The organism is Mesorhizobium sp. WSM4806 (assembly GCF_055811635.1).
Genome location: NZ_JBVVQZ010000006.1, coordinates 1 through 57,671, shown reverse-complemented (window position 1 = coordinate 57,671; position 57,671 = coordinate 1). Strand labels below are relative to the sequence as shown.

Here is a 57,671-nt window from a genome sequence, read left to right as displayed (position 1 = left end):
GGGGCGTTGCCGGCGGTGCCGAACTGCTCGAAGCGCTCTTTGCACAGCTTCCTCATCGCGGCCATTGCCGGCATCAGATATTTGCGCGGGTCGAACTCGCTCGGGTTCTCGGTCAGCACCTTGCGGATCGCTCCGGTCAGCGCCATGCGGTTGTCGGTGTCGATGTTGATCTTGCGCACGCCGTGCTTGATGCCGCGCTGGATCTCCTCGACCGGCACACCCCATGTCGGCTTCATCTGGCCGCCATATTTGTTGATGATCTCCTGCAGTTCTTCCGGCACCGAGGATGAGCCGTGCATAACCAGGTGCATGTTCGGCAGGCGGCGGTGGATCTCCTCGATCACGTTCATGGCGAGCACCGCGCCGTCCGGCTTGCGCGAGAACTTGTAGGCGCCGTGGCTGGTGCCCATGGCGACGGCCAGCGCATCGACATGCGTGTCCTTGACGAACTGCACCGCCTGCTCCGGATCGGTCAGCAGTTGGTCGTGGCTGACGGTGCCCTCGACGCCGTGGCCGTCTTCCTGTTCGCCGCCGCCCATCTCCAGGGATCCGAGAACGCCGATCTCGCCTTCCACCGACACGCCGCCCCAATGCGCCATGTCGACGACGCGCCGCGTGATGCCGGAATTATAGTCGTAATCGGCCGGCGACTTGCCGTCCTCCTTCAGCGATCCGTCCATCATCACCGAGGTGAAGCCGTGCTGGATCGCGGTCACGCAGGTGGCTTCGTTGTTGCCATGGTCGAGATGCATGCAGACCGGGATATCGGGATGGATCTCGACCAGCGCGTCGATCAGCTTGGCCAGCACGACGTCGTTGGCATAGGCGCGGGCGCCGCGGCTCGCCTGCAGGATGACAGGCGATTTGGTCTCCTTGGCCGCCTCCATGATGGCAAGGCCCTGTTCCATATTGTTCATGTTGAAGGCAGGCACGCCATAGCCGTGTTCGGCGGCATGGTCGAGCAATTGTCTCAATGTGATGCGAGCCACCCAATGGTCTCCCGTATTTGGTTTCAAGCCTATGGTTTGCGAGCTGTCCGGTCGTCATTCAGCCCATTGATGCTTCTGGCCGGATTTCCGGAGAACCGCAACCTCTGGCCATGCCGGCGAGAGCAATTCTTGTTACAAGGCAGCGATCAGAAGCAAGGAATATCCCAAGGAAATGTAACACCATCACAAATAACTTGGCATGTATGCGATTTTATCTGCTATAATAGCTTCTATCAGCCGTTTCTGCCAGGGCGGACGCGGCGACGCGAATTAAAGGAAACAGGCTGGACGATGAAGAGCGACGGCCGGCGGCAAGGCATCATGGATTTTCTGATGGACACCGGCACGGCCAGTGTCGATGACCTTGCCTCGCGCTTCGGCGTGTCGAAGATGACCGTCCATCGCGACCTCGACGAGCTCGAGGAAAGCGGCTTCCTGCGCAAGATACGCGGCGGCGCCTCGATTCAGCCGAGCGGCCTGTTCGAAAGTGATTTCCGCTACCGTCAGAAGCAGGCCGCCGAGGAGAAGCAGCGCCTGGCGGTTGCCGCCGTGGCTGTCATCGAACCGGGCCAGACGGTGATCATCGACGACGGCTCGACGGCGGGCGGCATTGCGCGCCACCTTGCGGATCTGCGCCCGATGACCGTGATCTCCAACAATCTGGCCGTGATACAGGATCTGGCCGGCGTTGCCGGTATCACCCTGATCGCGCTCGGCGGCCAGTACAGCAAGAAATTCCACGGTTTCTTCGGCCTGCTTGCCGAGGACACGCTGAGATCGTTGCGCGCCGATGTCGCCTTCCTGTCGTCGTCCGCCATCCACGGCGTTTCCGCCTTCCACCAGGACCAGGAAGTGGTCCATACCAAGCGGTTGATGATGGCCGCGGCCGCCCGCAAATATCTGCTGGTCGATCACGGCAAGTTCGGCCGCACCGCCCTGCATTTCCTGACCGATCTCAAGGCGTTCGACGCCGTCTTCACCGGTCGAGAACTGGGACCGCAGATGCGCGAGGCGCTGGATGGCGCCGGCGTTTCGCTGACACTGGTCGAGAAGGACTAGACCATGATCCCGAAAAGTGGGAACCGGTTTTCGGGATCATGGTCAAAGAAGAAGATAGAGCCCCATCCCGCCTCGCGGGATGGAACAGGCTCTAGAAGGAGGACGCGTGGCTTACTGGGTCGGCACAAGCTGGAAAATGAACAAGACGCTTGCAGAAGCGACTGACTTTGCCAGGGCGCTGGCGGGGTTCGTCCCCGGTTTCAACGACCGTATCCAGCCCTTCGTCATCCCGCCCTTCACGGCGGTCCGCGAGGTCAAGAAAGCGCTGGCATCGACGCGGATCAAGGTCGGTGCCCAGAACATGCACTGGGCCGACGCCGGCGCCTGGACCGGCGAGATCTCGCCGGTGATGCTGACGGACTGCGGGCTCGATCTCGTCGAGCTCGGCCATAGCGAACGGCGCGAGCATTTCGGCGAGACCGACAATACGGTTGGTCTCAAGACCGCAGCGGCGGTGAAGCACGGGTTGGTGCCGCTCATTTGCGTCGGCGAGACATTGGCGCAACGCAACAGCGGCCAGGCCGATGCGGTGCTGGCCTTGCAGGTGCACGGCGCGCTGCAATACCTCGAAGGCCAGGCCAAGGCGGCGACGATCCTGTTTGCTTACGAACCGGTCTGGGCGATCGGCGACAAGGGCATTCCGGCAAGTGCCGACTACGCCGACAGGCAGCAGGCGCTGATCAAGAAGATCGCCGGCGATCTTCTGCCGGCCATGCCGCCGGTGCTTTATGGCGGCAGCGTCAATCCGCAAAATGCCGCCGAGCTGATCGGCCAGCCTCATATCGACGGACTGTTCATCGGCCGCTCCGCCTGGCAGGCGGAAGGCTATATCGACATCCTCGAACGCGCCTCGGCGGCGATCTAGAGCATGATCCCGAAAAGTGGAATCCGGTTTTTCGGAAAAGATCATGCTCAAACAAAAGATAGCATGATCCCGAAAAGTGGAATCCGGTTTTCGGAAAAGATCATGCCCAACAAAAGTTAGAGCCCCATCCCGATGCCATCGGGATGGAACAGGCTCCAGAGCAATCGAACAGGAAAGGACAGAAAAATGAAAATAGCCATTGGGGCCGACAGCGCCGGCAAGCCGCTGCTCGACGTCATTGCCGCTCACCTGGCCACCAAGCCCGGCCTCTCCGTCAGCGACGTCAGCCAGGCCGGCTACTATGCCGACCTGTCGCAGAAGCTCGCCCAGACCATCCTCGACGGCGAAAACGATCGCGGCATCTTGTTTTGCGGCACCGGCATCGGCGTTTCCATCTCGGCCAACAAGGTGCCCGGCATTCGCGCCGCACTCACCCATGACACCTATTCGGCGGAGCGCGCGGCGAAATCCAACAATGCCCAGATCATCACCATGGGCGCCCGCGTTATCGGCCCGGAACTGGCCAAGTCGATCGTCGATGCCTGGCTCGCATCGGAGTTCGACGAAAACGGGCCATCGGCCGGCAATGTCCAGGCGATCGACAGGCTCGACGCGGCGAAGCTGGGCTAATGCATGTCGCCCAAAAGCATGCCCTCGGGCGTGAAACGAGGGTGCGCAGCGGTTTTGGGATAACGACATGTATAAAACAGGAGCTTAAGCGCGTCGCATTGATGCGATGCGCTTAAGCCAGGCTTTTTCGCATCGCGCCGATAACGGTGACCGCCGACGCCGCGCCGGGGTCGATGTGTCCGAGCGACCGCTCGCCGAGCCGCGACGAGCGGCCCTTCGCGGCGATCATATCCTTGGTCGCCTCGGCGCCCCGTTCGGCTGCTTCGAGGGCGGCTGCCAGGCTTTCGGACAGGGTCTTGCCGGCGGCATGGGCAGCGGCCGCGGCTTGCGCCGCCGGCAGCCAGGCGTCGACCATCGTCTTCTCGCCAACCTCGGCCTTGCCGCGATCCTGGATGCCTTGCGCCATCGCCTGGAACAGGGCGACGACATCGGCGCCCGCCAGGGCCGCCATGCCTTTGACGGCAGCCGCACCACGCATGAAGGCCGTCGCGTAGAGCGGGCCCGACGAGGCGCCGACGGCGTTGAGGAACGACTTCGCCGCGATGTTGAGCAGAGCCGTCGGCTCGATCGCCGAGAGCTCCAGCGGCGCCAGCGCATCGCGCACCGCGCCGAAGCCGAGCGCCATGGCGATGCCATGATCGGCGTCGCCGATGACCCCGTCGAGCTGACAGAGCCTGTCCTTGTCGGCTTCGATCGCCACCGCGATCGCATCGAACATTCTTTTCAGATCGGCTGCATCGATGGATGTCATGGATGCACCCTTTCAGCCGGCGCGGAACATGGCGCAGTCGCAAGGATGGTCGAGCATCGTCTGCAATTCGGCGTCGAGATGCATCAGCGTCACCGAGGCGCCGGCCATTTCGAGCGAGGTGCAATAATTGCCGACCCAGGTCGCGTGAACTGATACGCCGATGTCATCGAGCCGCTGTTTGACGCGCCGGTTCATGATGTAGAGCTCCATCAGCGGCGTCGAGCCGAGCGAATTGACGAGCACGGCGACCTTGTCGCCGCGTGCCGGCGCCATCTCGTCGAGGATCTTGTCCAGCATCTCGTCGGTGATCTCGTCGGCGGTTTTCAATTTTCCGCGGGCGATGCCCGGCTCGCCATGAATGCCCATGCCGATCTCCATCTCATCCGGTCCGATCTCGAAATTCGGCCGGCGGGTCTGCGGCAGCGAACAGGGCGACAGCGCCACGCCCATGGTGAAGGTGTGATCATTGGCCTTCCTGGCGATACGCTCGCATTCGTCGAATGACAGCATCCGCTCGCAGGCGGCACCAGCGGCCTTGAAGATGAAGAAATTGCCGGCGACACCACGGCGCTTTTGCCTCTGGTCGCGCGGCGCCGATGCCACGTCGTCGGTGGTCAGCACGGTGCGCACTTCGATGTCATCCATCGCCGCCATCTCTGCGGCCATGTCGAAGTTCATCACGTCGCCGGCATAGTTGCCATACATGAACAGCACGCCGGCGCCGCCGCTGGCCGCCTTGGCGCATTCAAGGATCGGGTCCGGCGGCGGCGAGGCAAAGACATTGCCGATCGCCGCCGCGTCGGCCAGCCCCTTGCCGACGAAACCGAGGAAGGTCGGCTCGTGGCCGGAGCCGCCGCCGATGACGAGGCCGACCTTGCCCTGGCGAGGTCCATCGCGGGCGATGATCGAGCGTGGGCTGCCATCCATGCTTTTGAGATGGCGGGGATGCGCGGCCAGAATGCCTTCCAGCATCTCGTCGACAGTGCGGTTGCCGTCGTTGATGATCTTCTTGGTCTGCACCGGCAGCCTCCCGATTTCGGCAATTTCGCAGATAGTACAGCGTGTTACCGGAATTTCCACCCGGGGAGGGAGATTTCACGCGGCAATACGTTCCGGCGCGGCCAGTACCTGCACGCAGGGATTGGCAGCCGCTTTGTCCTTGAGCTTGAAATGCCCGAACAAGACTTGCCGCGTCAAATGGCGATCACCGGCAAGGCAGGCAGCAGCTTGTCCAGGGTGATGGGAAAGTCACGCACCCGCACGCCGGTCGCGTTATAGATGGCGTTGGCAACAGCTGCCCCCGCACCGCAGACGCCGAGTTCGCCGATCCCCTTCGCGCCGAATGGATTGGCCTTGTCGTCATGTTCTTCGAGGAAGACGACCTCCATCTCCGGGACGTCGCCGTTGATCGGGACGTGATACTCGGCAAGATCGTGATTGACGAAGTGGCCGTAGCGCCGGTCGAGTACCGTCTGCTCCATCAGCGCCGCACCGATTCCCCAGGTCATGCCGCCGATGATTTGCGAGCGCGCGGTCTTGGGGTTGAGGATACGGCCAGCGCCCATCACCGCCAGCATCCGGCGCATGCGGATCTCACCGGTATCGCAATCGACAGCGACCTCGGCGAAATGCGCGCCATAGGAATGCTGCGAGTAAGCCTTGTATGAAGGGTTGGCTGCGCCGGCGGCTACGGAACCCTCGGCCTCGAACCCGTCGGGAGCGATCCGCCGGACGAGGTCGGCCAGGCTCGCCGAACGCTGGCCGAGCCTGACCTCGCCGTCGGCAAAGCTCGCTTCGGTGGCGCCAGCGCCGCGCAACGGCGAGGCTTCGCTTGACCGCGCCGCCTGCAATATCCGTTCCCTAAGGGCGTTGCAGGCGTTGTGCAGCGCCGACCCTGCACTTGCCGCGCCCCAGGACCCGCCGGAGCCGGCGGTACGCGGGAAGCGGCTGTCGCCAAGCTCCACTTTGACGGACGAGATCGGCACGCCGAGGCTGTCAGCGGCGATCTGGGTCAGGATCGTATAGGTGCCGGTCCCGATATCGGTCATGTCGAGCCGCGCCGTCACCCGACCGTCGCCGTCGATCGCAACCCGCGCCGTCGCCGCGCCGATGTAGTTCGGACGGATCGCCGCCGCCATGCCGTAGCCGATGAGCTTGCGGCCCTCTCGGGTGCGGGCCGGCGTCGGGTTTCTCCGCTGCCAACCGAAACGGCGGGCGCCTTCCTCCATGCAGGCGACAAGGTTGCGGGTGGAGAACGGCACGCCGCGCTCGGGATCCTGTGCCGGTTCATTGCGGATCCTGAGCTCGATCGGGTCCAGTCCGAGCCGCTCGGCGAGTTCATCCATGGCGCATTCGAAGGCCAGCATGCCGGGGGCTTCGCCGGGAGAGCGCATCCATTCGCCGCGGTTGATATCCAGCGGGACCAGGCGATGGCGGGTGACACGATTCGGCGCCGCATAGAGCGAGCGGGCAAAAACTGCCGTTTGCTCGCAGTACTCCTCGAAGCTGGACGTTGCCGACCAGACGTCGTGCGCGATCCCGGTGAGCCGCCCGTCGGTGCCCGTGCTGAGACGTACCTGTTGGATCATCTCTGCGCGATGACCGGCATTGGCGAACATCTGTTGTCGCGTCAGCGCGATCTTGACGGGACGCTGCAGGACCTTTGCAGCAAGCGCGGCCAGGATCGTATCGGCATGGGCAATCAGCTTGGAGCCGAAGCCGCCGCCGATGAACGGGCTGACGATGCGCACACGCTCGGGCGGGATGCGAAGCGTGCTGGCGACCCCTGCCCGGAAATTCGCCAGGGTCTGCGCCGATGTATGGATCGTCAGCTCGTTGCCTGACCAGGCGGCGAGCGTCGCATGGGGCTCCATCGGATTGTGATGTTCGAAGGGCGTCCGGTAAGTGGCATCGACCTTGACCGGAGCTGCGGCAAAGGCGCTCTCGAAGTCGCCGATCACGCTGTCGGTCTCGAAGCCGGCATTGGTCCGCTTTGGTGCGTAGGCGTCGGCCACATGTCCCGACAGATCGTAGAGGCCCTGCTCCTCGTCGTAGCGCACTTTGATGAGGCCGGCAGCAGCGCGTGCCGCCTCGAACGTCTCTGCAACGACCAGCGCGACGGGCTCGTCGTAATAGCGCACCCGCTCGCTGTTGAGCGCGGGCCGGGCGCGCGTGAAGACCTCCGGCACCGTCGGCGTGACCGCCGGGCCGAAATCCGGCTGGGACGGCGCATTCCGGTGCGTCATGACGAGCAGCACTGCCGGCGCCCGTTCGGCTTCGGCCGTGTCGATCTCGGCAATGCGCCCCTTGGCGACGGCAGCGCCGAGAATATAGCCAAAGGCTGTACCCTCCAGCGTATTCTCGTAGGCGTAGGTGGCATCGCCTCTCACCTTGAGCGGACCATCGATGCGATCGAATGGACGCCCGATGATGCCGCTGCGTGTTTCGCGAGGACGGTTTGAGGTCTTCGTCTCTGTCATCATGTCACCTCATGCACTCTCGGCGGCAGCAGCGAGCGTGTGGCGCATCGTCCGTTTCGCCAGCGGGATCTTGAAATCATTGCCGCCATATCCGACGGCTCCGGCGAGCGCGGCTTCGGCCGCGTCGGTAAAGGCGCCGTCGGACGCCGCCGCTCCAGCGAGGGTGCGCTCTGCCTCCGTCGCGCGCCAGGGCTTGGCGGCCACGCCGCCCATGGCGATCCGAGCGCTTTGGATACGATCGCCGCTTTTCTCGACGACTGCCGCCACCGATACCAGCGCGAAGGCGTAGGAGGCACGGTCGCGCACCTTGCGGTAAACCTGCCGGCCGGGCGGTGGCGGCGGCAGGGTGACGGCGGCGATCATCTCGCCGTGGTCGAGCACGGTTTCCACATGCGGCGTCGCCTCAGGCAATCGATGGAGATCGCCAATCGGCATCGTGCGGGTCCCGCCGCCGGGCGATATGGTCTCGATCGTGGCGTCGAGCCCGGCCATGGCGACCGCCATGTCGGAGGGATGGACCGCGATGCAGGCCTGGCTGGCGCCGAGCACGGCGTGCATGCGATTGAAGCCCTGCAGCGCCGCGCAGCCCGAACCCGGCTCGCGCTTGTTGCAAGGCATGCTGCGGTCGTAGAAATAGGGGCAGCGCGTGCGCTGAAGGAGATTGCCGCTGGTCGAGGCCTTGTTGCGTATCTGGCCGGACGCTCCCGCCAGCAGCGCTTGCGTGAGCATCGGATAGCGCGATCTCACCCGCGGATCGGCGGCAAGATCGCTGTTGCGGACCTGGGCGCCGACCCGAAGCCCGCCTGCCGCCGTCTCCTCGATCCGATCGAGCGGCAGCCGGCTGATGTCGACGAGATGCGCAGGGCGCTCGATCTCGAGCTTCATCAGGTCGAGCAGGTTGGTGCCACCGCTGATGAACTTGGCGCCCGGCCGCGCCGCGACCGCGGCGGCTGCCTGCTCGGCACTTACCGCACGTTCATAAGTGAAGGACTGCATTGCTCACGCCCCCTCTGCCGCGTCGCGGATTGCAGCGACGATGTTCGGATAAGCGGCACAACGGCAGATGTTACCGCTCATCCGCTCGCGGATCTCGGCATCGGTGAGAGCGACGGATGCCGCAGCCACGTCGGCGCTCGCATGGCTCGGCCAGCCGGCCCTGGCCTCGCCTAGCATACCGACCGCCGAGCAGATCTGGCCCGGCGTGCAGTAGCCGCACTGGAAGCCGTCGCGGGCAACGAATGCGGCCTGCACCGGATGCAGCCGGTCGCCCTCGGCAAGACCCTCGACCGTGGTGATCTCGTCGCCTTCATGCATTGCCGCAAGCGTCAGGCAGGAATTGATCCGGCGCCCATCGACCAGCACCGTGCAAGCGCCGCACTGGCCGTGGTCGCAGCCTTTCTTCGAGCCGGTGAGGCCAAGATGGTTGCGCAGCGCGTCGAGCAGCGTCGTCCGTGGGTCGAGCTCGACGGCAAAATCCTTCGCGTTGATCCGCAGGGATATCGGCATCGTCGGCGCCGGCGTCGGCGATGCGGCCGCCGCAACGGCGCCGGCCGGCTCCGCGTATACCGGTATACCGGTAGCCAGGAGCACGCCGGTCGCCACGCCGCCCTCCAGAACCGTTCGACGAGTCGGCCCGCTCCTTGGGTCTGTTTTAGCCATGCATGATCTCCCAGTCGCAGTTCTGTCACTCATCGACCTTGGAGGTGGGGAGGCGCGCGGCGGTTTTCTTTCAAGAAACCGGCGGCAATGTCAGGATTCCGGAGAAGAATTCACCCGATAGGCCCGAGGCGTCATGCCCCTGAGACGCCGGAATGTCGTGGTGAAGTGGCTCTGGCTTGAAAAGCCGAGCCGAAAGGCAATGCTGCCGATCGACAAGCCCGTTTCGCGCAGCAGTATCTCGGCTCGCCGGACGCGTTCCTCGATCACATAGGCATAGGGTGCAAGCCCGGTCGTCGCCTTGAATCGGCGTGCAAAACTGTCGACGGCCATGCCCGCGACGGCTGCCAACTCGCTTAGCGAAATGTCTGCATTCATATGGGCATCGATGTAACCCCGAACTCGACCAAGCGCGCGACGGCTGAGACAGCCGTGGCGCACCGACGGGTGTTGCTCCCGGTTCAGGGCGGCCACGCGGAGGCTGACCAGGGCGACCAGATGCTCGATATAGGCAGTGTCCGGCTGGTGGCCGAGTGCCATCTCGTCGCGAAGCGAACTCAGCAGCGTGGCGATCACCACGTCTTTCCTGTTCACCAGGATCGGCAGCTCTCTCAGGCGTTCGCAGCCAGGAAGCCTGATATCGGGATCGATCCACAGGGCTGAGTAGGAGAGGTCTACATCGCGATAGAAGCCGTGCCGCTCGGCGCCTGCGGGGACGAAGGTGAGGGCTCCGGGACGGTCCATTCCGTTGTACAGCGATTTTGCCTCGTGCCGGATAGAGGTATGGGAAGTTCCGCCTTCTTCGGTCAGCACGATCAGATGATGAGGGGCTGTCCAGCGCAGTTCCGCCTCGCGGCACGCCCACCGCCGGTTGTCGAAAACGATCGAAGAGCTGGCCCATGACGCGGTTTGCAGGGGCTCCGACTTCTCCTCCTGGCTCCGAACCCGTCCGTCACCAAGCAATGGTCTGAATGACATCGCGGCATCCCGCTGGTTCATTCGCGGAGCCGTGATCCAGCCCCGCTTGAGCGTTTACGCCGCCCCGCCGCTGCGCGTACGGCGCCTTATGTGGGGCAGCTATCGTGTGTTGGTAACCGCGCCGTGTTCAAGAAGTCGTGAGATCAGGCAATCCTGTCAGCCGCCGAGCCCATCGCGGATGGCGCAGAAATAGTCGTCGCTTCCGACTTGCCCGCCCTTGAGCGCAATCTCCAGTCCGTGGATCGCCTTGACGCGCGAGTGGGCGACGCAAAGCGGCGAGCCCGGCGAGGCGGGCAGCGGCATCCTGACCGTCAGCGCATCGACGCCCATCTGGCCGAGCGCATGGCTCGACGTATCGCCGCCGGCAATGACCACGCGCTGCAATTTCTGTTCGATCGTCAGCTCGCGAAGAAGTTCGCCGAGGCCGCGGCCAAGCTTGTGGCGGGCGCCTTCCTGCCGATCGATTTCGGCGCCCCGGTCGGCTGCGGGACCGAGGGCGGTGTAGAGGACGACGCTGCGACCGGCTTCGAGGCTGGCACGCCCGCTTGCTGCCGCGCGCGCAATCGCATCGCTGGAGGCCTCGGAAACCAGTTCGACAGGGTCCACCGCGACGCCGTCGAAACCGTCCGTCAAAGCATGCCGGATCTGTCGTTCCGTCGTCGGCGAGCAGCTGCCCGAGACCACTGCGATCCGGTAAGCCGCACCCGGCGGCGAAAAGCTGGGCTCGGCACGGACGGTCCGGTTGGCGGCCCATTCGGCCAGCAGCGCATATTCGATGCCCGAAGAGCCGACGACGAATGCGCCCGGCCGGCGAACGCGCCATATCTCCTTGCCGGCAAGCGCCTGACTTTCCAGGCTGGCGACATCCAAAAGCACGATGTTGGTGCCATCGGCGAGCAAGCGATCGAACGCTTCCGAGCGCGATGCCGACTGCAGCGTCGCCAAGTCGACCAGCCCCGAGGTGAGGTCCGTCTGGCGCGACAGATGGATCAGCAGGTCGGATTCATCCATTGGCGTGGTCGGGTGTCGGCTCATCACCGGGTGGCGGTCGATACGGAAATATTGTTCGCGGTAAGCAGCAAACAGATGGCCGAAGGCGGTGTAGCGCTTGAGCTGCGGCGCGCCGACCACCAGCGGCACGCTGTCCTGGCTAAAAACCGAGCGGCCGATCTCGATAGCCCGGCCGATGCTGCCGATCGCCGGGCTGGAATCGAAGGTCGAGCAGACCTTGTAGTGGCAGATCTCGGCATTCAGGGTCTTCAGCCAGGCGAAGGCGCGGTTGAGGTGCATGTCCATCCACTGCGGCGTCTCGCTTCGGCTGGTGCCGGCCAGGCCGATGGCACGGCAATGCCCGAACTGCGAAAGCATGGCCTCGTCCGGCTGACGCATGAACAGCACGGTCGGCACGCCGCCGAGCTCGAGCGCCTCCATGACGTCGGTCGAGCCGGTGAGATCATCGCCATAATAGCTCAGAAGCAGGCTTTGCATGGCGTCAGGCCGCTTTGCCGTCGCCGAATTTCTCGATCGACCGCGCCAGTTCCGGGTGGCTCAGGGCGAAGTCCGCCAACGGTATGCCATCGACGGCCGCCTGCCAGGCTTGCTGCACGGCGCGTACGCCGGCACCCGGTCCGTCAGGATGGCTGACGATGCCGCCGCCGCAGAGATAGAGAAGATCGACCGTTCGGCCGGTTCGCCGGTAGGTTTCGGGGGCTTGTCCACCCCATTGGCCGGAGCCGGCGACCGGCAGCGCGCAATCCTCCGGCGAAAAGATCGGCGTGGTCACCGCCTCGAAGGAACTGATGAAGGACCAGTCCGGCTCCCAGTATTTCGAGGCGATGCCGTTGATCTGGAACTGGTCGACGCCGAGCAGCCGCCAGAACTGCTGCCAGACCTTGAAGTCCATGCCCAGACCGGGGTGGCGGGTGAGGATATCCCAGCCGTTGCGGTGGGCATGGAGCACCAGGCTGGAGCGCTTTCTCAGGTAAGCCATGCCGCCGAAGCCGACGGAATTGATGTTGACCACCGCGCAATTGCCGCCGGCCTTCGCCACCAGATCATGGTTGCGCATCATCTCGTCCGGGTCGGCGTGCGAGATGCCAAAGGCATACATCACCTTTTTGCCGGTCTTCTGCTCATGGTCGAGGACGAGCGGCATGATCGCCTTCACCCGTTCCGACAGCGGCGAATAGGCCGGGCTCATCAACTTCTCGTCGTCCTTGATGAAATCGACGCCGGCGTCGATCAGCTCACCGACCATTTCGGCCGTCTCGTGCGGGCGCAGCCCAAGCGCCGGCTTGACGATCGTTCCGATGATCGGGCGATCCCTGACGCCGGTCAGCCTGCGACTGCCGGCGACACCGAATTGCGGACCCGGATGCGCGCCCCGGTATTCCTCAGGCAGCTTCATGTCGACGACGCGAATGCCGGACAGGCCCTTGATCGAAAAGACGCCGCCAATGGCGATGGTCATCAATGCCGAAAGATCGGTGCCGATGGCATCAAGCGGAAATGCGATGTCGACATCCGCCCGATTGAAGGGCCCGTCGCCGGCTTCGGGAAGGGACGGGCGATCGGCGTCCGGCAGAGGCCGTATCGCCAATACGCGCGCCGCTACCCGGGCCTTGAGCTCCTCGGTCTCGCCGGCCAGCGCGACGAAGGTTCCGGTCGACTGGTCGCTGGCGATCTTGGCCGCCAGCGCGTCGATGCTGCCTGGGGTTTCGATGCGATAGGTGAGGGTGATCATAGTCCGAAAAAAGTTCCCTGATCTTCGAAATCTGGTATAATGAGTACATAAGTATTGCAAGCGATATCCTGCTCGGCCGAGCATTCCGAGATTCGTGATGACGATGCTAAACAGAACCGGTCAAGGAGTGATTGGCGACGATGAACCGTTCGGAGCCGATCGTCCGGCGCAAACTTTCCGACGAAGTGTTTTTGCGACTGAAGCGCTTGATCACCAGCGGCGAATTGCAGCCGGGCGACGACATGCCGTCGGAGCGGGAGTTGATGGAGCGCTTCGCGGTCGGCAGGCCGGCGATCCGCGAGGCGATGCAGGCGTTGAGCAATATGGGCCTTGTCGCGATCTCGCATGGCGAGCGGGCGAAGGTGCTTCAGCTGACCGCCAAGTCGATCATCAAGCAGGTCGACGGCGCCGCCAAGATCATCCTGTCGTCATCGAAGGACACGCTGGAGCACCTCAAGAGCGCCCGCATCTTCTTCGAGCGCGGCATGGTCAGGGAAGCCGCCGAAAAGGCCGCCGCCGAGGACGTGCAGCGGTTGCGGGCAACCGTTGCCGAACAGCGGAGCTTTCGCGGCGATTCCGAAGCCTTCATATCCGCCGATATGAAGTTTCATACCCAGATCGCGGCCATATCCGGCAACCCGATCTATGTCGCGGTCAGCGAAGCGATGCTTGGCTGGCTGAAGGAATATCACACCGAGATGCTGATCTGGAGCGGCAAGGAAAATTTCACGCTGACCGAGCACGAAGAGATCATCGGCCGCATCGAGCAGAAGGACGCGGACGGCGCCGAGAAGGCGATGATCAAGCACCTTGAGCGTTCACGCGCGCTCTATGTGATGAATTCCGGCAGCTGATTCACCCGATCCGGGTGATCGCGTAAGGCGTCATCACAAGGCGGCGTCGTTCGAACCCGAAAATATCAACCGTCACTTCGCTCGCCGTCAGGTTCGCCAGCCACATGATGGTCTGGCACGCGGCAGAACGGCCGGCCAGCGTGACCACCCGCGTCTCATCGCTCGTCCTCGCCGCCACTTGTCTGAAGCCGGCCAGTTCGCAAAGCCCATGCACGGCCTGGAAGATCGGCCGGGGTTCACCTTCGTCGACAGGTTCCCCGGATGCCGCCAGCACGCCGAACGGTCCGCTGAAGCTGGACAGCGTGAGCATCTCCAGCCCGGCCGGCGCGACCCGCGCGCCATAGCCGATCGTCCATGCTGCCGCGAACAGCCCGGCATGGCGCGGATCCCGGTCGGCCATGGCGATGCGCTGATTGTGCGGATTGGCCTTGGTCGCGCCGCCATAGGGGTTCTGCCGCATGGCGATGGTCGATGGGCCGATCCGGTAGGGTTTTGCTCCGAAGATCGCCCGCGCCGATCGGGTGATGAAAGGCAGTGCCTCCAGCGATTGCATGACGCTGAGATCGTCGGCGGCGTGCACGATCGGGCAGGTGCAGTGGCTGACGAAATCGAGCAGATCGGCGGGAACGCGCTTGCGGTTGAGTTCGGTGAAATAGCTGAACATGCCGCCGCCGAGGCGGATGTCGGGAAAGGCGCGGCACGTCGCGGCATAGACATCTTCAAGCGGCGGACATTCAGGCCATGCGCTGCCCGGCGGCGTCGACTGCCGGTCGACCGAAGGCGAGACGGCAATAGCCGAGAGCTTCAGCCCGGCCTGACGCACCATGCCGGCGACGCCTGAGAGCTCGGCATCGAGATCGCCAACGCAGGAAACGACGCATTCGAGCGTGGTCTCGACCGGGTAGGCTGCGGCGAGCCGGGCAAAGGACTGCAAGGCGTCGAGGCCATGGCCCCGCGTTGGATCGTAATGGAACATCAGCTGCTGCGGGCCGAGCGCGGACAGTGTCGGCAGGTTTGCCAGCGCCGTCTCGACCTCGTCCGGATAGATGATCACGCCGATATCCGGCAGCAGCGGTCCGGTTTCGCCGAGTTCGACTCGGACCGGCTCGGCTGCTGCTGCGGCAGCCGGCGCCCTGCCGTCGCCGGTCACACGCAGACTGACCGTCTGGCGCACAGTCTGGCCGGCGGGCAGCATGTAGGGCCAAGGCAGCGCCAGCGGCCGGACGTAGGTCTTGTAGGACGCGTCCGACCAATTGCGCTGGTCCTCCATCTCGAACGCATCGCCTTCCATCCGGCATTCCGCGGTGACGCCGGGCCGGACCTCATGCGTGATCGCCCGCAGATCCTTGAAAGGCTGCCAGGGGTCGATCAGCTCAGGAAGTTTCGTTGCGACGACGCTGCCGTCGGTGTGCTCGACAGTGACCGGGCTGCCGGCCAGGCCGGCGATTGGATGCAGGATGCAGAAGCCGCAGCGATTGGTCTCGAAAGCGTTTTCGGGAAGCGCGCTCACGTCGAAAACCAGCTGGCCGTCGGCGGAACCTTTGATCGTCGCGCGAAAGTTGAGCCGGCTTCCTCCCGGCCCGACACAGCTTGCCGAATAGCTGACGAAGAAAGTGTCGGCATCTTGGTCGATAGTCAGGTCCGCAAGCGTCGGCTCGTAAGTGCCCCAGTCGCGATCCCTGACGATATAGGCTATGGCGCGCAGCACTTCGATGCCGCCATGGCGGATGGTGCGCAGATTGCCGTTGACGAAGTCGGCGCTGAGTGCGCCGGCGCGCAGCCTGACCGGCTCGGCCTGGACAGCGCGCGTGCCATAGAGGAGGAAGGCGTCGGCGGTCATCTCAGCAGCGTGTCGATCTGCACCGGCTCACGGCTCGCAGCACTCGCATAGGCGGCCTCGACCAGCGCCAAGGTCTTGAGATTGTCGGCGCCCGAGGTTGCCGGCTCGGTTTTGCTCGCCAAGCAGGCGACCCAGTGCTTTTGGATGGCGACGACGCTTTCCTGGATGTTGTGCCACGGCCGCGATGCCCAGGGCAGCAGCGGCGGCGAGACGTCGCTGACCGCCGTTCCGTTCCTGCCGGTGACGGTGAGCCGGTAATCCTGCTCGAGCCGGATCGTGCCGTCGCTGCCGTCGATCTCGACCAGCGTCTGCGGAAACGGCTCGGTCGCGAGCTTGGTCGCATAGCTGCAGTCGACCACGGACGTTGCGCCGCTCTTGTGGTCCATCAGCATGGTAGCGACGTCCTCGCCGGCAATGTTGGGGTTGATGCGAGCGGTTCGGGTCGTGATCGTCGAAACGTCGCCCAGCAGGAAGCGGGCTATGTCGAGACTGTGGATGCCGAGGTCTTCGATGATGAAGCGCTTTCCCGTCGCCAGATAGGGCTGCCCGGAAAACACGTCATAGGCCGAGCGGAACGAGATCCGGCCGAAGAAGGGCGTGCCGATGTCGCCGCTGTCGAGAACGGCGCGCACCGCCTGGATCGGCGACTGCCAGCGAAAATTTTCATGCACCATCAACGCCACGCCGGCATCGCTGCATGCCTTCACCATGGCCTTGGCGTCGGCAAGCGTCGGCGCAAACGGTTTTTGGCAGATCGCCGGAACGCGGTTTTGTGCCGCCATCTCGACAAGCGAACGATGGCTCGGCGCGGTGGTGGCGATATCGACGAAATCCAGGCTTTCGCCGGCAAACAGTGCCGCCGCGTCTGTGTAGCGTCGCTCAATGCCGAACTGGTCGCCGACCACCTTGAGCCGTTCCGGGTCGCGGTCGCAGATGGCGACGATCGACGCGCTGTCGATGTCGCGCCAGGCATGCATCTGGTTGACGGCAAAGAAGCCGCAGCCGATCAGCGCTCCTCGCAGTTCCGCCACGGGTCAGCCCGCCTTTGCCATCTGCATCAGCGTCACCCGGCTCTGCAGCCGGCGCTGCGCCTGGTCGACGACGACGGCGACGATGATGACGAGGCCCTTGATCACCATCTGCCAGAACGAGCTCACCCCCATCATCACCAGCCCGTCGGAAAGGATGCCGATGACGAAGGCGCCGACGATGGTGCCGCCGATCGTGCCGCGGCCACCCGACATCGAGGTGCCGCCGAGCACCGCCGCGGCGATGGCGTTGAGCTCGAAGCTTTCGCCGGTCGCCGGATGCGAGGCCATCAGTTCGGAGGAGATGATCAGCCCGACGACCGCCGCGCAGAAGCCGGAGAACATGTAGACGAACATCTTCACCATATTGACCCTGACGCCCGAAATCCGCGCCGCCCGTTCGTTGCCGCCGACGGCGAAGATGTGGCGGCCGAGCGGGGTGTATTTGGCCAGATAGGCCGCCCCAACTGCTACGACGACAAGAATCCATATCGAGACCGGCAGGCCGAGCAGCCGGCCGGCGCCGAGGAAGCCGAACCCCGTCGTGCCCAGATCGGGCTTGCCGACGAGGTTCGGAAAGGTGCGACCATCCGACGACAGCAGCGCCAGGCCGCGTGCGACGTAGAGCACGCCGAGCGTGGCGATGAACGGCGCGACATTCAGCCTGGTGATCAGCAATCCGTTGACGGCGCCGATCAATATACCGACCGCCAGCGTGATCAGTGCGATCTCGAAGACGTTGAAATAGATCGTGTAGCCGGCCTGCAGGTCGATGCCGTTGAGCACGAGATAGCCGGCGACCATGCCGCACAGGCCGACAATCGAGCCGACCGAGAGGTCGATGCCGCCGGTGATGATGACGAAGGTCATGCCCATGGCGAGGAAGGCGTTCAGCGCGACGTGCTTCGACATCAGGATCAGGTTGGCGGCCGACAGGAAATTCGGCGCCGCGATCGAGAAGAAGATCAGGACGGCGATCAACGCAATAAACGTCCTCGCCTTCATCAGCGTCAGCAGCACGGAGCCGCTCGAGGCGGAGGCAACCGAAGCCTTGGCCGGGATGTCAGTCATGGGCGTGGCTCTCCATGTGCGGGACCGGCCCGTGGCCAAGCGCCGATGCGGCGACAAGTGCCGCCTCCGTCGCCTCGGCGCGATCGAACATGCCGGTCAGTTTTCCATTGCTCATCACCGCGATGCGGTCTGACAGCGCCATCACCTCGTCGAGATCGGAGGTGGCGAACAGAATGCCCAGCCCGTCGCGGGACAGTTTGCGCATGGTGCGAAAGACGTCGGCCTTGGCGCCGACATCGATGCCGCGGCTTGGTTCGTCCATCAACAGCACCTTCGGTCCGGTGAGCAGCGCCTTACCGATCACCACCTTCTGCTGGTTGCCGCCCGACAGCGACGAGACCTCCTGCGCCGGATCGGCGACCTTGATCGCCAGTTCCCGCACCATCTGCGTCACCGCCTGGTTCTCCTTGGCGCCGCTGATATGGAACAGGCGCACAAACCGCGACAGGCTGGCCAACGTCAGATTGCTGGCGACCGAGAGGATCGACACCAGACCTTCGCGCTGGCGGTCCTCGGGGATCAGCGCCAGCCCGCGTCGGATGCGCCGCGTGGTGTCGCGTTCTCTGACCTTCTTGCCGGCTATGAAAATCGTTCCGGTGGCATGGCCGTGGCGCCCCATGATGCAGTCGAACAGCTCGCTGCGACCGGCGCCCATCAGGCCGTATATGCCGAGGATCTCGCCGGCACGCAGCGACAGCGAGACATGATCGACCGCAAGCCCGCCGGTCACGCGCGGCAGGCAGATGTCCTCGGCGCGGAAGATCTCATCGCCCGGAACATGGCCGTCGGCCTTGGCGAAGTCCTTGGCGTCGGAGCCGATCATCTGCCGCACGATCCATTGCGTGTCGACGTTTTTCATCTTCTCCTGGCCGGTGATGCGGCCGTCGCGCAGCACGGTGATGTAGTCGCCGATGCGGATCAGTTCCTCGAGCCGGTGCGAGATGTAGACGATCGCCACGCCGCGCGCCTTGAGGTCGGCGATCACCTTGAACAGAATCTCGACTTCCGCCGCACTCAGCGCCGAGGTCGGTTCGTCCATGATCAGGATGCGCGCATCGAGCGAAACCGCCTTGGCGATCTCGACCAGTTGCTGCTGGCCGATGCGCAAATCCTCGACCAGCATGTCCGGCCGAATGCCGGCCTGCAGGCGCTCGAGAAATTCCGCCGCGCGGCGCTCCTGTTCCCGGCTGTCGATCTTGCGGAACCGGTTGGTGATCTCGCGGGTGGCAAATATGTTTTCGGCGACGCTCAGATTGCCGAACAGGTTCAGCTCCTGGAACACCATGCCGATGCCGCGGTTCACCGCGTCGCCGGATGAGGAGAAGGAGACCTCTTCGCCCTCCAGGAGGATGCGGCCGAGCGTCGGCTGTTCGACACCGGCGATGATCTTCATCAGCGTCGATTTGCCGGCGCCGTTTTCGCCGACCAGCACGTTGACCGCGCCCTTGCGCACTTCGAAATTCGCGCGCTTGACCGCGACTGTCCCCGAATAGACCTTGGAGACGTCTTCCAGCTTCAGGATGACATCATGATCGCCGGCGGCAGTCATGGCTTCGGCTCCACCTCTGCCTCCGCCGGGGTCACCAGCGGCAGGTCCTGGCCGCTGCCCATGACATAAGCGCCGACAACCCTGGCGCTGCGGCCCTCCAGCGCTTCGCGCGGCAGCTTGGAGAGCACCGTCTTGTCGGCATGGATGTTGAACGCCTTGCCGAACTGGGCGAAGTCGATCTGATTGGTAAAATCGTTGAACTGGATGAAGTCGAGGCTGTCGCGCAGCGCGGTGCCACGCATCGCGGGTCCGATCTGCACCCGTGCATCCGCCTTGCCGTCACCGTCGGCATCGACATCCATGGTTGCCGCGCGTGATTGTGTGTTCGCCGCAACAATCTTGCCTTCGAGGCGAACCGCGAAGGTCCACGGCGAATTCGCCTGCTTCTTCGGATTGCCATACTTGGCGCCGGCAGCCGCAGGATCGGCTTTCGCCAGGGCATGAACCTCGGGAAACGATCCGGCCTTCTGCTGGAGATAGGGCAGCATTTTGGCAGCCCAGATATCGCCGACCATCTTGTCCGCATTGAAGGCCGGTGCATTGCCGGCATCTTCCGCGGACGGTGTCGGCAGGATCTTGCAGGCAGTCAGGCTGATGCCAAATATCACGGCAACGGTCGCCCAAGTCAGCTTGTTCAACATGTCGGCTTGTTCGGCATGGCGGTCAGGGCACCCGGGAAATGGAAGCAAGGGACGAGCCGGAAGCTCGTCCCTTGCGATTGATGTCACACCGGCTCAGTTGGTCAGCGCGAAGGTTTCCAGCTTGGCGGCATTGTCGCCATTGATCAGGACGCAGTCCATCAGCTGCTTTTCCTCGGCCGGAGACTTCTTGTTCTTGATGAAGTCGTTGGCCTGCTCGACTGCCATCTGAGCCTGCGCATAGGCCGGCTGCAGGACTGTGGCCTTGATGCCGCCAGAGGCGATCGAGTCGCGGACGTCATTCGATCCGTCGAAGCCGACGACGATGACGTCCTTGCGGCCGGCGGCGGCAAGGGCGGCATGGGCGCCCATCGCCATCGTATCGTTGCCGGAGATCACGCCCTTGATGTCCGGGTTGGCCTGGAGGATCGATTCCATCTTGGCATAGGCCTCGGTCTGGCTCCAGTTGGCCGATTGCTGCGCCACCATCTTCAGGTCCGGATAGTCGTCGATGACGTCGTGATAGCCCTTGGAGCGGATGCCGGCATTGGTGTCGGATTCCTTGCCGACCAGCTCGACGTAATTGCCTTTCTCGCCCATCAGCTTGACGAACTCCTGCGCGCCAAGCTGGGCGCCCTGGTAGTTGTTGGAGACGATCTGCGCAACGGCGACGCCGGTGGCGTTGATCTCGCGATCGATCAGGAACGACGGAACGCCCGCGTCCTTGGCCTTCTGCACGGCGGCGACCGAGGCGTCGGCGCCGGCATTGTCGAGGATGATCGCCTTGGCGCCGCGGCCGATCGCCGTGTCGATCAGCTCGGACTGCTTGTTGGCGTCGTCGTCATGGACCAGCACCAGCGTTTCATAGCCGAGTTCCTTGGCCTTGGCTTCCGCGCCGACGGCTTCGGCCTTGAAGAATGGGTTGTCGTGCGAGGGCGTGATGATGGCAATGAGATCCGCCGCATAGGCGGGTGCCGCGGTGCCCAGCGCCAGCATGCCGGCAAAAGCCGCAAATGTCATTCTGCGAGTGAGTTTCATGATTTCCTCCCATTTGAAAAAGCCTGTGCTTGCGCGGCCCAGGCTGAAATGCATTCCAGTTTGTCAGGCGGATCGCGTCCGGTGTCGCGGATCGGGTCATTTGCCGGCTCACCCGGGCGGATCATCCGGCTCGGTTCCGTCTTCAGCCTGCCCCTCCACCTGCCGCCTGCCCAATTTTCAGCCCGGCCTCGGCTGGCCAAAGCCAATCCAACAGCTAAGCCAACTGGTATAATGAGTCAACCACGAATTCAGATGATATGTATCTGATGAGCAGCAAGCGCCATCGGAGAGTCAGCCCACCAAGAGCGATACTTCGTTCCCTACGATGCGCCTGCATCTGGCCAGGTCGGAGAACCACCACCTTAAGGAGTATGATACGCGGGTGAGGGCGCAATAATTTAAGTAAGGAGTAGACACTCCTAAGCCTTATTCGGTGCTCAGCGGGTACGCGCAGGCTTTGCTAGTGTCGCGTCGTGGTTGTGGAATTTCTCCCTGCCCCAGCCTGCGCGCGGTTTTTCTAATGAAATCCGTTCGCGGCAAGGGTCGCGTTGCCGGTGAGGTTCAGCTATGACTTTTGTGCAGAGTTTCAGGCCGCCATCCTGCAGCCCCGCGCCAAGCTTTGCTGACCGACGGCATTCGGCTTCATTGCGTGGCATGCGCGGCAGGAGCTGCAGCGCCATGCTGTGCCTCATTTCGTTGTGTATCATCCTGCTGCTGGGATCTGCGGCACACGGTCGGCCGAAGGCTGACGACAGACTTGCTCCGCGAGACACGATCGAACTGCACGTTTGGCAGTGGACTGCCTTGCGCGACGGCGTTCTGGAAGCGTTGCAGCTCAACCATAGTTTCACCATCGACTCGACTGGCACGCTTGACCTTCCCTTGATCGGCAGCATTGCCGCCGCAGGTCTGCGTGAGGAGGAGCTGGCAAAGCTGATTTCCGATCGCTTGCAAGCCAGGAGCGGCCGTCAGGAACGGGCTGACATAACCGTCAAACTGATACAAAGTTCGCCTTCGGACCTCACAGCTTCGGTGGAGGTCAAACAAGAAGCGCCCGAACCGCCGGCTGACGCAGCCAGCGACGGCTCTTCGGCCGTGGCTTCGCAACGCGCCAGTGTCGAGAACGGCCAAGCCGAGGCGCAACCGGGCGTGCACGGTCCCCACACATCTCGGCAGCCTGCTGCGGAGCAGCAGCAAACTCTGCAAGGGGCATTGCTGAATGAGCTAGCCGCCGCTCGCATGGAAATTGCGGCAGCGCGCGCGGAAGCACTTGCGGCTCGCCAGACTGGTCGCAACGATGCCGCGCGACACAATCAGAACCTTGCGACGGCGCGTCAACGGGCTGACGCCTTGGTGCGGGAACTCGATGCGATGCGGACTGACCGCGGTACGCTGGAACAAAAGCTCTTTGCGGCGCTGAGGGAAGTCGACGCGCTCAGGAAGAGCGTGCAGCCGGCTCGCGGTGACCCAGCTCGGGATGACCATGACGGCCGCGATTTGGCGGCGGCGCGAGCCGAACTGGCCGTGATGCAGCGCGGCGCCCGCGATGCCAGTGCGCAGGCGCGTGCGGTAGCCGACATGATGGCTGAACAAGCACAGGCGCTAAAACAGCAGCGGCGACGGGCCGAAGAGCTCGCGCTCGATCTGGAAGTGGCGCAAAGCCAAGTGAAAGGCTTGAAGGCCAAAGCCACTCTCGCCGATCACGAGAAGGCCGCCATGCTTGAAGCGCGTCACTCCATGGCGGCCTCTGTGGCAGAGGCGCAGCGAGCGCTGGATGAGGAGCGGCACAAGGCTGAGCGCTTCGAACGCGAACTCACCGCGGCGCGCCAGACCATCGACGCGCTTAAGACAAGCGCGGATCTGGCTGCGGCTGCGCGCACCAACGCCATCAGGGAACGACAGGTGGCCGAGGCGGCTTTGAAGCGAGCTGGCGACGCACTCGAACTGGAGCGGGAACGGGCAGATTCAGCTGCTCGTGATCGCGACAGCGCCCGGCGGGAACGCGACGCGGCAAGGCAGGAAGCGAGCCGCGTCTCGATGGAGCTGAGCGTGGCGTTGGAGCAAGAGCGCAACAAGGCCGTCGGCCTGGCCCGCGAGCTCAGCGCCGCTCGAAAGGCGATTGACGTTGAAAAGGCCCGGGATGAGCGTCGCAGCGAGCGTATCAACCGCGTTCCGAAAGCGCGTGCCGTCGCAGCTTCGGGTGCAGATGTGTCCGTGCGCTCGCGACCAGCCCGTCAATCGGGGTTGCGGGAAAACCACAAAGTGAAGGCCAAAAAACCATCGCGACCTGTTCTGGTGGCGACCATCGCGCTTCCCGACGCGTTGCTCCCGACGCGACCGCCGAAGCTCGGCGCTCCCTAGCGAGGGGTGATCGTGAAGGGCATTTCCGTGGCCCGAATCCATGCCGCAGGAGGAATATGGTGATGAACAAATACGTCGCAGCCGCATTGACCGTCGCGATCGCAATTTGCCCTGCCTCGGCTCTTGAGGCGGGGCTTGGCGGCAAACTTGGCGGTGTCGGGGTCGGTGCTGGCCTTAGCGCCGGCCCGAAAGGCGCCTCGGTGGCGGGCGGCTCGAGCGTCGACGGAGTAGGGGGAGCAAGCCTTGGCGGATCGCTCGGCGCGGGCAAGGGATCGCTCGGTGCCGGACTTGGCGTCAGCGGCAACCTCGGCGGCGCAAGCGGCGGCCTGTCGACAGGTGTCGGGGTGGGCGACCCTACGTCCGCATCGGGCACCGCTCCAGGAGGTAAGCCAGGCAACCCGGCGCTGGGCGCTGGGCAAGCCGCGAGCAGCAATGCCGGCATCACGCCAGCCACCACCAAGGCCAAGGCTGCGAGTCAATTCGCCATCCTGCCGCGCAAGCTCAGGCCTTCCGGAACTGATCGCAACACGTCGGCGCGGATCACCTATGGCTATCCGTTTATGGCGCCACTGAAAGCCAAACCCGGTATCCCACCAGCTGTAATGCGCGCCTGCCGCATGGCGATCGGGTCGGCCGCCACGCCGCTTGGCGCCGTGCTTGTTCACGCGGTAAGCGCGGGCCCGTTGCAGCAACGTCGGGGCGCGCTCACGGCGCCGATCGAGGTGCGCATACACTATGCAAGACAAGGCGGCGTCGAGGTTCGGCAGGCGCGAGTCGGCTGTCGCCTCGATGCGGCGGGTAGAGTCACCGCGGTGACATAGGACGCGCCTGTACCTTCTCCTACGAGAGGAGAAGGAAAGGCGGCTTCCGCCTTCAGGTGATGCGCTGGATGCTCGCTGCAATCTCTTCCGGCTCGAAGACCCGCTTCCAGTCCTCGCGCATCAGCACCGGCTTGCCGAACTCGATGGCCTTGTTGCAGGCGTCGGAGAACACGCCCTTGGTCTCGCCGAAGATGACGGCGCCGAGCACATTCATATGGCCAAGCAGGAAGTCGAGCGCGGCCTGCTGGTCGACTCCGCGCGCGACGACCTCGTCGACCGCTTCCTTCATGACCACCAGCAGCGAAGCGCAGACGGTCTCCGAAAGGCCCGGCTCGAGCAGCGCCATCTGGTCGACCGTGACGCGATGCGACCGCATCACCGGTGCCCAGATGATCTTGGCGATCGCTTCGCCCTTGGCGAAATCCGCCTCCGGTCCCTGCATCAGCGCGCTGACCATATGCTGCTTGGCCTTGACGCCGCCGAAATAGTCCTTCTTGGCCGCCATGTCGGTCTCGTCGTTGAAGATAGGCGGATGGCAGGGATGGGTGACGAAATAGGTCAGGTCCGGCCGCTTCGGCAGATGACCGGCGAAAGGCGCTGCGGCGTCGAGCACGACCACCATGGTGCCGGACGCAAGCTTGCCCTCGATGCTGGCCGCGACCTTGCCGATATGGGTGTCGGGAACCGCCAGGATAACCACCTCGGCGCCGTTCAAGGCTTCATCGGCGCTGACCGCGTCGATGCCCAGCCCGGTCTTTAGCCGCTCGCGGCCGGCGTCGCTGACCTCGACATGGCGTAGGATGTAAGGAGAGCCGCGAAAATTGGTCGACAGGCGGTAACCCATTTTGCCGCCGGCACCAAACAGCGCAATCGTTGTCATCCAGCCGTGCTCCTGATCTCCAACGATGGCCCTGCCGATCGTCACCTTAGTAACTGGTATAATCACACTACCATGGGTTGGCAACCCGTTTGGGACGAACGCGTTCACGAGAGCCAATTCCGTAGTCCCGCGCCGTCGGCTGCGCTAGCTGGTGGCGGCCCGGCGAGCCGTCAGTCTTGATGTTTAGGGTCCGCTGCCAACCGTTTCAGCAGTATTCGGGAGCAGGATTATCCCCGTCCGGGAAACATCGCCTTCAAGCCCTCCCGCGAAGCCCTGGCGACGCCGCGTTCGGTGATCAATCCGGTGACCAGCCGCGCCGGCGTCACGTCGAAGGCCGGGTTTGCCGCGGGCGTCGTCTCCGGCGAGATGCGGACCTGCGCAATCTCGCCACTCGCGGTCTTGCCCCAGACCAGTGAGACCTCGTCGCTGGAACGCTGTTCGATCGGGATTTCGGCCAGCCCGTCACCCACCGTCCAGTCGATGGTTGGCGACGGCAGCGCGACATAGAACGGCACGTCGTTGTCGGCGGCGGCCAGCGCCTTCAGATAGGTGCCGATCTTGTTGCAGACATCGCCGTCGGCGGTGGTGCGGTCGGTGCCGACGATGACCATGTCGATCTGGCCGCGCTGCATCAGATGGCCGCCGGCATTGTCGACGATCAGCGTATGCGGCACGCCGTGGCCGGCCATCTCCCATGCGGTCAACTGGGCGCCCTGGTTGCGCGGGCGGGTTTCATCGACATAGACGTGAACGGGAATGCCGGCTTCCGTTGCCAGATAGATCGGCGCCGTGGCGGTGCCGTAGTCGACGGTGGCCAGCCAGCCGGCATTGCAGTGGGTCAGGATGTTGACCGGCTCGCCCGGTTTTTTTCGTGCTGCGATTTCCCTGATGATTTCAAGCCCGTTGACGCCGATTGCGCGGTTGAGGCCGACATCCTCGTCGGCGATTTCGCCGGCGCGCCGGTAAGCCGCCTCGGCGCGCTGTCCAGATGGAAGCGGCCGCAAGAAATTGCGCATCTCATCGAGCGCCCAGCGCAGATTGATCGCGGTCGGGCGGGTTTCGTGCAAGACCTCCCAGACGCCGTCGAGTGCCGCATCCGAAGGGTCGTCGGCCATCTGCATGGCGACGCCATAGGCGGCGGTGACGCCGATCAGCGGCGCGCCGCGCACCCACATGTCGCGGATCGCCGTGGCGATGCCGGCAACGGTGTCGACTTTTTCGACGCGGAAATCATGCGGCAGCCAGCGCTGGTCGATGATCTCCACCGAACGCCCGTCGTCGCTCAGCCAGATGGTGCGGTAGTGGCGGTCGCCGACGTTCAAATCCTGTTCTCCCGTTCGATCAGTGCGGCCAATTTGTTGACCTCGTCGATGCTGTGGATCTGGCGCCGGTTGACGGCGATGTGACGGCCGAATTTCAGCGCCTTTGCCTCACATGTGGCGCGCAGATCGGCGTCGGCAATGGTCTCGAAATCGGCGTTGTGCGCGAGGCCCAGAATGCGCCTGTGCACCTCGACGCCGGCAAAGCCCAGCATGTCGGTCCACACCTGGTGCAGCATGTGGTCGAGCGCCTGTTCGGCGCCAAGCCTGTCGCCCTGATCCTCGAACAGGCTCTTCTGGTAGAGCATGCCGGTGCGCTCGGTTCGCCACAGATGCGAGAACTCGCTGCGGAACACCGACCATGTCTCGACCGTGACGTCGAGCAGATAGGCGCGCATGGTGTCGCGCTTCCCGTTCTGCTCGTGGCCACGCTGCGAGAAGAACGCCATCCAGAAATTGGCGAGCAGCATGCCGACGTCGAAGGCGATCGGGCCGTAGAAGGCGAATTCGGGATCGATCATCCGCGTTTCTGTCTCGGTGACCATGATCGAGCCGGAATGCAGGTCGCCGTGCAGCAGCGTCTCTGCATTGGCCGCAAAAATGTGCTTCAGCCGCTGCGCCTCGACCTTGAGGTCGCGGTCGGCGCGCAATTCTGCAACGATGCTGTCGAGCTGCGGGCTCGTATGCCGGTTCATCTTGGCATCGAAATACGGGTCCGAGAACACCAGGTTCTCGGTGATGTCGCAAAGCGCGACATTGTCCGCGAACAGCGCCAGATCGGCCTTGCGATCCCTGGTCGCCATATGCAGGTCGGAGCCGCGAAACAGGGTGCGGGCCATGAACAGGCCGATGTCTCTGGCGATGTTGGGCAGTTGCCGGCCCTCGATCAGCGCGCGCCGCAGGATGATGTGCGGCGACAGATACTCCATGATGATCAGCGCCTGGCCTTCGTCGAAGTGATGGATCGCCGGCACCGAACCGGGCGCTCTCGAATGCTGCCGTGTCAGCGCGTGATATTCGAAGAAGGAACGTTTTAGCGGCAGCGGCCAGCTGTCGCCGACCAGGCGGACATAGGGCAGGGCCTGCTTGACGACGGCCGCACCCTGCGCACCCCCGACGATGAACACCAGGTTCAGATTGCCGTCGCCGACCTCGCGAACCTTCCAGCGGCTCGTGTCCTTGCCGATATGCGAGCACAGCGCCGCGTTGGCGCCGAGGCGTGCCGCCAGTGTTTCGACCGACAGTGCTTCGAACGGCAATTTCCCAGTCATCCTCACCTCCCGTTTACGTGCTCTCATCTTAGTGGAGCCATCACGGTTGGTCCAAGCTAGGAAGCCCTCTGGCAATTGTCAATCGTGTTGACAATTGCCGGAACAGCCCATAGCGTCGTCGCCAGGGAGGAACGAATGGGCAATGATGCCGTGTTCCGCGTCGACGGCCTGAGGAAATCCTTCGGCCCTATCGAGGTGCTTGGCGGCGTCTCGCTCGATTTGCATGCCGGTGAAGTGACCGTGCTGATGGGCGCCAACGGCGCCGGCAAATCCACCCTGGTCAAGATCATCAGCGGCGTTTATGAGCGCGGCAGCGGCACGATGAGCCTCGCCGACCAAAACTTCGCGCCGAAAACGCCGGCGGAGGCGATCCGCGCCGGCGTCGTCACCGTTCATCAGAACATCAATGACGGTGTTGTCGCCGACCTCGACGTCGCCACCAATTTGACGCTCGACAGGCTGAGCGGCAGCGGCGCGCCGACCCTGTTCAATCCGGGCCGGGTGCGCCGCGAGGCAAAGGCGGTTGCCGACCGCATGGGGCTGGCGATCGACCTGAAAGCCCGGATCAGCGATCTGTCGCTGGCCGATCGCCAGATGGTGGCGATTGCCCGCGCCATGGCGCATCAGCCGAAGGTGCTGATCCTCGACGAGCCGACCTCGTCCTTGTCCAGCGCCGAGGCAGATCGGCTTTTCGCGCTGCTCGACAGGCTGCGCGAGCACGGCGTCGCCATCCTCTACATCTCGCACCGCATGTCCGACATCAGGCGGCTTGCCGACCGGATCGTCTCGATGCGCGACGGCGTCGTCTCAGGCGTCTTCGACCGCAAGCCGCTCGATTATGAAGGCGCGGTCAACGCCATGCTCGGCCGCAAGATCCAGCTCGACCGGATCGTCGCTAGGAATTCGGCCAGGCCTGTCCTGACGATCGACGGGTTGCGGATTGCCGAAGATTCCAGGCCGATCTCGCTGACGCTCGGCGACGGCGAGGTCGTTGCCATCACCGGCCTCGTCGGCGTCGGCAAGACAGCGCTCGCCGAGACGCTGTTTGGCGTCCGCAAACCGCTGTCCGGCACCATGGTGCTGAACGGCAAAGCCTATGCACCGGGGTCGACAGGCGAGGCGATCGCCGCCGGCGTCTTTCTCGTCGCCAAGGACCGGAGCGAAAACGGGATCGTCGGCGACTTCAACATCCAGGAAAATATCAGCCTGCCGTTCCACAGGCGGATGTCGCGTTTGGGCGTCCTCAAGCGCCGCGTCGAGCGCGCCATCGCCCGCCGGCAAATCCAGGAATTGGGCATCGTCTGCCGCTCGGAGAAGGACGAAATGTCGGCGCTTTCGGGCGGCAACCAGCAGAAGGTGATGGTCGCCCGCTGGATGTCGCAGGCGGCAAGACTGTTCATCCTGGACGAGCCGTTTCAGGGCGTCGACATTTCAGCCAGGCGCGATATCGCGGCCAAGCTGCGGGCGAGCGCCAACGGCCGTGCGACGCTGCTGTTCGTCACCGAGCTCGATGAGGCGCTGGAGACCGCCGACCGCATCCTGGTGATGTCGGAGCAGACAATCGTCGGCGAACATCGCAATGCCGACATCGACCTCGAGCGGCTGCTGGCCGAAGTGGCGGGCGGGCCGCTGCACAGTGCAGCGTGAGGCGGGCAGTAATGGGACGTGGAATGGAGAGGGCATGAGTTCGGGTTGGGTAAGGATGGCAGCCGCGCGCGACCATGCCATCCGCTATGGCTTCATCGTTCTGCTGTTCGGGTTGATCGCCTATTTCGCCATCGCCGCCGATGGCTTCGTCTCGCCGCAGAGCGCCGTCTTCATCTTCCAGTCGGTCGCCATCACCGGCGTGCTGGCGCTCGGCGTCACCGCCACCCTGGTCGTCGGCGGCTTCGACCTGTCGATCGGCTCGGTCGCTACCAGCGCCATGATGGCAGCCGCCTATGTCATGGTGGTGCTGGAGCAGAACGCCATCGTTGCGGTCGTCGCCTGTCTCCTGATCGGCGTCGTCGTCGGCCTCATCAATGGCTGGCTGATCGTCTATATGCGCGTGCCGGATCTGCTGGCGACGCTCGGCATGATGTTCCTGCTCGTCGGCTTGCAGCGCATCCCGACCGAGGGCCGCTCGATCGCCACCGGCATGACGATGCCCGACGGCTCGGTCGCCAACGGCACGTTCGGCCGCGCCTTCCTGGCGCTCGGCCGCCACCGCTTCGATTTCTTCATCCCCAACCTCATCCCGGTTTCGGTCGTCGTCCTGCTCGTGCTTGCGGTGCTGATCTGGTTCTTTCTCGAATACACCCGTTTCGGCCGCATGATGTATGCGGTCGGCAGCAACCAACGGGCTGCCGAGCTCGCCGGCGCGCCTGTCAAGGCATACAAGATCTGGGCCTACGTTATTTCGGGGGTTTTTGCCTCGATCGGCGGCATTTTGCTCGCTGCCCGGCTTGGACGTGGCGATATCGCCTCGGGTAATAATCTCCTGCTCGACGCAGTGGCTGCGGCGCTCATCGGCTACGCGGTTCTTGGCGCCGCCAAGCCGAACGCCTTCGGCACGGCTGTCGGCGCGGTGTTTGTCGGCGTGCTGCTGCAGGGCCTGACGATGATGAACGCGCCCTATTACACGCAGGATTTCATCAAGGGCGTGGTTCTCGTGGTTGCCCTGGTCTTCACCTTCGCCCTTTCCGGCAGGGGCAACAGGTAGGATTTCGACGGATAGGATTTTCGACCGGCTGAAATTTGAATTCAACAAGAGGAGGAGACACCATGAAGATCACAAGAACACTTTTGGCGAAGGCAGCACTCGGGCTTGCCGGTGCTGCGCTGCTGATGCAGGTCCCGGCAATGGCGCAGGACAGGCCGGCGCCGTTCGACAAGCCCGGCGCGGTCAAGATCGCGCTGGTCCGCTATCTCTCGACCGGCGACTTCTTCCAGGCCTATCTGTCCGGCGTCGAAGCGCAGGCCAAGGCGCTTGGCGTTGATCTGCGCGTCCTCGACAGCCGCCAGGACGCCGCCCTTCAGGCGGACATGGTCGACCAGGCCATCGCGCTTGGCGTCCAGGGCATCATCATCCAGCATGGCTTGACGGAATCGATGAAGGACGCCGCCCAGCGCGCGGTCGACGCCGGCATCAAGGTCGTCGCCTTCGACGTCAATGTCGAAAACCCCAAGATACCGCAGATCGAGCAGTCCGACCGCGACCTTGCACGCCTCGCGCTCGAGCAGGCAATCAAGGACAATGGCGAGAGCTGGAAGGCCGGCTACGTCTATGTCGCCGGCATTGCGCCGCTCGACCGCCGCAACGAGACCTGGGTCGAGTTCAAGAAGAAATATCCGGGCATCAACGAGGCGGCGATGTTCGGCACGCTCGACAATCCGATCGCCAATTCCGTCGCCAACCAGGCCCGTTCGGTGCTGTCGGCCAATCCCGACATCAAGGTGATGTTCGCGCCCTATGACGAATTCGCCAAGGGCGTGAAGATCGCCGTCGACGAGGCCGGCCTGTCGCAGGACATCAAGATCTATTCGGCCGACATCTCGACCTCCGACATCGCCGCGATGCGCGAGCCCGACAGCGCCTGGGCGGCAACCGCTGCCACCAACCCGGCCGTCGTCGGCCAGGTTTCGGTGCGCGCGCTGGCTCAGCTTTTGGCCGGCGAAGACCCCGGCCAAAACGTCATCGTGCCGCCGACGCTGATCACCCAGAAGGACCTGATCGACAAGGACATCAAGAACATGGAAGACCTCTCGGCCAAGCTGCCGCAGTTCGCCCATGCCGATGTCGCGATGCCGGCCTGGATGCCGAACCCCAACGCGAAATAGCGTTCCGCAGGCGTAAGGGACGAGCGGCTTTCGGGCCGCTCTTTTCCAGGTCTGAATGCCTGCTTCGTCGGCGTGAGCCGATATCTAGCCACGGGCGCGGCATTCTGCCTTCAAACCGCGTATGAACTCGGCGGGTTCGACGTTCACCGGCTTGCCGCTGGTCATGCCGTCGGCATAGGCTCCGTTTCAAATGTTCCAACTCCAATGCGCGCAATTCCTCGCGCTGTTCCCACAGGCGCAGGGCGTCGCGGACAATCTCGCTGTTAGAGGCATATCCCCCGCCTTCGACAGCGCTTTGCAGGCGGGCAGCCTGCTGCGGGGTGAGGGATATGGTAAGGGTGCGCATGGGTTGGGTTTTCATGCTTAGCCTGCAGTCCAATAGTCCCGCGGTGAGGATGGCAAGTTTCCAGCCCGCAGCGCAAAAAATCCTAAGTTGCGTGCCCGCCTCGGCTACTCATTGAACAGATCGGAATGGGACCCGGTGCGAGCAAGCTGTAGCTCATCGCCGGCGACACGATAGATCAAGAGCCAGTCCGGTTCGATGTGAGCGTCACGATAGCCTTTCCAGTCGCCCTTCAGTGGATGATCCTTATAACTCGCTGGGAGTTCATCGCCGGCGAGCAGGAGGCCCAACAGCTCGCGCAGCTTGCCAAGATCTTTGCCACGCTTCTCGGCACGTTTCACATCACGGCGGAATTGTCCGGATCGAACAGGCGCCAGCACATCAGATTTCCAAGTCCTTGAACAACTCGTCGGCCGAGGCGAAACGCTTGCCCTTGCCCTGCTCCAATTCGAACATGGCCTTTCGAGTGGTTGCGTTCGGCACCTTCACCGGAAAGGGGAACTCCTTGTCGGCGGCGACGCGGACCAGCAGCAGGCGAATGGCGTCGGAAACGGACAATCCCATTGCCGCCAAGGCTTCCGTCGCCTGTGCCTTTGTCGCCGCATCGATCCGAGCGCGGACCACAGTTTCCGTTGCCATATTACTGCTCCTTGAAGAGAGCTACAATGTAGCTACGAAAGACCGAATTCGCAAGCCGTCCGGTCCAGTTCGTACCGTTCGAAAATGTGCGGCGTTTGAGCGACATGCATTACCGCAGCGCCGCCGCGATGTTGCCGCCGTCCACCGTCGTCACATTGGCGGTGGTGCGCTCTGCCAGCGCCTGATGCAGGAAGGCCTGGGCGACGTCTTCGGCCGTCACTTCCTGCCCGAGCAGATTGCCCGCCATATATTCCTTTTCCGAGACCCCGCGGGCGCTCGAACGGCTGGCGATCATCGCGTCGGTCAACAGCCCGGAACGGATGCGGTCGGCGTTGACGGCATTGGAGCGGATGCCGTGGGCGCCGTAGTCGACAGCATATTGCCTGGACAGGAAAAGCGTCGCCGCCTTTGGCATGCCATAGGCGCCGAACTTCGGACCCGGATTGATCGCCTGCTTGGAGGTGTTGAACAAAAGCACGCCGCCGGTGCCCTGCTCGAGCATGATGCGCACTGCGTTCTGCGCCGCCGACTGGTGGGCGAAGAAATTGAGTTCGAAGCTCTTGCGCAAAGTGGCGTCGTCGAGTTCGCCGATCCTGCCTTCCCAAGCCGCACCGGCATTCGAGACGAGGATGTCGAGGCCACCGTAGACGGCAATGGCCTTGTCGAAGGCAGGGCGCATCTGCGCCGGGTCGGTGATGTCGGCGCCGACGCCGATCGCACCGTTGCCAGCTTTTTTTGCCGCCTCCGTCGCCCTCGCCGCGTCGAGATCGACGACGACCGCATGAGCGCCATTGTCGGCGAACAGCTTTGCCGTGGCGGCACCGATCGCGCCGGCACCGCCGGTGACCAGCACAATTTGGCCGGTCAGCGGCTTCGACTTGTTGGCGGCGAGCTTGGCCTGTTCCAGCGACCAGTATTCGAGCGGAAAAAGGTCGGCCTTGGACAGTGGATGGAAATCGCCGATTGCTTCGGCGCCGCGCACCGCCTCGATCCACATTTCACCGACGTCGGATGCAATCTTCGCATCCTTCAGCGTGCGGCCATGGCCGAACATGCCGAGCCCCGGCACCAGCGTCAGGCGCGGCATCTGGTCGAGCATAGTGCGCTTCACATCGTCGAGCGCGTCGTTGGTCTCGAAGTAGGCGCGATAGTCCCTGGCGAATTTTTCGACATGCTGGCGAATGACGGATTTGTAGTCGCCGATCTTGTCCGCGTCGGGCGCCGGCAACGCCATCGGTCCGGTCTTGATGCGAATCGACAGGTCGGGCGTCGACACACCGCGCCCGGCATAGTCGGCAATGTCAGCCGAATTGATGAAATCGACGATCGCGTCCGAGGTGCGGAAATCGCTGATCATACGGTCGAAGCGGCCTTCGCCGCGCGCCACCGCCACCGCGCCGCGCAGCATCGGCGCAATCTCCGCAGGCTTCGCCAGCCTGGCCGGCAAGGCGGTTTTTTCGCTGCGCGGCTTGCCGTGACTGGCGATGAAATCCTCGGCGAGGTTCACATAATGGATCATCCGGTCGTAAGCCTGCTTGGCATCGTCGCCGAAGGTGAAAATGCCATGCTTGTCGAGGATCAGGCCTTCGACCGTCGGGTCGGCGTCAAAGACATCGGCAGCCGCCTTCGCCAGGTCGAAGCCCGGCATGATGTAGGGCACGAATCCCATCTTGTTGCCGAAGACCTTCTTGCTCAGCGCCTCGCTATCGTCCTGGTCGACAATGGCGAGGATGGCGGTCGAGTGCGTATGGTCGACGAATTTATGCGGCAGGAAGGCGTGCAGCAGTGTCTCGACTGAAGGGTTGGGCGAAGACGGATCGATCAGGTTCACCCGCTGCAGCGCCACCATGTCTTCGTCGGAGAGTTTTTTGAGCGACCGCGCCTTGAGCAGCGCGCCGAGCTTGACCGCCGGCAGGCCCTGCGGCTCGATGATGCCCATGTCCCAGCCGCTGCCCTTGACGCAGAGCACGTCCCATTCGTCGCCGACGAGATCGATGGCCTTTGTCTTGCACGATGTGTTGCCGCCGCCATGCAGGACAAGCCGCGGTTCGCCGCCCAGAAGCCTGGTCGTGTAGACGCGCAGCGCCAGGTCGCGGGCCACACCCTTTGTTGCATAGTCGGCAACCAGATTCTCCGCGTCGCCGTCATTCCACAGGTTCTTCATGTTCGCTTCGTCCGGTTGTTTTGTTGTGAAACAGGAATGCCGCGACGCCTTGATGACAATGCGTCCGCGGCTTGTGTTCTCTAGGCGACCTTTTCTGCTGCCGGTCCGGCATGGTCGAGCAGCCGTCGCGCCATCCGGGCGGCGACCACCAGATGCGTGCATAGCCCACCCGCGATCGCCGCCACCAGCGGTCCGAACTTGCTGTCCTCCTGCACCACCACGAGGCGCTTTTCAATCTTGCGCAGCGATGACAGCTCCGCCGAAATGATCCGCCTGTTGTAGCTGCAGTCGAGCGCCTTGCCTTGCGCGTCGATGATCTGACCGGCGATGACGCCGGCAGCCCCGGCACGACGCAGCACCTCCATTTCGCTGGCAGTCAGCGCGCCGCATTTGACGACATGGCTGTCGGCGTCGACGGTGCCGACTGAGTAAAGCGCCAGATTGCACGCACTGATGCCCGACAACTGCTCGCGGATCACCGGCTCGTCGCGCAGGCCGCGCGCCAGTTCCTCTGTCGTCAGCACCAGCGGCGCATAGAAATTGAGTCCCTTGGCATTGAGCCGGCGGGCGATTTCCATCGTGCATTGGTCGGGGCGGTAGGAATAGGGGGCTCCCAGATTGCCGCAGAGCTGCACCACCGTGACATCCTGCAGATCGGCATAGGACATGATGTCGGCGATCGTATAGATGGTCCTTCCCCAGGCGACGCCGATGCGATCGCCCTTCTTGATCAGCTCGAGAAAGACGCTGGCCGCCAGCACCGCGATGTCGGTCGACGGATCGGCGACATGGCCGTTTTCCGGCGCTATCCAGACGGCATCGAGCTTCAATGCGTCTTCGAGTTTGCGCGCCATGACGTCGTCGGTGAAAAGCTGGGTCGAGGTCGAGATGTTGACGATGCCGGTCTCGCGCGCTTTGCGCAGATACATGGCGACCGAGGCTCGGGAAATCTTGAGCTGGCTGGCGACCTGGTCCTGGCGCAAGCCGTGGGCATAGTAGAGCCAGGCGGCCTTATGGATAAGCTGTTCTGCCGGTCGGATCGCCATGCCATCTCCTTGCTGACATTATTCACGGCTGTCGACAAAAGTCAAACTGGGCAAAGGCAAACGATGCCTTTCGCCCGCTGAATCTACATCATACCTTGTGCCAAATGCGCTCTATCGTGGCATGGTGACGGGCCGGAAGCCTGTGGGTAGAAGGTTTCGATCAGACATTAGCGGAGGACGGGATGGGCAATCCCTACGAACAGGATCTCGGCAGGAATCCAGCCAACCACCAGCCGCTGACGCCGCTCAGCTATCTGGAGCGGGCGGCAAGGACCTTTCCCGACCATGTCGCCATCATCCATGGTCGCCAGCGCACGACCTATCGCGATTTCTGGCGGCGGTCGCTGAAACTTGCCTCGGCGCTGCAGAGGCGCGGCATCGGCAAGGGCGACACCGTCACCGTCATGTTGTCCAACACGCCGCCGATGCTGGAAGCGCATTTCGGCGTGCCGATGACCAAGGCGGTGCTGCATTCGCTCAACACCCGCCTCGATGCCGCCGTCATCGCTTTCCAACTCGACCATGCCGAAACCAAGGTGCTGGTCGTCGATCGCGAATTTGCAAATGTCGTCAGCGAGGCGCTGGCGCTGGCCAGGGTAAAACCGCTGGTCATCGACTATGACGATCCCGAATACGCCACTGACGCCCCCTATCCCAAGGGCGAGCGGATCGGCTCGCTCGATTACGAGACCTTCGTCGCGGGCGGCGACGAGGATTTCGCCTGGTCGGTGCCGGACGACGAATGGGACGCGATCTCGCTCAACTACACCTCCGGCACGACAGGCAATCCCAAGGGCGTCGTCTATCACCATCGCGGTGCAGCGCTGATGGCCTATGCCAACACCATCCATGCCGGCATGGGCAAGCATGCTGTCTATCTGTGGACGCTGCCGATGTTCCACTGCAACGGCTGGTGCTTTCCGTGGACGCTGGCCGTGCAGGCCGGCACCCATGTCTGCCTGCGCTGGGTGCGGCCGAAGCCGGTCTACGACGCCATCGCCGACCACGGCGTCACCCATCTGTGCGGTGCGCCGGTGGTGATGTCAGTGCTGATCAACGCCAGCGACGAGGACAAGCGGCAATTTCCGCAGACGGTCACCTTCAACACCGCCGCGGCACCGCCGCCGGAAGCGGTGCTGTCGGGCATGGCCGATGCGGGTTTTGCCGTCACCCACCTCTATGGCCTGACCGAGACCTATGGCCCGGCGGTCGTCAACGAATGGCAGGGCGAGTGGGATGGGCTGGAGAAGGGACAGAAGGCGGCGAGGAAGGCCAGGCAAGGTGTGCGCTATGCCGCGCTCGAGGATCTGACGGTGATGGACCCCGAGACGATGGAGGAGACGCCGGCCGACGGCGAGACGATCGGCGAGGTCATGTTCCGCGGCAACATCGTCATGAAGGGCTATCTGAAGAACCGCAAGGCGAGCGACGAGGCCTTCGCCGGCGGCTGGTTCCACTCGGGCGACCTCGGCGTCATGCATCCCGACGGCTACATCCAGCTCAAGGACCGCTCCAAGGACATCATCATTTCCGGCGGCGAGAACATCTCCTCGATCGAAGTCGAGGAGGCGCTCTACAAGCATACCGCCGTCGCCTCCTGCGGCGTCGTCGCGAGGCCCGACGACAAATGGGGCGAGGTGCCGATCGCCTATGTCGAGCTGAAGCCGGGCAGGACGGCGACCGAGGCCGAGATCATCGATCACTGCCGCGCGCTGCTCGCCCGCTTCAAAATGCCGAAAGCGGTGATCTTCGCCGAAATCCCGAAGACCTCGACCGGCAAGATCCAGAAGTTCCGGCTGAGGGAGATGGCCAAGGGGTAGGTGCCGTTAGCGTCACGACGGTGCAGAGCGTTTGATGGCAGCGGGACAGCGCCCCCCTCTGTCCTGCCGGACATCTCCCCCACTTGGGGGGAGATTGGCTGTCATCGCCGCTTTCGCCAACTTTCAACATTGCAGGACTAGCTGGGCGCTAAAACCGCCAATCTCCCCCCTCGTGGGGGGAGATGTCCGGCAGGACAGAGGGGGGCGCGAAGGATCACGACAGATCAGAATTTAGCCTGAGCCGCCGCTCATGCCGGGAACCGGCAATTGGGCCCGTTCAGTATTGCGAACAATTTTTTTACCGAAGATGCGAGAGCACGTTGAGCAGCTTGCCGGTCGGGTCGGCAATGAAGAAGCGTCTTACCCCCACGGTTCGTCGGTCAAATCATAGACCACTCTGCAACCGATCTCGTTCGCGCGCAGATAAACCGCGTCGACATTGTCGACCTCGATCGACAGATCAGCCACCGGGGTGCCTGAGCCGCACTCAACAACGTGCCTTGCAGCAGCTGGATCGGCTGAACGGAGCAAAAAGATCGCTCTGTGTCGGATCGAGCGCCTCGCGATCGTCCTCGATAAAGAACCGACTCGACGAAAGAAGATCTAGCAGGAGGAGCATTCTAATGGAAAACGCGGAGCGGAGCCCCAGGGCTACACGGCGCGAATGGATGGGGCTCGCGGTTATCGCGCTGCCTTGCCTGCTCTATTCCATGGACCTGACGGTCTTGAATTTGGCTGTGCCGCGGTTGAGCGCAGACTTGAGGCCTTCGAGTTCGCAACTTCTGTGGATCGTGGACATTTATGGCTTTCTGCTTGCCGGATGCCTGATCACGATGGGCACGCTGGGCGACCGCATCGGCCGCCGCAGACTGCTTTTGATCGGCGCGGTGACATTTGCAATTGCTTCGGTCTTCGCGGCGTTCTCCACAAGCGCCGAAATGTTGATCGTCTCGCGTGCGCTGCTCGGGATTGCCGCGGCCACGCTTGCGCCGTCCACCCTCTCGTTGATCCGCAACATGTTCCTCGATCCGAGGGAGCGCACGGTTGCGATCGGCGTCTGGATCGCCAGCTTCTCCGCGGGCGCTGCCATCGGCCCGCTGGTCGGGGGCATCCTGCTGAGCTATTTCTGGTGGGGTTCCGTGTTCCTCGTGGCCGTACCGGTCATGGTCGCGCTGCTGGTGTTCGGTCCGATGGTCCTGCCCGAGTATCGCGATCCAGAAGCGGGTCGGCTCGACATCTTGAGCGCCGCGCTGTCACTTGTCGCGGTGCTTTCGGTGATCTACGGCATCAAGGAAATCGCCGAACATGGATTCGGCTTGGAGGCGGCCTTCGCCATTGTCTTCGGCGTGGCTGTCGGCGCGGTTTTCGTCTTGCGTCAACCACGGCTGAAAAATCCTCTGGTCGATCTGCGGCTCTTTCGCTCGCGCGCCTTCAGCGCTTCATTGGCGGTCAACGTTCTCGGCTTCTTCGTGGCGTTCGGCTCGTTTCTCTTCATCGCGCAATATCTGCAACTGGTGCTCGGGATGGGACCCTTTGTAGCGGGCCTGTGGACGGTGCCTTCCGCCGTCGCTTTCATCGCCGGTTCGATGCTGACGCCAATCGCGGCCGGTAAGGCTCGCCCGGGCTATGTGATGGCTGTCGGCCTTGCGCTCGCGGCAGTGGGATTCCTTATTCTCACCCGCAGTGGCGGTCGAGCCGATCTCGCGGTCATCGTCACAGGCTACAGCGTCTTTTCCCTGGGCCTTGCACCGGTGTTCACTTTGGCCACCGACCTCATCGTGGGAACCGTTGAACCCGGGCAAGCCGGTGCGGCCTCCGGCCTCGCGGAAACCAGCAGTGAGTTGGGCGGCGCGCTCGGCATCGCGATCCTTGGCAGCATCGTCACCGCCATCTATCGCAGCGGAGTGACCGGGCTGGTCGCGGACGGGGTGTCCGAACAGGAAATCAGCTTTGCCAAGGACACGCTTGGAGGCGCCGTCGCAGTTGCAATTGCCTTACCGGAGACGCTCGGTTCCGATCTGCTCGGCAAAGCGCGGGAGGCGTTCACTCAGGCATTCCAGATGACTGCCGGCATCTGCGCGTTGGTGGCGCTGGCTGCGGCCATCCTTGCGGGGGTCCTGTTGCAAAAAGTGCGGGGGCAGTCTGAGGCTGGGCAGCAGCCAGCAAAAGCTGCGACACCAACCGACGCCTGAGGCTTAAGCACGACACGGAACATGAGGAGGGAACCCCATGCCGATTCTCAGACCATCAGAGTCTGAAGGTCAAGACGAGACCCTTTCTCGGCCATGGGCGCGAAAGGCCGCCGCGGTCAGCAAAGCCGGGTCGATCGTCGCCCTGACTGGGGTCATATTGCCGCTTCTCATGATCGGCGGGATGAAATTCACGGCCGTTGAGATCGAGGCGTTGAGGCCGCTGATCGGCGGCACGCCTTGGCTCGCCTGGATGTATCCGGTATTTGGTGAAGCCCGTGCCTCTTATCTGCTTGGCGTCGTGGAGATCGCGACCGGGCTTCTCCTGATTGCCTGCCCTTGGTCGGCGCGCGCCGGTGTCGCCGGCGGGGCATTGGCCGCCCTGATTTTCCTGGTCACCTGTTCGATCATGGTTGCCCTGCCGATCTGGGAGCCAACTCTGGGCTTTCCCGCGCTCGGTCCCGCCGGCCAGTTCCTGATCAAGGACATTGCGCTGCTCGGCATCGCGCTTGTCATACTGGGCGAAAGCCTGAACAGATTAAACTAATCGGCCACCTAAGCGGATCCAAGTCGAAGCGAGTGGCAGAACCACGTCATCCCGCCTACCCGCGCCAAAGGCGGGGCTCCACCTGCTGCGAACTTGTGAGACGGGCATAAGTTCGGTGCCTGCGCGCCATCTGACTCACCTTCGACTAGATCGAAAACGCCCCGCTCGCCACCACGATGCCGCGTCCAGACACGCTCACCGAGCCGGCGTCGACATCCACCTCGATGATGCTGGTACGTCCGAGCGCCGTGCCTTGCTCGACCTTGACTACGCCGGGCTGCGCAACACCGTGTGCAACCAGATGTGCGGCGAGCGGACCAGCCGCCGTACCGGTTGCCGGATCCTCGGCAATGCCGACAGTCGGGTTGAAAAACCGTGCATACGCTGTGCTTCCCCGCAGTGGCGGATCAAGTGAGAAGACGTAGCAGCCTTCCCCGCCGACCTCGTTGAGCAGGTCGAAAAGCTGTTTGGCGTCAGGCGAAATCCGGTCGACGGCTTGGCGATCGCGGATTGGCACCAGGAGATGGGCAGCACCGGTCGAGACCACCTGGCAAGGCACGACGTCCGTTATTTCTTCAGTATTTAGGCCAAGTGCCGCGGCAAGGGCGCCAGGATTTGAGATCTGCCGGCCGGCCACTGGGGCTTCTTGCCGCATAATGATCTTTTCGAGTTTTCCTTGGCTTTGCCAGATGGCCAATGGATATACCAAGTCGCCGATCTGTTGGTGAAACCATGTCGGGCCATCGCCCAACTCGAGCCGCCCCGCCGCAGCGAGCCACCACCAGGCCCCTAGCGTGTTGTGGCCGCCTGCGCCGAAAACCTCCACGCCTTTCGGCGTGAAAGAGCGCAATTTCCAATCGGCGTCCGCCCGGGTCGCCGGTAGGACAAAAGTGGTCTCGGACTGGTTGAACTCACGGGCAATGTTCTGCATCAGCTCGAGCGCCAACTCGTCACCGCCATCGACCACCGCGAGGGAATTGCCAGTCAGCGGCTCTACCGCGAAGACATCGACGAAATGAAATGGAATTGTTCTGTTCATGGTTTTCCTCCGAGAACCGCAATTGGGCCCGTTTCGGTATTGCAGACAATTTCTAACTAGCGGAGGTGGGAGAGCACGTTGAGCAGCTTGCCGGTCGGGTCGGCAATGAAGAAGCGTCTTACCCCCCACGGTTCGTCGGTCAAATCATAGACCACTCTGCAACCGATCTCGTTTGCGCGAAGATAAACCGCGTCGACATTGTCGACTTCGATCGACAGATCTGGCACCGGTGTGCCTGAGCCGCCCTCGCTGGCGATGCTGATCTGGGGGACGGTGGTTTCGCTGGACGCCAGCGTGACGAGCCAGCCGTGATCCATGACGGCATCGAGCCCGAACAAATCGGTATAGAACTTCCGAACATCCGGAATGCTGTCAGTTGCGATATTCGAGACAATGCGCAGCACGGTCATTCCATGTCTCCTTCACAGCTTGGCGTATCTCCACAGCTTCGATGATAACGCATTGCTGCGCTGCGGGGACGCGCAGCAGGCTTCGTTAACGCTGTTCACGCCTAGGTTGTATCAAAGGATGTCACCGGTCGTCCAGAAAGGTAACATCACCTGTTGACAGGCGGGGAATTTCGAATTACGAGTGACGAAATTCAAAATTCGTCACTCGTAAGAGCTAATGATACATGATGCATGACACCCTCGACACGACGGCTGATCTGGTCCGGCAGGAGAATGTCGCGCGCATCCTCGATTGCGCAGAGCGGCTGTTCCGCCACTACGGCTACGGCAAGACCAATGTCGCCGACATAGCCCGTGAACTCGGCATGTCGACGGCCAACATCTACCGTTTCTTCGCCTCCAAGGTCGAAATCCACCAGGCCGTTTGCGGCCGTATGCTCGCTACCTGCTACCAACTGACCTACGACGCCTGCCATAGTCCCGGAACGGCCAGCGAAAGGCTGCGCCGCTACGTGCAAACGCATTATCAGTGGACCCGCGACACCATGCTCGACCAGGAGAAGGTGCACGAAATGGTCGTCGTCGCCATCGAGCGCGATTGGCATGTCATCGAGAAGCATATCGACAGGATCCGCGGCTTGGTCGAGGAGGTGATCCGCGAGGGAATCGCGGCCGGCGAGTTTGCCGACCAGGACCCGGAAGTCGCTTCGCGGTGTTTCGGCGCCTCTATCATCACCCTGTGTCACCCGCAGATGGTCGCCCAGTGCCTTGCCAAGAACAACCGGGCGATGCCGGACGAGCTTATCGAGTTTGCCATCAGGGCCTTGAAGAAATGACCGGCGGCGTCCGCCGGGCGTCGACAATCCATCTCCAGTTCGGGAGTACGCAAGTGTCTTTGTCCAAATCCATCATGAACAGGCTGCCGGCCATTGGTCCGGCTCTGGTCGTCGTCGCGGCGCTTGGGCTCGCCGGTTGCTCGCAAGAAAAAGTGGAAGTCAAGGACATCGTCCGGCCGGTCAAGGTCGTCGAGATCGCCAAGGCGAACAATACCCGTGAGCTCTCCTACTCCGGATCGGTGCGTGCCCGCACCGAGATGAATCTCGGCTTCCGCATCAACGGCAAGATCACCGAGCGCCTGGTCGACATCGGCCAGCGCGTCAAGCCGGGCGACGTTCTGGCCCGCATCGATCCCGCCGACTACGACCTTTCGGTCAACAGCGCCGAGGCCAGCCTCGAGGCCGCCGAGCGGCAGGTCGAGACAACGGGCCTTGCCCGCCGTCGTGCCGAACAGCTGTTTGCCAAGAAGTTCTCCTCGAAATCGCAGCTCGAACAGGCGACGCTCAGCTATGATCAGGCGGTCGCCACCCGCAATTCCGCCCGTTCAGCGCTTGACCAGGCGAAGAACCAGGTCCTCTACACCGACCTCAAGGCGGACAGGAATGGCATCGTCACGTCAGTCGCCGCCGATGTCGGTCAGGTGGTCGGCTCCGGCACGCCGGTTGTGACCGTTGCCGTCGATGGCGAAAAGGAAGTGCTGATCGCCGTGCCGGAAACGGATATCGCCCAGTTCAAGCCGGGCAAGGACGTCAAGGCAAGCTTCTGGTCCGACGAAGCGCTGACGCTCGACGGCAAGGTCCGTGAAGTCGCCGGGAGTGCCGATCAGCAGTCGCGTACCTTTGCCGTTCGCGTCAGCCTGCCCAGCGATCCGCGCGTGCTTCTCGGCATGACCGCGAATATAGAGGCTTCGGCCGCCAACAACAGCCTGCAAAGCGTATCGATCCCGTTGAGCGCGCTGGCGCAAAAGGACGGCCAGCAGATCGTCTGGACCGTGGACCGCAACGGCGAGACCGTCCATGCGCGTCCGATCAAGGTCGCCGAGTTCACCACCGACGGCGTGCATGTTGCCGAAGGATTGAAACCCGGCGATGTCGTCGTTGCTGCGGGCACGCAATTCATGACCGAAAATCTGAAAGTCAAGCTGGCCGGCGATGCGGTGCAGCAGTCCGCATCGGCGGACGATGATGGCGACGCCGTCAAGCGCGTGCGCTGACGGCCAGGCAGAAAACGGCTTTTCCTCGCATCGGCGCAAGCCGCGAGGTCAAGCGGTTCACGGTTTCCGGGCGGCAGGCGCCCGATTGTCGAGACGTCAGGTCGATGTACCCCCCCGACATCGATCCTAGCGCCCCACCGCGATGAGTGTCTCTCCGCTCGGAAAGCCTCGCCGCCCGGAAGCCAGCATTAGAAGCTCCGTGGGCATGCCATGTGCGTGCGCTGACGATCACACAGATGGACTGGCGCTATGACCACCGACACCACCGACACCAATGGAAAACGGCCTTTCAATCTTTCGCGCTGGGCGATCGGGCACCCGAGCATTGCGCGGTTCCTGTTCGGCCTGATCATCGTTGCCGGTGCGCTCGGCCTGATGCGCATGGGCCAGAAGGAAGATCCAGATTTCACCTTCCGCGTCATGGTCGTCCAGGCGGTCTGGCCCGGTGCCTCGATCCAGGAGATGGAGGACCAGGTCGTCAACAAGATAGAGCGCAAGCTGCAGGAAACGCCGCATCTCGATTTCGTCCGTTCCTACACGCGCGCCGGCAGCGCCATCATCACCTTGCAGGTGGAAGGCGACACCAATCCGACCCAGGTCGCGGATGCCTTTTACCAGGTACGCAAGAAGGTCGGCGATATCGCCAATGAGCTGCCCCAGGGGCTGCTTGGGCCTTACTTCAACGACGAATTCGGCGACACTTTCATCACCCTGCATTCGATCAGCGGCGATGGCTACAGCTATCCCGAGCTGAAGAAATTGGCCATCCAGGCGCGTGACATGCTGCTGACCACGCCCGGCGTCGAGAAGGCGGTGATCATCGGCGACCAGCCGGAAAAGCTCTATATCGACGTTTCGTCCAAGGTGCTTGCCGAGCGCGGCCTGACACTCACCGATCTGCAGAACGCGATCAAGGGCCAGAACAATGTCGATCCGGCAGGCTCGGTCGATACCGGCCAGCGCTCGGTGCGCATCTCGGTCGAGGGCAGCGTGACCGAGGCGGCCGACATCCGCGAGCTTCGCCTGCGCGCCGGCAATCAGGTGACGCGCCTCGGCGACATCGCAACCGTGAGCCAAGGTCTCGAGGATCCCTATCAGCGCAAATACCGCTTCAACGGCCAGGACAGCGTCCAGGTCGGCGTCGTCATGGCGAAGGGCTTCAACGTCACCGATGTCGGCAAGGAGGTCGAGGCGACCTATCGCCGCTTCGAAGAGGCCTTGCCTTACGGCGTTTCGGTCGATCAGATCGCCGACCAGCCGGAAGTCGTGCGGGACGCGGTGGGCGAGTTCATGACGGCGCTCGGCGAGGCGCTGCTGATCGTGCTTGTCGTTTCGTTCCTGACGATCGGCTGGCGTTCGGGCCTGGTGATCGCGATCACCATTCCGCTCGTTCTGGCCGCGACCTTCGCCATCATGTACGAGATCGGCATCGATCTGCAGCGCATTTCGCTTGGCGCGCTGATCATCGCGCTCGGCCTGCTTGTCGACGATGCGATGATCGTCGTCGAAATGATGGAACGCAAGCTCGAGGAAGGAATGGTCAAGATCGAGGCGGCGAGCTTCGCTTACACCTCGACGGCCTTTCCGATGCTGACCGGCACGCTGATCACCACCGCCGGCTTCATCCCGGTCGGCTTCGCGGCTTCGACGGCCGGCGAATATGTGCGCACGCTGTTCTACGTCGTCGGCATCGCGCTGGTCGTCTCCTGGTTCGTGGCGGTCTATTTCACGCCGTGGCTTGGTCATATGATCCTCAAGCAGCGAAAACACGCCGGCAGCCATCACGATGTCTTCGACACGCGCTTTTATCGCCGGCTTCGCGCCACCGTCAGCTGGTCCGTGCGCCACCGCATCATCGTGCTGGTCATGACGCTGGTGACCTTCGTCACCAGCCTGTGGGCGTTCCAGTTCATCCCGCAGAATTTCTTCCCGCAGTCGTCGCGCCCGGAAATCCTTGTCGACCTCTGGCTGCCGGAAGGCACCAGCATCAAGGAAGTCGAGACGCAGGCCAAGGCGCTCGAAACCAGGATGATGGACGACAAGGACAAGCGCTTCATCGCCACCTATATCGGCGAGGGCGCGCCGCGCTTCTTCCTGCCGCTCGACCAGCAGCTTCGCAATCCGAACTTTGCCCAGCTTCTGGTGATGGCCAATGACGAACCGGCCCGCGAGCGGCTGATCGCCAAGCTGCGCACCATTCTGGCCGAGGATTTTCCGTCCGTCCGTGCCAAGGTCGACCGCCTGTTCCTTGGGCCGCCCACCGGCTGGCCGGTGCAGATGCGCGTCATGGGCCCGGATCGCCAGGAGGTGCGCCGCATCGCCGACGAGGTGAAGGCGAAGTTCCAGGCAAATCCGCTGCTCGGCGCCGTCCACGACGACTGGCTGGAGCCGGTGCCGGAGATGAAGCTGGTGATCGACCAGGATCGCGCCCGTGCGCTCGGCGTCACCTCGCAGCGCATCCGCCAGATGCTGCAGGCGACCATGTCGGGAGCGCCGCTCGATGATTTCCGCGACGGCGAGGAGACGGTTTCGATCGTCGCCCGCGAGCCGGAGGCAAGTCGCCACCTGCTGTCGGCGGTCGACTCGATCTCTGTCCCGACGGATTTCGGTGGCTTCGTGCCGCTGTCGCAGGTCGCCAAGGTCGTCCCGGTGCTGGAGCAAGGCGTCGAATGGCGGCGCGACCGCCTGCCGACCATCAGCGTGCGCGCCACGCTGCCGGACGGCGTGCAGTCGAACGATGTCGTCATGAAGATGTACAGCGAGATGCAGGGCCTGCGCGACGGTCTGGCGCCCGGCTACAACATCGAGATCCAGGGCGGCGCCGAGGATTCGGCCGAAAGCCAGGCCTCGATTGCAGCGAAAGCTCCAATCATGCTGGCCGTCATCGTCGTGCTGCTGATGATCCAGCTGCAGCACTTCGGCAAGGCGATGCTGGTGCTGGCGACCGGTCCGCTCGGCATCATCGGTGCTGCGGCGGCACTTTTGATCAGTGGCGCGCCGTTCGGCTTCGTCGCCATTCTCGGCGTCATCGCGCTGCTTGGCATCATCATGCGCAACTCGATCATCTTGGTCGACCAGATCGACCAGGACATCGCAGCCGGCATGGAACGCTCGGAGGCCATCATCGGCTCGGCAGTCCGCCGTTTCCGGCCGATCATGCTGACGGCGCTGACGGCGGTCCTGGCACTGATCCCGATCTCGCGCGGCGTCTTCTGGGGTCCGCTCGCCTATGCCATGATGGGCGGCATCCTCGTTGCCACGGTGCTGACCATCCTCGTCCTTCCGGCAGGCTATGCCTTGTTCTTCGGCCGGGAGCGCAAGAAGGTCGAGGACGCGGCGCCGGCCGCCGAGCCGGCCGCCGAGCCGAAACTGGCGGAAAACGATGACCAGCCGCAACTGCCCCTGGCGGCCGAATAGGGTCGAGGCAATCGCGCAGGTTGGCGCCGCCCCTCATCTGGCTGCCGCCATCTTCTCCCCGTATAGTGACGGGGAGAAGGACGCCTTCGCAAAGGATTTCGCCAATATCCAGCGCTGCAAAAAAAGCGCCGAGCGTGCGGCCAGCCCCTTCTCCCCGTCACTATACGGGGAGAAGTGCCCGGCAGGCTGATGAGGAGCGGCGCCGACATCGATAATTAATCTCAAGTGAGGCTACTGCGCGCCGGAGGAGGACGTCATGACCATAGCTCAGGCACCGGTGGCGCTGCGCCGGCCGATCGACGGACGCCACCGCAAAATGTTCGTCGATGGGGCCTGGGTCGACGCCCGCTCGGGCAGGACCATGGAGACCCGCAATCCGGCCACCGGCGCGGTCATTGCCACGGTGCCGCGCGGCGACCGCCAGGATGTCGAGCTGGCGGTGGCCGCAGCGCGCAGGGCCTTCGACGGGCCGTGGAGCCGGTGCAAGCCCTATGAGCGGCAGGTGCTGCTGCTCAGGATCGCCGATCTCTTCGAAAAGCACTGGGAGGAGATCAGCCGCTCGGACACGACCGACATGGGCATGCCGATCGTGCGCACCCTGGCCAACCGCAACCGCGTCATCGGCATGCTGCGCTATTACGCCGGCATGGCGACGTCCCTGCACGGCGAGACGATCGAGAACTCGCTGCCGGGCGAAATCGTCTCCTTCACGCGCAAGGAGCCGGTCGGCGTCGTCGGCGCCATCATCCCGTGGAACGCCCCGACGGCGGCTTCGATCTGGAAGATCGGACCGGCGCTGGCGACCGGCTGCACGGTGGTGCTGAAACCGTCGGAAGAGGCGCCGCTGACGCCGCTTCTGATCGCAGACCTCATGAACGAGGCCGGCGTTCCCCCAGGCGTCGTCAACATCGTGACCGGCACCGGCGCCGAGGCAGGCGCCGCACTTGCCGAGCATATGGGCGTCGACAAGATCGTCTTCACCGGCTCGACGGCAACCGGCCAGTCGATCGTCCGCGCCTCGGCCGGCAACCTCAAGCGCGTCTCGCTGGAGCTTGGCGGCAAGTCGCCGGTCATCGTCTGCGCCGACGCCGATCTCGACAAGGCGGTGCCGGTGGCGGCGATGTCGGTGTTCGCCAATTCCGGCCAGATCTGCATCGCCGGCTCGCGCCTGTTCGTCGAACGCTCCGTCCATGATGAATTCGTCGAGCGGCTGGCGGCCTATGCCAAGGGTCTTAGGATCGGCGACGGCATCGATCCGGCGACCGAGATCGGCCCGCTCGTCTCCGAAAAGCAGCTGCAACGGGTCGCCTCGTATCTCCAGGCCGGCACGGCGGAGGGCGCGACCCTCGTCACCGGCGGTGAACGCCTCATGGAAGGTGCGCTGGCCGCCGGCAATTTCGTCGCGCCGACCGTCTTTGCCGGCGTTTCGGACGACATGAGGATCGCGCGCGAGGAGATCTTCGGGCCGGTGATTTCGGCGCTGCCGTTCGATACGCTCGATGAGGCGGTCGAGCGCGCCAACAACACGCCCTACGGTCTTGCTGCCGGGGTCTTCACCCGCAACATCGCCATCGCCCACCAGCTATCGCGAAAAATCCGTGCCGGCTCAGTCTGGGTGAACACCTATCACGCCATCGATCCGGCCGTGCCCTTCGGCGGCTACAAGATGAGCGGCTACGGCCGCGAGGGCGGTGCCGAGCACCTCGACGAGTATCTCAACACCAAGGGCGTGTTCATCAAGATCGATTGAGCGATCCGCCGAATAGGCCCTGAAACGAAAAACCCGCCTCGGCGGCGGGTAATCATCGGCACGAACATGCGGGGATCAAGCGCGCATCGCGCGCTTGATCCCTTCAGGCGGGGTCAGATGACGAACAGCCAGTTGGCGAGCAGCATCACCACGACGCCGGCGATCAGCGTCAGGTAGGGCAGGATTCCCGCCTTTCTGACCGCGAGATCCGACGACGTCATGCCAAGGTCAGCCAGCATATGGTCGGGGAACTTTCCCTTGTCCTGGATGTAATGCCTGAAGCAGAACACCGGGATGATGAGGGCAGCCGTGATCAGTCCTGCCCACAGCGCCATCGGGTTCCAGACCTTTGCCCCGGCGCCCATGAAGATCATGTTGACATAGGCAAAGATGGCGCCGAGGCCGAGCAGCCAGCTCGGCGCGCGCCATGGCCGCGCGATATGGCCATTGTCGATGCGGTGGATCCAGCCGGCGTTGAGGTTGAGGAAGTTGAAGATGATGTAGCCGCAATTCGACACGGCGAGGATGAAGAAGAAACTCGTCGCGTCGGCCGAGGCGATGGCCAGCACGGCCAGGTTGAAGATCAGGTCGGTCCACATCGCCCGCGTCGGGGCGCCGTGCTCGTTGACATGGCTGAGATAGCGGGGCAGCCAGCCATCGACGGAGCCTTGGTAAAGCGTGCGCGAGGACCCCGCCATCGCCGTCATGATGCACAGCACCAGTGCCAGGATCATCAGCATCACCAGCAGGCTATGGATGAGCTGTCCGCCGCCGACCATGCCGGCCAAGGCATCGGCAACACCGGAGCCGTCGACGATCGGGGTGGCCAGCATGCCGTTCAAGCCGAGCACGCCCTGGAAGGTGAACGGCACCAGGATGAACAGCAGCATGCACAGCAGGCCGGAATAGAAGATCGCCTTGAAGGTGTCCGTGCCGGGATTCTTGAACTCGGACGTGTAACAGACGGTTGTCTCGAAACCGTAGGTCGACCAGGCGGCGATGAACATGCCGCCGAGAACGAGCGTCCAGCCGGCGATGTTCCACGCCCCGGGCTCCGGCGCGTAGGCGGCCGCCAGCGGCACCAGTGGCGAAAAATTCGCCCAGTCGATCTGGCCGGTGACGATCGGCACGACGCCGACGATCAGCATCGGGATGATCACGAACAGGCCGATATATTTCTGCACGTTGGCCGTGCCCAGGATGCCGCGATGCTGGATCGAGAAGATGATCAGCATCAGCACCGCGCCGATGAAGAAGGTGGCGTTGAAGGTGAAAGAGACCGGCCCCAACGTGTGACTGTAGAGCGTCCAGTTGCGGATCGCCGGCGTCGCGGCCGCGCTCACCGCCGTGATGGCGTCGGCGGCACTCGCCCCAGTATTAGCCGCGATATAGGCAAGGACTTCCGGCGAGGTGTCGGTAAACAGCGGCACCGGCGCCAGCGCGTTGAGGATATAGGCGGCGGCGATAGAGCAGCCGAGCGACAGCACCGGCGACCAGGCGAACCAGTTGCACCACACTGAAAGCGGCGCGATGAACTTGGAATAACGCAGCCAGGCGGTGGCGCCATAGATCGAGGCGCCGCCGGACTTGTTCGGGAACAGGCCAGCGATTTCCGCATAGGTGAAGGATTGCAGGAAGCCCATGATCATGGACACGGTCCAGATCAGGAAGGCCAGCTTCCCGGTCGTGCCGGCAATGCCGCCGATCGAAAACAGCACAAGGGCGGGAACGCCGCTTGCCACCCAGAAGGCACCGCGCCAATCGATGTTCCGGTGCAGCTTCCCTTCGGCAGCCGGCACCAGGGCAGAGACTATCGTGCTCATTTGCGTGAATTCCCCATTTTGATGTTCCCCATCGGCGACAGTCGACATTTCGCGATGCGTCACCGACGCACGCGTTGAACGACCTCAGGCGTTTTCCGCTCAGTAGTATTTTTTTCTTGGGAGTGAAGATCGACGCGTCACGCTTTCACGTCAAGCGTTTTTGTGAAGCTGTGCACATCGCAGATGTGGGACACGCTCTTGCCTTCTCCCCTTGTGGGAGAAGGTGACCTCGCGAAGCGAGGTCGGATGAGGGGTGATCCAGCTTGGCACCGACAGCATTCGGTCCAACATCACTCTTCCGTCTCGGCGCTGCGCGCCGATCCACCCTCTTCCACAGGGGGAGAAGGCAAGGGATGCTGCCGTCAGGAACGCGGTCTGGTCTTTTGCGGGTCGTAGTGCGCGAAGGCGACGACGCGCGCCGGCAGCCGCTTGCTGTGGCCGTCGAGCTTGCCGATCTCGACTTCGGTACCAATGGCGGAATGGGTAACGTCAAGCCTGGCCAGCGCGATGTTCTTGTTGAGCACGGGCGAGCGCATGCTCGAAGTGACCTCGCCGATCTGGGCGCGGCCGACATGGACGCAATCGCCATGGCCGACCGCGACATTGGCGTCGATGTCGAGGCCGACCAGTTTCTTCTGCGGGTTTTCCTTGCGCCGGATCAGCGCCTCGCGGCCGATGAAATCGTCGGTCTTGCTCTTCAGCGGCACGGTGAAGCCGATGCCGGCCTCGAACGGGTCGGTCTGGTCGGAAAATTCATAGCCGGCAAAGATCAGCCCGGCCTCGATGCGCACCATGTCGAGCGCCAGCAGTCCCATCGGCTTCAAGCCGTGCGGCTGGCCGGCCTCCCAGATGGCGTCGAACACCTTCTCGGCGTCGCGGGGATGGCACCAGATCTCGTAGCCGAGTTCGCCGGTGTAGCCGGTACGCGAGACGACGATTGGAATGCCGTTGCCGCCGCCGATGCGGGCGACGGCGAAACGGAACCATTCGAGCTCCTCGATCGACGGCTGCAGCGGCGAAGTCCAGATGATCTCCTTCAGGATGTCGCGGCTCTTCGGTCCCTGCACGGCGACATTGTGCATCTGGTCGGTCGACGAGCGCACCAGCACGTTGAGGCCGAGGCTCGTCGCCGTGTCGCGCAGCCATTCGCCGGACAGATCGTCGCCGCCGACCCAGCGGAGATTGTCCTTGCCGAGCCTGAGCAGCGTGCCGTCGTCGATCATGCCGCCATGCTCGTAGCACATGGCGGAATAGACGACCTGGCCGACGCCGAGTTTTTTGATGTCGCGGGTCAGCGTGTATTGCAGCAGCGCTTCGGAATCCGGGCCGGTGACCTCGAATTTGCGCAGCGGCGACAGGTCCATGATCACGGCATCCCGCCGGCAGGCCCAGTATTCGTCGATAGGGCCCTCTTTTGCGAAGGAATTGGCCAGCCAATAACCCCTGTACTCGACGAAGTTGCGGGTGTGCTTGGCAAAGCTCGAATGAAATGATGTCTCGCGGGTCATTTTCGGTTCCGAATCGGGCGTCATGCGTCTCGCGATCGCTCGCGAGAATTTATGCTTACCGGAATAGGTCCGCACATGGATGTCGGTCAGGTTCCAGCCATTGGCCGGCGTCGTGTCGTCGGGACAGGCGGACGACACGCAAACGATGTCGGTAAGCGCCCGCAGCAGCACATAGTCGCCCGGCCGCGACCATGGCTCGTCCGACACCATGACGCCGTGCGCGTCGATCGCCGTGTTGAAGAAGAAATTGATCGCCATCCAGCCCGCGCGAGGAGTTACACCCTTGTCGGAAAGCGCACGGTTGAAATTCTCCGAGCAGTTGGGATGACCGGGATAGCCGATGTCGTCGTAATATTTGGCGGCGCAAGCGAGCGCGAACGCATCGTGCCGGCCGCAGGTGTCCTGCACCACCTCGACCAGCGGCTCCATGTCCTGGTCGTAATATTTCGAATGCAGGCCTGGCATCGGATAGCTCGAACCCATCAGCGTGCGGGTCGTCGTCACGTCGAGCGGATGGTCGCGTCCCTTGTCGAGCTTGCGCGCCGAAAAGCACTGGAAGTCGGTGCATTGCCGCCCGTCGACATCGATGATCTGCAGATAGTCACCCGCCCTGACGAAGTAGGCTTCCGCGGTCGCCGAATGGACGCGCAAATCGAGCACCGGGTCGGCCAGCGGGTCGCCAAGCCTGGACTTCGCCGCCGGACGGATCGTGGCGCGGCGCACGATGACGCCGAGCGGCGTTGCAGTGTCGTGGCCGTCGACCGGCATCGGCCCGCCCGGGGCGGCGATCAGCATCGAGGCGTCGCGCGCGACGGAAAAACCCTGTTCGGTGCCGGCAGGGGTGGCGCCGCCGAAGATGCGAGCCGCCTTTGGCTGATCGAGCTGCACCTGGCGTCGCTCGAGCCCCCGGCGCAAGGACGCGAGGCTGTCGTCGCCATTGGCCAGCAACGCCTTGGTGCCGGCGGCATTGCTGTTCGATTTCTCGCCGAAAATGCCGGCATCAGTCACGCCGCTCTTGTCCCATGCCAAGAGCTCGCAGGCTTGGCCGCCTTCGACGTTGCGTACGATGATGGTATCGCCGGCCTCGACATCGATGAGCACCGCGCCATTGCCTTGAACGGAATAGCGCTCCATGCCGGCGGGCAGCGCGATCTCGCCGGGCCGCAGGATTAGGCTCGGTCGAGGCGGTCCGGCAGCGACGGCGGGGTAGGGCGACTGGCTCATCTCGACCCGGGTCTCAAGAAACAAGTTTGCCTGTCCGTAAAATTATTTTATCAGCAAGAATAGCAGTGCGTGTCGGTTTGGCAAGGCGAAGGTGGTGGGGCTCCCCCTTCTCCCCTTGTGGGAGAAGGTGGCCGAGCGAAGCTCGGTCGGATGAGGGGTGCTCCAGCTTGGCATCGGCCGCACTCCGTCCAACACCCCTCAACCGTCTTGGCGCTGCGCGCCAATCCACCTTCTCCCACAAGGGGAGAAGGGAAGAGGCAACCGCTACCCCAACTCCTCGGAATACCCGATGTCGACGCCATACTCGGCGGCTGCGTCGAGCATCGTGTGCCACAGGCTTTCGGCGAAACTTGCAAACACCAGAAGATTGAACACCGGCTGCCCGTCCGGCCGATCATTGCCACGCCAGAGATTGACGCCGGTGTGGTCGATCGATGTGGTGGCAGCGGCGTCGATCGGAAACGCCGTCGGGTGCAGATCGATCGATGACAATTTCGCCAGCATGGCGCGCGCCTTGGCTCCCGAGACGCTGATCAGGGCGCGCGCATGCGATTGGTCCGACAGCGAGGCGGATTGCGAGAACGCCTGTCTCAAAATGTCCATCACGTGCTTGCCGCCTTTGGACAGGACGAGGAACTGGTCCGGTCCCGACCAGATGAGCGCAGCGTCCGCAGCTTGCACCGCCTTGGGCGCGTCCGGAGCCGCCATGCCGAAGCGGGCTTTGGCGGCGTTTGCCAGTTCCGCCCCTTTGCCGCGCCGCGCCATCACCTGGATCAGGTCGAAATTGCGAACTTCACTGAGGGAAATGCCCGACGCGACGTCGCGCGCGCCATGGGCGCCCACGACAAGTGCGTGCTCCAGCGGACTGCGAGAAAGCCACGAAAACTCAGCCACGCTGGCGCCCTCCATCCGGATCGTAGAAGACGGGATTGCACAGCTCGACATCATAGTCTTCACCGCGCAGCGGGTCATGCGCATGGACGATCTCGCCGATGCGCTCGCGGCCGCGCTCGACAAGCGCCAGCCCGATCCACTGGTCAAGCGTCGGCGAGAAACAGACCGAGGTGACATAGCCCTGGTCGTTGGCGGAACCCGGTACCTCGGCTTTCGGAATGATATGCGCGCCGGAGCGCAGGCGGCGCGCTCTGTCCGTCGGCTTGATGCCGACCACGACCTGCCGGTCCGGTGCGACCAGCGCCTCGCGTCCGGCCATGACGCGGCCGATAAAATCCTTTTTGGTCGACATCATCTTGCCCAAGCCGAGATCGGCCGCGGTCGTCGTGCCGTTCAGCTCGGGCCCGGCGACATGGCCCTTTTCGATGCGCATGACGCCAAGCGCCTCGGTGCCATAGGGTGTGGCGCCGAATTGTTTGCCGGCTATCATCAGGTTGCGCACCAGCGCGTCGCCGTAGCAGGTCGGAACGGAGATCTCGAACGCCATCTCGCCGGAGAACGAAATGCGGAACAGCCGCGCCCCGATGCCGCCGCGAAGGGATACCTCCCGCGCGCCCATGAATGGAAAGCCCTCGTTCGAAAGGTCCTCTGAATCATCAACGATCTGTTTCAGCAACTCCCGTGCGCTCGGCCCGGCGATCGAGAATTGCGCCCACTGGTCGGAGACTGACGTAAGTTGCACGTCGAATTGAGGAAACAGCACCTGCCGGCAGAATTCGAGATGCTGCATCACCGGCCCGGCCTTGGCGGTCGTGGTGGTCAGGAAATAGTGGTCCTCGGCCAACCGCGACGTGGTGCCGTCGTCGTAGACCATGCCGTCCTCGCGCAGCATCAGCCCGTAGCGGGCTTTTCCCACAGCAAGGTTGGAGAAAGTGTTGATGTAGACGCGGTCGAGGAAGGCGCCGGCATCCGGTCCGTGCACGTCGATTTTGCCGAGCGTCGAGACGTCGCAAAAACCGACACCGCCGCGCACCGCCTTGACCTCGCGGGTGACCGTTTCCAGCCAGTCCTTCTCGCCGGCGCGCGGATACCATTGCGCGCGCTTCCACAAGCCGGTGTCGACGAACACCGCGCCCTGTTCGGCTGCCCAGTGATGCGACGGCGTCAGCCTTGTCGCATGGAAGTTTTCGTCGCGATGATGGCCGGCAAACGCGCCGATGGCGACCGGCACATAGGGCGGACGGTAGATCGTCGTGCCGGTCTCGGGAAGGGATTTTCCTGACAGCGCCGCCATGATCGCGAGGCCGGCGACATTCGAGGTCTTGCCCTGGTCGGTCGCCATGCCGAGCGTCGTATAGCGCTTGAGGTGCTCGACCGACTCAAAGCCTTCGCGCTGCGCCAGTTCGATGTCCGCAGCGGTGACGTCATGCTGGTAGTCGACAAAGGCTTTGCCTTTGCCGGCAACATGCCAGAGCGGGGTCAGCGAAAAAGCTTCGTCTTCGGCGACTGGCGGAGCGCCGGCATTGCCGCTGTGTCCGGCACTCTGCGCTGCCGCCGCACCGGCGGCGAATCCCTGGCGCAGGCAGGCGCCGAGCCCAAAAGCGCCGTTGGCGGCACCGGCGGCCACCATGCCGGGAGGCGCGCCGTCCGGCACGAAGGCGGATATGTCGTCCTGCCATTTCGGCCGGCCGCGATGGTAGGAAGTCAGCCCGACCGCCGGGTTCCAGCCGCCGGAAACGGCAAGCCCGTCGGCTTCGACCTCGGCGCGTGCGCCGCCGGCGAGCGCCACCGAGATTTTCCTGACACCGTCCTTGCCGCCGTCCACCCCGCTGACGAAACCGTTCAAAACGGCAAAGCCGGCCTTGGCGGCAAGCGCGCGATGCGCGGCCGATACGTCCGGACGCGCATCGACAACGGCAGCGATCTGCAATCCGGCGTCGAGTGCCGCCTCGACCGTGCGCCAGCCATCCTCATTGTTGGTGAACAGCGCAATCCTCTTCGCCGGGGTTGCCGCATAGCGCGCGATATAGGTCCGCATCGCCGAAGCCATCATCACGCCGGGCGTGTCGTTGCCGGCAAAAACGATCGGCCGTTCGATGGCGCCGGCGGCAACAATCGAGCGCTTTGCCACGATCCGCCACAGCCGCTGGCGCACCTGATGCTCTGGCGGGGAGGGCAGGTGGTCGTTGACCCGCTCGATCGCGCCATAGGTGCCGCCATCATAGACGCCGAACAGCGTCGTGCGGGTCATGATGCGGACGTCCGGCAGCGAGGCGAGCTCGGCCAGCGTGCGCGAAATCCATTCGGCTGCGGGCACCCCGTCGATCGTGCCGCCGTCGGCAAGCAGGCGGCCGCCAAGCGCAAAATCTTCCTCGCACAGGATGACGCGGGCACCAGATCGGCCGGCGGCAAGTGCTGCCGCCAGCCCGGCTGGGCCGGAACCGGCGATCAGCACGTCGCAATGCGCCCACGTCTTGTCGTAATGATCAGGATCGGCAACGCCCGCGGCGCGGCCGAGACCCGCGGCGCGGCGGATCGCCGGCTCGTAGACCGCTTCCCAGAATTTTGCCGGCCACATGAAGGTCTTGTAGTAGAAGCCGGCGACGAAGATCGGTGAGAACAGCTGGTTGACCGCCATCAGATCGTGGCGCAGCGACGGCCAGCGGTTCTGGCTGGCGGCTTCCAGACCGTCATAAAGCTCGGCGGTGGTCGCCTTGGTGTTGGGCTCGCGCCGGGCTCCGGTGCGCAGCTCGACCAGTGCGTTGGGTTCTTCCGAGCCCGCGGTCAGGATGCCGCGCGGCCGGTGGTATTTGAACGAGCGGCCGACCAGCTTGACGCCATTGGCGATCAGCGCCGAGGCAAGCGTGTCGCCCTGGAAGCCGGCAAAGGTTTTGCTGTCGAAGCGAAAGTTCAGCGGCGCCGAGCGGTCGATGAGACCGCCCGATGTGAGACGATGGGGCTGGCTGGTGATCACGGTTGCCGGCCTTCATGCAGGAGCGTCGCGCTGCCCCTAACCCTCCCCCTTGTGGGGAGGGTCGCTGCGAAGCAGCGGGGTGGGGGTGCGGCGCCGGGGCCCCCCCCCCCCCCCGCGGGCCCCCCCCCCCCACCGCGGGGGGGGGGCGGCGGGGGGGCGGCGGGCGGGCGGGGCGGGCGGAGAATAATAATTTTT

Annotated in this window: 45 protein-coding genes and 2 pseudogenes (1 of these 47 running past the window's edge); 16 read left to right on the top strand and 31 right to left on the bottom strand. The window is 63.6% G+C overall.

What is annotated here, in order from left to right; genetic code table 11:
- Positions 1-989: the 5' portion of a class II fructose-bisphosphate aldolase gene (fba, locus tag AC0L2M_RS11350; protein ID WP_473534876.1), read on the bottom strand. 76 nt of this gene lie to the left of the window's left edge; the window shows 989 of its 1,065 coding nt (coding positions 1-989); the start codon lies at positions 987-989; its stop codon lies off the left edge, out of view.
- A 291-nt stretch (positions 990-1,280) separates the two neighbouring features.
- Between fba and AC0L2M_RS11345 the strand changes: the two genes are divergently transcribed.
- From AC0L2M_RS11345 to derI, 3 genes are all read left to right on the top strand, one after another.
- Positions 1,281-2,048 carry a DeoR/GlpR family DNA-binding transcription regulator gene (locus AC0L2M_RS11345; protein ID WP_473534875.1) on the top strand — a complete coding sequence of 256 codons (768 nt, stop codon included), beginning with the start codon at positions 1,281-1,283 and terminating at the stop codon, positions 2,046-2,048.
- 79 nt (positions 2,049-2,127) lie between these two features.
- Entirely contained in the window at positions 2,128-2,913 is a 786-nt protein-coding gene (locus AC0L2M_RS11340) for a triose-phosphate isomerase (protein WP_473478680.1), read from the top strand.
- A 186-nt stretch (positions 2,914-3,099) separates the two neighbouring features.
- Positions 3,100-3,543, top strand: a complete 444-nt coding sequence (gene derI, locus AC0L2M_RS11335) for a D-erythrulose-4-phosphate isomerase (protein WP_027152577.1) — start codon at positions 3,100-3,102, stop codon at positions 3,541-3,543.
- Positions 3,544-3,655: 112 nt separating this feature from the next.
- On the opposite strand, the gene dhaL is transcribed toward derI, so the two are convergent.
- The 8 genes from dhaL to oiaX form a co-directional block, all read right to left on the bottom strand.
- Entirely contained in the window at positions 3,656-4,294 is a 639-nt protein-coding gene (dhaL, locus tag AC0L2M_RS11330; RefSeq protein WP_473534874.1) for a dihydroxyacetone kinase subunit DhaL, read from the bottom strand.
- Between the two features lie 12 nt (positions 4,295-4,306).
- Positions 4,307-5,314 carry a dihydroxyacetone kinase subunit DhaK gene (locus AC0L2M_RS11325; RefSeq protein WP_473534873.1) on the bottom strand — a complete coding sequence of 336 codons (1,008 nt, stop codon included), beginning with the start codon at positions 5,312-5,314 and terminating at the stop codon, positions 4,307-4,309.
- A gap of 173 nt (positions 5,315-5,487) precedes the next feature.
- A complete protein-coding gene (locus tag AC0L2M_RS11320; RefSeq protein ID WP_473535007.1) occupies positions 5,488-7,773 on the bottom strand; it encodes a xanthine dehydrogenase family protein molybdopterin-binding subunit in 2,286 nt (761 codons plus the stop codon).
- 9 nt (positions 7,774-7,782) lie between these two features.
- A complete protein-coding gene (locus tag AC0L2M_RS11315) occupies positions 7,783-8,769 on the bottom strand; it encodes an FAD binding domain-containing protein (protein ID WP_473534872.1) in 987 nt (328 codons plus the stop codon).
- Between the two features lie 3 nt (positions 8,770-8,772).
- Positions 8,773-9,432: a 2Fe-2S iron-sulfur cluster-binding protein gene (locus AC0L2M_RS11310; protein WP_128167483.1), complete on the bottom strand. Its 660-nt coding sequence runs from the start codon at positions 9,430-9,432 to the stop codon at positions 8,773-8,775.
- A 90-nt stretch (positions 9,433-9,522) separates the two neighbouring features.
- Positions 9,523-10,407, bottom strand: coding sequence for a helix-turn-helix domain-containing protein (locus AC0L2M_RS11305; RefSeq protein ID WP_473534871.1), 885 nt, complete (start codon positions 10,405-10,407; stop codon positions 9,523-9,525).
- Between the two features lie 156 nt (positions 10,408-10,563).
- The gene (locus tag AC0L2M_RS11300; RefSeq protein WP_473534870.1) at positions 10,564-11,895 is read right to left on the bottom strand and encodes a four-carbon acid sugar kinase family protein; all 1,332 of its coding nucleotides are present in this window, start codon (positions 11,893-11,895) and stop codon (positions 10,564-10,566) included.
- A 4-nt stretch (positions 11,896-11,899) separates the two neighbouring features.
- Positions 11,900-13,150 (bottom strand): 3-oxo-isoapionate-4-phosphate decarboxylase OiaX, encoded by a 1,251-nt coding sequence (gene oiaX / locus AC0L2M_RS11295; RefSeq protein ID WP_473534869.1) that lies wholly within the window; start codon positions 13,148-13,150, stop codon positions 11,900-11,902.
- A gap of 140 nt (positions 13,151-13,290) precedes the next feature.
- On the opposite strand from oiaX, the gene AC0L2M_RS11290 reads away from it, so the two are divergent.
- Positions 13,291-14,004, top strand: coding sequence for a transcriptional regulator NanR (locus tag AC0L2M_RS11290; protein ID WP_023800204.1), 714 nt, complete (start codon positions 13,291-13,293; stop codon positions 14,002-14,004).
- Position 14,005: 1 nt separating this feature from the next.
- Here AC0L2M_RS11290 and apnL read toward each other — a convergent pair whose 3' ends face one another.
- From apnL to AC0L2M_RS11255, 7 genes are all read right to left on the bottom strand, one after another.
- Positions 14,006-15,844 (bottom strand): D-apionate lactonase, encoded by a 1,839-nt coding sequence (gene apnL / locus AC0L2M_RS11285; protein WP_128171935.1) that lies wholly within the window; start codon positions 15,842-15,844, stop codon positions 14,006-14,008.
- Entirely contained in the window at positions 15,841-16,875 is a 1,035-nt protein-coding gene (locus AC0L2M_RS11280) for a Gfo/Idh/MocA family protein (RefSeq protein ID WP_023800207.1), read from the bottom strand. The genes apnL and AC0L2M_RS11280 overlap by 4 nt, the downstream gene beginning before the upstream one ends.
- A gap of 3 nt (positions 16,876-16,878) precedes the next feature.
- Positions 16,879-17,943 (bottom strand): ABC transporter permease, encoded by a 1,065-nt coding sequence (locus AC0L2M_RS11275; RefSeq protein WP_473534868.1) that lies wholly within the window; start codon positions 17,941-17,943, stop codon positions 16,879-16,881.
- On the bottom strand, positions 17,936-19,492 hold the full coding sequence (locus AC0L2M_RS11270) for a sugar ABC transporter ATP-binding protein (protein ID WP_023800209.1): 1,557 nt from the start codon (positions 19,490-19,492) through the stop codon (positions 17,936-17,938). Before AC0L2M_RS11270 ends, AC0L2M_RS11275 begins: the two co-directional genes overlap by 8 nt.
- Entirely contained in the window at positions 19,489-20,133 is a 645-nt protein-coding gene (locus AC0L2M_RS11265) for a DUF2291 family protein (RefSeq protein WP_023800210.1), read from the bottom strand. The genes AC0L2M_RS11270 and AC0L2M_RS11265 overlap by 4 nt, the downstream gene beginning before the upstream one ends.
- Positions 20,134-20,226: 93 nt before the next feature.
- The gene (locus AC0L2M_RS11260) at positions 20,227-21,168 is read right to left on the bottom strand and encodes a D-ribose ABC transporter substrate-binding protein (RefSeq protein WP_031255363.1); all 942 of its coding nucleotides are present in this window, start codon (positions 21,166-21,168) and stop codon (positions 20,227-20,229) included.
- A 437-nt stretch (positions 21,169-21,605) separates the two neighbouring features.
- Positions 21,606-21,848: a hypothetical protein gene (locus AC0L2M_RS11255; protein WP_198032835.1), complete on the bottom strand. Its 243-nt coding sequence runs from the start codon at positions 21,846-21,848 to the stop codon at positions 21,606-21,608.
- Here AC0L2M_RS11255 and AC0L2M_RS11250 point away from each other — a divergent pair.
- Both AC0L2M_RS11250 and AC0L2M_RS11245 read left to right on the top strand, forming a co-directional pair.
- Positions 21,736-23,529 (top strand): polysaccharide biosynthesis/export family protein, encoded by a 1,794-nt coding sequence (locus tag AC0L2M_RS11250; protein WP_084833759.1) that lies wholly within the window; start codon positions 21,736-21,738, stop codon positions 23,527-23,529. The two genes, AC0L2M_RS11255 and AC0L2M_RS11250, sit on opposite strands and share 113 nt — an antisense overlap.
- 62 nt (positions 23,530-23,591) lie before the next feature.
- Positions 23,592-24,350: a hypothetical protein gene (locus AC0L2M_RS11245; RefSeq protein ID WP_031255366.1), complete on the top strand. Its 759-nt coding sequence runs from the start codon at positions 23,592-23,594 to the stop codon at positions 24,348-24,350.
- Between the two features lie 52 nt (positions 24,351-24,402).
- On the opposite strand, the gene AC0L2M_RS11240 is transcribed toward AC0L2M_RS11245, so the two are convergent.
- From AC0L2M_RS11240 to mtnK, 3 genes are all read right to left on the bottom strand, one after another.
- Positions 24,403-25,230 carry a phosphogluconate dehydrogenase C-terminal domain-containing protein gene (locus AC0L2M_RS11240; protein ID WP_023800214.1) on the bottom strand — a complete coding sequence of 276 codons (828 nt, stop codon included), beginning with the start codon at positions 25,228-25,230 and terminating at the stop codon, positions 24,403-24,405.
- A gap of 227 nt (positions 25,231-25,457) precedes the next feature.
- On the bottom strand, positions 25,458-26,552 hold the full coding sequence (mtnA, locus tag AC0L2M_RS11235) for an S-methyl-5-thioribose-1-phosphate isomerase (protein WP_023800215.1): 1,095 nt from the start codon (positions 26,550-26,552) through the stop codon (positions 25,458-25,460).
- Positions 26,549-27,820, bottom strand: coding sequence for an S-methyl-5-thioribose kinase (gene mtnK, locus AC0L2M_RS11230; RefSeq protein ID WP_023800216.1), 1,272 nt, complete (start codon positions 27,818-27,820; stop codon positions 26,549-26,551). Before mtnK ends, mtnA begins: the two co-directional genes overlap by 4 nt.
- A gap of 135 nt (positions 27,821-27,955) precedes the next feature.
- Here mtnK and AC0L2M_RS11225 point away from each other — a divergent pair, with 135 nt between their 5' ends.
- The 3 genes from AC0L2M_RS11225 (at position 27,956) to AC0L2M_RS11215 (ending at position 31,639) form a co-directional block, all read left to right on the top strand.
- A complete protein-coding gene (locus tag AC0L2M_RS11225) occupies positions 27,956-29,467 on the top strand; it encodes a sugar ABC transporter ATP-binding protein (RefSeq protein WP_473534867.1) in 1,512 nt (503 codons plus the stop codon).
- A 34-nt stretch (positions 29,468-29,501) separates the two neighbouring features.
- Positions 29,502-30,521: an ABC transporter permease gene (locus AC0L2M_RS11220; protein ID WP_287171745.1), complete on the top strand. Its 1,020-nt coding sequence runs from the start codon at positions 29,502-29,504 to the stop codon at positions 30,519-30,521.
- Between the two features lie 62 nt (positions 30,522-30,583).
- A complete protein-coding gene (locus tag AC0L2M_RS11215) occupies positions 30,584-31,639 on the top strand; it encodes a substrate-binding domain-containing protein (RefSeq protein ID WP_023800219.1) in 1,056 nt (351 codons plus the stop codon).
- A gap of 84 nt (positions 31,640-31,723) precedes the next feature.
- Here the strand turns inward: AC0L2M_RS11215 and AC0L2M_RS11210 are convergent.
- From AC0L2M_RS11210 to AC0L2M_RS11190, 5 genes and pseudogenes are all read right to left on the bottom strand, one after another.
- Positions 31,724-31,985: pseudogene (locus tag AC0L2M_RS11210) on the bottom strand (type II toxin-antitoxin system ParD family antitoxin).
- 104 nt (positions 31,986-32,089) lie between these two features.
- A complete protein-coding gene (locus tag AC0L2M_RS11205) occupies positions 32,090-32,362 on the bottom strand; it encodes a type II toxin-antitoxin system RelE/ParE family toxin (RefSeq protein WP_023800221.1) in 273 nt (90 codons plus the stop codon).
- 1 nt (position 32,363) lies between these two features.
- Positions 32,364-32,621, bottom strand: a complete 258-nt coding sequence (locus AC0L2M_RS11200; protein WP_023800222.1) for a type II toxin-antitoxin system RelB/DinJ family antitoxin — start codon at positions 32,619-32,621, stop codon at positions 32,364-32,366.
- 109 nt (positions 32,622-32,730) lie between these two features.
- Positions 32,731-34,785 carry a bifunctional aldolase/short-chain dehydrogenase gene (locus AC0L2M_RS11195; protein ID WP_473534866.1) on the bottom strand — a complete coding sequence of 685 codons (2,055 nt, stop codon included), beginning with the start codon at positions 34,783-34,785 and terminating at the stop codon, positions 32,731-32,733.
- An 80-nt stretch (positions 34,786-34,865) separates the two neighbouring features.
- A complete protein-coding gene (locus tag AC0L2M_RS11190) occupies positions 34,866-35,831 on the bottom strand; it encodes a sugar-binding transcriptional regulator (RefSeq protein ID WP_128167466.1) in 966 nt (321 codons plus the stop codon).
- A 182-nt stretch (positions 35,832-36,013) separates the two neighbouring features.
- Here AC0L2M_RS11190 and AC0L2M_RS11185 point away from each other — a divergent pair, with 182 nt between their 5' ends.
- Complete coding sequence (locus AC0L2M_RS11185) at positions 36,014-37,651, top strand: acyl-CoA synthetase (RefSeq protein ID WP_473534865.1); 1,638 nt, start codon at positions 36,014-36,016, stop codon at positions 37,649-37,651.
- A 298-nt stretch (positions 37,652-37,949) separates the two neighbouring features.
- On the opposite strand, the pseudogene AC0L2M_RS11180 reads toward AC0L2M_RS11185, so the two are convergent.
- Positions 37,950-38,140: pseudogene (locus AC0L2M_RS11180) on the bottom strand (VOC family protein); the annotation flags it as partial.
- Between the two features lie 134 nt (positions 38,141-38,274).
- On the opposite strand from AC0L2M_RS11180, the gene AC0L2M_RS11175 reads away from it, so the two are divergent.
- Positions 38,275-39,843, top strand: a complete 1,569-nt coding sequence (locus tag AC0L2M_RS11175) for an MFS transporter (RefSeq protein ID WP_128167464.1) — start codon at positions 38,275-38,277, stop codon at positions 39,841-39,843.
- A 37-nt stretch (positions 39,844-39,880) separates the two neighbouring features.
- On the top strand, positions 39,881-40,387 hold the full coding sequence (locus AC0L2M_RS11170) for a DUF417 family protein (RefSeq protein ID WP_473534864.1): 507 nt from the start codon (positions 39,881-39,883) through the stop codon (positions 40,385-40,387).
- 145 nt (positions 40,388-40,532) lie between these two features.
- Here the strand turns inward: AC0L2M_RS11170 and AC0L2M_RS11165 are convergent, their stop codons facing one another.
- Together AC0L2M_RS11165 and AC0L2M_RS11160 are read right to left on the bottom strand one after the other, a co-directional pair.
- Positions 40,533-41,426 carry a PhzF family phenazine biosynthesis protein gene (locus AC0L2M_RS11165; protein WP_287226142.1) on the bottom strand — a complete coding sequence of 298 codons (894 nt, stop codon included), beginning with the start codon at positions 41,424-41,426 and terminating at the stop codon, positions 40,533-40,535.
- Positions 41,427-41,482: 56 nt separating this feature from the next.
- On the bottom strand, positions 41,483-41,836 hold the full coding sequence (locus AC0L2M_RS11160) for a VOC family protein (RefSeq protein WP_023800231.1): 354 nt from the start codon (positions 41,834-41,836) through the stop codon (positions 41,483-41,485).
- 227 nt (positions 41,837-42,063) lie between these two features.
- On the opposite strand from AC0L2M_RS11160, the gene AC0L2M_RS11155 reads away from it, so the two are divergent.
- The 4 genes from AC0L2M_RS11155 to AC0L2M_RS11140 all read left to right on the top strand — a co-directional run bounded on the left by AC0L2M_RS11155 (position 42,064) and on the right by AC0L2M_RS11140 (position 49,053).
- Positions 42,064-42,672 (top strand): TetR/AcrR family transcriptional regulator, encoded by a 609-nt coding sequence (locus tag AC0L2M_RS11155; protein WP_128167597.1) that lies wholly within the window; start codon positions 42,064-42,066, stop codon positions 42,670-42,672.
- 74 nt (positions 42,673-42,746) lie between these two features.
- Positions 42,747-43,886: an efflux RND transporter periplasmic adaptor subunit gene (locus tag AC0L2M_RS11150; RefSeq protein WP_287226458.1), complete on the top strand. Its 1,140-nt coding sequence runs from the start codon at positions 42,747-42,749 to the stop codon at positions 43,884-43,886.
- A 249-nt stretch (positions 43,887-44,135) separates the two neighbouring features.
- The gene (locus AC0L2M_RS11145) at positions 44,136-47,303 is read left to right on the top strand and encodes an efflux RND transporter permease subunit (protein ID WP_473534863.1); all 3,168 of its coding nucleotides are present in this window, start codon (positions 44,136-44,138) and stop codon (positions 47,301-47,303) included.
- Positions 47,304-47,559: 256 nt separating this feature from the next.
- Positions 47,560-49,053 (top strand): aldehyde dehydrogenase family protein, encoded by a 1,494-nt coding sequence (locus tag AC0L2M_RS11140; RefSeq protein WP_473534862.1) that lies wholly within the window; start codon positions 47,560-47,562, stop codon positions 49,051-49,053.
- Between the two features lie 113 nt (positions 49,054-49,166).
- Here the strand turns inward: AC0L2M_RS11140 and AC0L2M_RS11135 are convergent, their stop codons facing one another.
- From AC0L2M_RS11135 to AC0L2M_RS11120, 4 genes are all read right to left on the bottom strand, one after another.
- The gene (locus AC0L2M_RS11135) at positions 49,167-50,876 is read right to left on the bottom strand and encodes an APC family permease (RefSeq protein WP_473534861.1); all 1,710 of its coding nucleotides are present in this window, start codon (positions 50,874-50,876) and stop codon (positions 49,167-49,169) included.
- A 362-nt stretch (positions 50,877-51,238) separates the two neighbouring features.
- Positions 51,239-53,608, bottom strand: a complete 2,370-nt coding sequence (locus AC0L2M_RS11130) for a DUF1989 domain-containing protein (protein ID WP_473535006.1) — start codon at positions 53,606-53,608, stop codon at positions 51,239-51,241.
- A gap of 264 nt (positions 53,609-53,872) precedes the next feature.
- Positions 53,873-54,502: a sarcosine oxidase subunit gamma gene (locus AC0L2M_RS11125; protein ID WP_128167458.1), complete on the bottom strand. Its 630-nt coding sequence runs from the start codon at positions 54,500-54,502 to the stop codon at positions 53,873-53,875.
- Positions 54,495-57,473 (bottom strand): sarcosine oxidase subunit alpha, encoded by a 2,979-nt coding sequence (locus AC0L2M_RS11120; RefSeq protein ID WP_473535005.1) that lies wholly within the window; start codon positions 57,471-57,473, stop codon positions 54,495-54,497. Before AC0L2M_RS11120 ends, AC0L2M_RS11125 begins: the two co-directional genes overlap by 8 nt.
- Positions 57,474-57,671 lie beyond the last annotated feature (198 nt).

Coding starts and splice junctions, on each gene's coding strand:
- AC0L2M_RS11345 (WP_473534875.1), top strand. CDS start 1,281: ATGAAGAGCGACGGCCGGCGGCAAGGCATCATGGATTTTCTGATGGAC.
- AC0L2M_RS11340 (WP_473478680.1), top strand. CDS start 2,128: ATGGAACAGGCTCTAGAAGGAGGACGCGTGGCTTACTGGGTCGGCACA.
- derI (WP_027152577.1), top strand. CDS start 3,100: ATGAAAATAGCCATTGGGGCCGACAGCGCCGGCAAGCCGCTGCTCGAC.
- dhaL (WP_473534874.1), bottom strand. CDS start 4,294: ATGACATCCATCGATGCAGCCGATCTGAAAAGAATGTTCGATGCGATC.
- AC0L2M_RS11320 (WP_473535007.1), bottom strand. CDS start 7,773: ATGACAGAGACGAAGACCTCAAACCGTCCTCGCGAAACACGCAGCGGC.
- AC0L2M_RS11315 (WP_473534872.1), bottom strand. CDS start 8,769: ATGCAGTCCTTCACTTATGAACGTGCGGTAAGTGCCGAGCAGGCAGCC.
- AC0L2M_RS11310 (WP_128167483.1), bottom strand. CDS start 9,432: ATGGCTAAAACAGACCCAAGGAGCGGGCCGACTCGTCGAACGGTTCTG.
- AC0L2M_RS11305 (WP_473534871.1), bottom strand. CDS start 10,407: ATGTCATTCAGACCATTGCTTGGTGACGGACGGGTTCGGAGCCAGGAG.
- AC0L2M_RS11300 (WP_473534870.1), bottom strand. CDS start 11,895: ATGCAAAGCCTGCTTCTGAGCTATTATGGCGATGATCTCACCGGCTCG.
- oiaX (WP_473534869.1), bottom strand. CDS start 13,150: ATGATCACCCTCACCTATCGCATCGAAACCCCAGGCAGCATCGACGCG.
- AC0L2M_RS11290 (WP_023800204.1), top strand. CDS start 13,291: ATGAACCGTTCGGAGCCGATCGTCCGGCGCAAACTTTCCGACGAAGTG.
- apnL (WP_128171935.1), bottom strand. CDS start 15,844: ATGACCGCCGACGCCTTCCTCCTCTATGGCACGCGCGCTGTCCAGGCC.
- AC0L2M_RS11275 (WP_473534868.1), bottom strand. CDS start 17,943: ATGACTGACATCCCGGCCAAGGCTTCGGTTGCCTCCGCCTCGAGCGGC.
- AC0L2M_RS11270 (WP_023800209.1), bottom strand. CDS start 19,492: ATGACTGCCGCCGGCGATCATGATGTCATCCTGAAGCTGGAAGACGTC.
- AC0L2M_RS11265 (WP_023800210.1), bottom strand. CDS start 20,133: ATGTTGAACAAGCTGACTTGGGCGACCGTTGCCGTGATATTTGGCATC.
- AC0L2M_RS11260 (WP_031255363.1), bottom strand. CDS start 21,168: ATGAAACTCACTCGCAGAATGACATTTGCGGCTTTTGCCGGCATGCTG.
- AC0L2M_RS11250 (WP_084833759.1), top strand. CDS start 21,736: ATGACTTTTGTGCAGAGTTTCAGGCCGCCATCCTGCAGCCCCGCGCCA.
- AC0L2M_RS11255 (WP_198032835.1), bottom strand. CDS start 21,848: ATGGCGCTGCAGCTCCTGCCGCGCATGCCACGCAATGAAGCCGAATGC.
- AC0L2M_RS11245 (WP_031255366.1), top strand. CDS start 23,592: ATGAACAAATACGTCGCAGCCGCATTGACCGTCGCGATCGCAATTTGC.
- AC0L2M_RS11240 (WP_023800214.1), bottom strand. CDS start 25,230: ATGACAACGATTGCGCTGTTTGGTGCCGGCGGCAAAATGGGTTACCGC.
- mtnK (WP_023800216.1), bottom strand. CDS start 27,820: ATGACTGGGAAATTGCCGTTCGAAGCACTGTCGGTCGAAACACTGGCG.
- AC0L2M_RS11225 (WP_473534867.1), top strand. CDS start 27,956: ATGGGCAATGATGCCGTGTTCCGCGTCGACGGCCTGAGGAAATCCTTC.
- AC0L2M_RS11220 (WP_287171745.1), top strand. CDS start 29,502: ATGAGTTCGGGTTGGGTAAGGATGGCAGCCGCGCGCGACCATGCCATC.
- AC0L2M_RS11215 (WP_023800219.1), top strand. CDS start 30,584: ATGAAGATCACAAGAACACTTTTGGCGAAGGCAGCACTCGGGCTTGCC.
- AC0L2M_RS11200 (WP_023800222.1), bottom strand. CDS start 32,621: ATGGCAACGGAAACTGTGGTCCGCGCTCGGATCGATGCGGCGACAAAG.
- AC0L2M_RS11195 (WP_473534866.1), bottom strand. CDS start 34,785: ATGAAGAACCTGTGGAATGACGGCGACGCGGAGAATCTGGTTGCCGAC.
- AC0L2M_RS11190 (WP_128167466.1), bottom strand. CDS start 35,831: ATGGCGATCCGACCGGCAGAACAGCTTATCCATAAGGCCGCCTGGCTC.
- AC0L2M_RS11185 (WP_473534865.1), top strand. CDS start 36,014: ATGGGCAATCCCTACGAACAGGATCTCGGCAGGAATCCAGCCAACCAC.
- AC0L2M_RS11175 (WP_128167464.1), top strand. CDS start 38,275: ATGGAAAACGCGGAGCGGAGCCCCAGGGCTACACGGCGCGAATGGATG.
- AC0L2M_RS11170 (WP_473534864.1), top strand. CDS start 39,881: ATGCCGATTCTCAGACCATCAGAGTCTGAAGGTCAAGACGAGACCCTT.
- AC0L2M_RS11165 (WP_287226142.1), bottom strand. CDS start 41,426: ATGAACAGAACAATTCCATTTCATTTCGTCGATGTCTTCGCGGTAGAG.
- AC0L2M_RS11160 (WP_023800231.1), bottom strand. CDS start 41,836: ATGACCGTGCTGCGCATTGTCTCGAATATCGCAACTGACAGCATTCCG.
- AC0L2M_RS11155 (WP_128167597.1), top strand. CDS start 42,064: ATGCATGACACCCTCGACACGACGGCTGATCTGGTCCGGCAGGAGAAT.
- AC0L2M_RS11150 (WP_287226458.1), top strand. CDS start 42,747: ATGAACAGGCTGCCGGCCATTGGTCCGGCTCTGGTCGTCGTCGCGGCG.
- AC0L2M_RS11145 (WP_473534863.1), top strand. CDS start 44,136: ATGACCACCGACACCACCGACACCAATGGAAAACGGCCTTTCAATCTT.
- AC0L2M_RS11140 (WP_473534862.1), top strand. CDS start 47,560: ATGACCATAGCTCAGGCACCGGTGGCGCTGCGCCGGCCGATCGACGGA.
- AC0L2M_RS11135 (WP_473534861.1), bottom strand. CDS start 50,876: ATGAGCACGATAGTCTCTGCCCTGGTGCCGGCTGCCGAAGGGAAGCTG.
- AC0L2M_RS11130 (WP_473535006.1), bottom strand. CDS start 53,608: ATGAGCCAGTCGCCCTACCCCGCCGTCGCTGCCGGACCGCCTCGACCG.